Below are 57,671 nucleotides of genomic sequence, written 5' to 3' on the forward strand. Positions count from 1 at the left end.
AAGAATATAAATGATACATATGGCCACATTGTTGGTGATGAAGTATTAAAAGGCTTTTCGAATCTGATCATGTCGGCAAAACGGCAGGAAGATATTCTTTTCCGGTTTGGTGGAGAAGAATTTGTTCTAGTTATGCCAAATACGTCAAAAAATACAGCTTTCAGTATTATGGAACGTTTGCGTACGATTGTTGGAAAACAGCCGTTTAAAGGGAATGAACAATCGTTTAATATTACGTTTTCTTCAGGAATTGCGGAAATTAATCATCAAAATAAACACCCAAAAGCATTGATCGAACAGGCGGATCAGGCATTGTACAAAGCGAAGTCATCCGGAAGAAATCAAACGGTTCTATTTACTAAAGAAGAACAAATCAGCAAGAAGCAGAAATTGAAGCTTATTGTCATCGATGATGTAGCTATTATACGTAACTTAGTGACGAACTATTTTCATAAACTACAAGTACCGGAAGAGTTTACGATGGAAATTGCTGCCTATGAAAATGGTGTAAAATTTTTGGAGTCGAATTGGTATGAACAAAATACAAAATATATTATTTTACTAGATGGCATGATGCCGCAAATGGATGGGATGAATGTACTGAAAAAAATCCGCGAAGAGTATTCTTCAAATGACGTCATTGTTTCGATGCTGACAGGCCGCAATGACGAGGAATATGTATTGGAAGCTCTTGCAAACGGAGCGGATGATTTCATCGTAAAACCATTTAATATCGCGGATGTAACAAACCGTATGCTTCAATTAGCCAATCAATTGTTTTTAAAAGCCCGGTAAAAGAAAGGAATTCAACGATGAATAGAATTTTAGTAGTAGATGATGAAGAGATTTTAAGAATGCTTATTTGTGATACATTGGAAAGTTTTGATTTTACAATCGATGAAGCTGAAAATGGATTAGAGGCTTTGGAAAGAATGAAGGAAAATAACTATGATCTTATTATCCTTGATTATATGATGCCTCATTTTACAGGGCTGGAAGTAATTGAAAAGCTTTCGGATGAGTATAAGGCGAATACAACAATCGTTATGCTGACAGCAAAATCACAGGAAGCCGACCGCCAGCTGGCATTGGATAAAGGTGCACAATATTTCATTTCCAAGCCATTTAGCCCGATAAAGCTGATTTCATTTGTAGAGGAGCTCATCAATGCCGAGACTGATTCCGACATTTAAGAAAAACATACGTAATCAATTTGTCCGTATGCTTTGGTCCATGATAATATTATTTTCCATTATTGTTGGGGCATTTTTCATTTATACGAACATTACAAATGAGCGGCTAATCAGCGAGCGGGAGGCGATTAGCGAGAAAGAGCAGCTCGTTCGGAAAATGAATGAAAGCTTTAATGATATATTTTTCCGTGCAAGAGGCTATTATGCATTCAAAGACGAAAATGAACTGAACATTTTATATGATCAAATGTCGGAATTTGAAATTGAGCTGCAAAAATTTGGGGAATTGCCTCTATCCAGCGAGGAAAACCTTCTCTATGAAGAGTTGAATCAATTTATAGTGACTTATCGAAATGAAATATTGCCTAAAGCCGTTTCCTATGTGAAAGCTGATAATTATGAAGCGCTGCGTGAATTATCAAATAGCGGTGCGAATGAATCAGTAAACAGTTTTATAGCGTATACAAAAAGTTATACAACGGAAACGGATATTGTTGTAAACGATCATTTTAATCGAACGCTTGAACAAATAAAATTTTTAACCGCACTTTGTATTTTTCTATTTATCACGGTATTTATAATTATTGGATATATTTTGAAAAGGGTTATCCGAAATCTGATTTCTCCAATTGAGAAATTGACGACCGCAACAGATGCTTTTGCAACTGGGGACTATGTTGACATTACGCCATTAAAAAATAAAGAAGATGAGCTTGGGGTATTGGCGACTTCCTTTTATAATATGACCCGATCGATTCAAGAGAAAGAAGAAGTACTGACAACGCAAAATGAAGAATTGATGGCACAGCAGGATGAACTTCAAGGCAATCAAGAACAATTACAGCAATCATTAAGCCATTTACAGCAATATAACGAACTGAATCATGTACTGACTTTTACATTGGATAAAGAGAAGCTGTTACAGGACTTACACAACTATTTACGCAGTATTTATGGGTTCGATTCGAGTTTAATGTATTTGATCGACAGCGGTGAATTCATATCAAAAGGATTGGCGCAAGAAACGACAGAACACTTAATCAAAAACCTGGAAATTGACAAGGTTGCAAGACTCAAGGAAGAAAAGACATTTGTCATTTGTCGTGAGGTGAAGTCGGCAAGCAATATAGCCAATGCAACTTATAACGACTATGATATATATACTTGTATCCTGAATTCCCAAAATAAACTTGTCGCTATTTTAATGGCTACAAGAGAAGGGCGGAGTTTCTCGAGCAAGGAGTTAACCGACATCAATGGACATATGAACCAAGCTTCCATTGCGTTCGAAAGAATATTCATGTATGAAGAAGTGGAACGCTCGAGAAAGATGAATCAGACAATCATTGATACAACCAATGAAGGAATTCAATTTGTTTCGAAATATGGGGATGTACTGCTTCTTAATAAAGCTTTATTTAATATTATTCGTTATCCGTATACAGAAATTGACGATAAAGTGCCACAACAAGTATGGCTGAAGCATTTTCAGAAAATCGCTGAAGAGTCGGATGAGCTCGTTTACTTCCTGAAAATTGCGATTATCGAAGAGTTTACAAATACGAGAACGATGCGTTACTCCATTCAACAAGATGGTACCAGTCCGGTTTTTGTGGAGGTTTATGCAACAAGTGTATTTGAAGGTGACGAAAAAGTAGGGACGATGTTTGTTCATCGCGATATTACGAGCGAATATGAAGTGGATATGATGAAGTCTGAGCTTGTAAGTACAGTAAGCCATGAATTACGTACTCCGCTTTCAAGTGTGCTTGGATTTACAGAACTGCTTTTGGCAAAAGAAATTAAGCCGGACCGTCAGAAGAAATATATAGAAACAATCCATAAAGAAGCAAAACGACTTACAAACTTAATTAACGATTTCTTAGATATACAACGAATCGAATCAGGACAACAAGTGTATTCAATGAACAAAGTTTCATTAACTACCTTAATTGATGAAGTATTGAAAAACTTCCAGATGGATTCAATGCATACTATACGAATTGAAGATGAAACGACAGATGCATTTGTGAATGCAGATGAAGAGCGTATTGTCCAGCTATTGTTCAATTTAATCGGCAATGCGATAAAATTTTCCCCTAATGGCGGCGAAATAACAATTGGAGTGAAAAATATTGATGAGACTGTGCAAGTTTCCATTCAAGATTGCGGAATTGGTATTCCGAAAAGTGCGATTCCATCATTATTTCAAAAATTTAAGCGAGTGGACAACAGTTCTCGACGCAAAATCGGCGGCACTGGATTAGGACTTGCGTTAAGTAAAGAAATTATATCCAAGCATAAAGGGGATATATGGCTTGAATCGGAGGAAGGGACAGGAACGACTGTTTTCTTCACATTGCCATTGTATGACCAAGAAATAGCAGAAAACCGAAATGAGCTGTCTGAAGAAAAAACGATATCAAATCGTACGGTAATGATTGTTGAAGATGATTTGAGTTTAGCGTTATTACTTTCGGAAGAGCTGAAAAACAAAGGTTTCACCATCATTTATCATGATGATCTAAAACGAGCCTATGATGATGCCATTCAAATTCCATTAGTAGGTATTGTCATTGATTTAATAATGGGAGAAGATATGGATGGATGGGATTTAGTCGAAGCTTTAAGAAATCATAAAAATACAAAGGAAATTCCAATTATTATTTCCTCTGCATTGGACAAATCAAGCATTAACGTTGATAAATACAATGTTGAAGAGTATTTTACAAAGCCCTATCCACCAGAAGAACTTTCAACACTTTTATTAAAATTCGTGAATGATAAATAAAGAATATACATGGAAAGGAGGTGGGGGAATGACGGCGAGAATTATTTTCCATTTGGATATGAACAGTTTTTATGCATCTGTCGAACAGGCACATGATCCGAGTCTAAAAGGGAAACCGATAGCTGTAGCGGGGAATGCAAAGGAGCGGCGCGGCATTATTGTAACAAGTTCATATGAGGCCCGTGCGAAAGGAATTTATACTACGATGAATGTCGCAGAAGCAAAGCGCAAATGTCCGGAACTCCTCCTACTGCCTCCTGATTTCCCGAAATACCGCGCAGCAAGTTCGGCGATTTTTTCCATACTCCGAAGCTATACGGATTTAGTGGAACCTGTATCTATTGATGAAGGCTATTTGGATGTAACGGAGCGCTCCAAATCACAGCATCCGCTCCAACTAGCAGAGGAAATTCAGCAGCGTATTTTACATGAACTCGATTTGCCTTGCTCGATTGGTATTGCCCCTAACAAGTTTCTTGCAAAAACCGCTTCTAACATGAAAAAGCCGCTCGGAATTACGATTCTTAGAATTCGCGAGCTGCCGGAGCTATTATGGCCGCAGGAAGTCGTGACAATGCACGGGGTAGGGGAGAAAACAGCAAAGAAGTTAAATACGATTAATATTTTTACAATCGGTGATTTGGCGCAAGCGGATGAACGGCTGTTAATACGGAGTTTAGGGAAAAACGGGGCTAGACTCATCAAACGTGCAAACGGCATTGATTCGCGGGCGGTTGATCCGAACGCTATATTTGATACGAAAAGCGTCGGGAATTCGACGACACTCCCAAGGGATGAAACCGAATATTATATTTTGAAAGAAACTTTTGAAAAGCTGAGCAGAAGTGTATCCGAGCGTCTGAAAGTAAAATATTTGGCTGGGACAACGGTGACGATTCAAATACGCAATTTCGACTGGCAAAATGCTTCGCGCAGTAAAACATTGCGGAACGCTGTTAATCAGGCAGATGAAATATTTGAAATTGCGTGGAAGCTGTTTACCGAAAATTGGGATGAAACACCTGTCAGACTGATCGGAATTACTGTTTCCAATGTTGTCGATCAATCCGAATTGACCCAGCAGCTCAGTCTTTTTAATTTTGAACAGCATATTAAAGATGAACCGATTTTGGAACTTGTCGATACAATTGAGAAAAAGTTCGGAAAAGGAACCATTAAACGCGGTGTTCGGGTAAAATCAAAAAGCTACGCCTCGAAAACAAGTTTCAGTAAGGACTTTCTGGAGGATCATACGAATTAATCGCAAGTTGTATTATAGAGGAACCTCTAATACAGCTTGCGATTTTTAATTTTCTCCAAACTCGTACATTGTATTGTGAGAATAATTTTCATTTAGTTAGGTGACTACGAAAGACCCATGCTATAATAGGATTGATATTATGCTTCAGGAGGACACTATGCGTATACATCCTATCCGATTTTTACGAAAAATGGGCTTACTCGACGGGATTTCGCTCATTACATTATTACTTATTTCCATGCCGCTTAAGTATTTCGCGGATTTACCGCAATTCGTGACGGTAAATGGCAGCATACATGGCGGTATTTTTATAGCTTATTTTCTCGCAATTGTCATCGTGCAACTGCGTATTCAATGGCATATCGGCTGGTCATTGTTAAGCGTGTTGGTCGCATTTATTCCATTTGGTAATTTTCTATTCGACTATCAATTGAAAAAATTGCAGCCATCATTACATACAAAGCCATTTCCGAAACATTGGCTCGTTTATGCCATCATTTTCTTCTCCTTTTTCGATTTGTTCGTCCAATTGCCGATTATGAGTACATATGCATTGTCAGTCGGCGCAACAACATTTATCGCGGGGATCGTCGTTGGACTTTATTCATTTATGAATACATTCGGAAATATCTTTTCCGGAATTTTCACCGATAAAATTGGGGCATTTCGCATATTAGTATTCGGCTTGTTTACGTCTGCAATTTCGCTCTTATGCTACCAGCTTGTCGATAATGCGACGGCCCTTTTAATCGTCCGCTGTATTCACGGGTTCAGCAGCGGGTTTATTACTCCGGCGGCCTTTACATTGCTTGCAAATATGCGTGCATCCAACGAACAGGGAAGCGGAAGCGCGGTTACAGGTTCGTTTGTCGGCATTGCGGCAATTGTCGGTCCGGCTTCAAGCGGTATTCTAGCAAGTAAAATTTCAGTGCCGAATGTGCTAGCAATCGTTGCACTATATGGCATTGTCTTATTGGTCGGCTTGTTCCTGTTTTTACGCAAATCACCATTACCAAAACGGAGAAAACAGCAGGCAACCGAAAAGTTCAATTGGAACAGCGGTATTTTAAAAGCATATGGCGGCGCATTTTTCCTTATGTTTTCACAAGGTGTTCTCGCGTATTTATTACCGATTTACGTTCAAGGTTTAGGGTATGGCTCCCGAGTATCCGGTACATTACTAAGTGTATTCGGAATTGTCGCTGTCCTGATCTTTATATTACCGACGAACAAAATTTTCGATTACTTAAATCCGCAAGTTACCTTGTTTGTCGGTGTGCTATTACTAGGACTAGCTCAAATCGGCATCGGTCTGAAAACAGAATTGTCATGGCTGTATGCAATACTGGCACTTTACGGTATCGGCTTTGCGTTTTTATTCCCTTCTATTAATGCCATATTAATTGAAGCAACGACTGAACAAACTCGCGGGAAAGCATACGGTTATTTTTACGCGTTTTTCTCTATAGGAGTGGTCGCAGGGTCTTCACTATTAGGTGCACTTGATTTGGTAGGAACATCAGGTTTTGTATTTACAGGAACATTATTGTTTAGTTTCTGTATCGTTGTTCTTTATTCATTTATGAAATCGGGTGCGGCATTCGTGAAAGTTCAGCATAAAGAAAAAATGCATCATTCATAAATACATTGTTTTCCGTTTTGAAAGATATTTCTTTCTAATGCGCTTTAAACAATAGTCATGTATACTGGACTAGGTGATTTTTTAATGGGCGAATATGGAATCGAAAGGAATTATAAACATGGTACAATTACATTTAGAAGTTTTAGAACGATGCAGTAAAGAAACAGAAGATACTATTACAGCAGAAAGCAACGCATTTGCATCAACACCAATTCACTATTTAAAGGACAATCAAGGGGAATTTATTTACGTGGAATGTGCACAATTCAACGATATTCGAATTGATGCGGTAGCACTTGAATTTGATGATGCATTTAATCTGTATACGGCATTATTCGGCTTGAAACTGCAAAAGAAACATAGTGAAGTAATTCGTCAATATTTGAAAGACAATGTGAAATCTGCATTAGGAAGCAGCAGTGCAGCGTTCTCTGGTCAAGAAGGACTTTGGGAACTGAACATTGCGGTTGACTGCATTGAGGGCTTCCATGAGAAGATGACTCTTACAGAAGTTTGTGAAATGCTTTATCAATTTGTTGCGCAATTAATAACGACAGTCGAGAAATAAATGACGCAAAAATATTTATATAGTTTTACTTGGCAAAGAGATGAATATGATCTTTCACGTTTGGAAATGCGCACATTTTTTAACTTTCACGTGGAAGGAAATGTTCTAATTAGTCAAGAAAGAATAGAGCCGAGTCGTAGTCCGTATATGCGTTCACGTTTGGCCGTTTTCTATGAAGCGAGTTCAATAGAACAGCTGATAGAAATGGCGGCACAGCTGGAGCTTGGACAAAAGACGTTTAAAATTCATTGTTTAAACAATAGTGCTGATGGAATTCAGCCAAAACTGAACCGCTCGATGCGAAACGACTATATGATTCGTGTCAGCTCGGCAATCAATGCCGAACCGGATCTGGAAAAGCCGGACGTAGTATTGGGACTTGTCTGCCATGAGGAGCGCTTTTATTTAGGCAAGCTTACATACGGTGAAGCGGTTTGGCTGAAGCATATGCAGAAGCCTGAAATGTATTCAACAGCACTGAGTACACGGGATGCCCGTGCGATCGTCAATATCGCGGTACCGTTTCCGGACGGACTAAAGGTGATTGATCCTTGCTGCGGCATCGGTACGGTGCTTGTGGAAGCGATGAGTATGGGCATTGCGATTGAAGGACGCGACATCAATAAACGTGTTGTTTGGGGGTCCCATATTAATCTCCGCTATTTCGGATATGAACCGAATGTGGAAATCGGTCCAATTGAAGAGGCGAATGTAGGATATGACGTCGCAATTATTGATATGCCGTACAATTTATTTACGCATATTACGGGTGAGCTGCAGCAAAGCATCATTACAAATGCCCGTCGGATCGCAAAACGGGTCATCATTGTGACAATCGAATCGATGGACGATAAAATCCACGAAGCCGGTTTAACAATTGTCGATAGAGCCGTATTGAAAAAAGGGAAATTCGAACGCCAAGTTTTAATATGTGAATAGAAGTAACGTTTCAATTCAGTGAATACCTGGATTGGAACGTTTTTTATTTGACACTGTATTTTATACATGGTATATTTATCTCGAATTAAAGATAAATGAATTCGTAATAACAGGGAGGAGGTACTTTATGAGTAAATATGACAAGCAATTAAAAGCATTTACTGTTTTACATCGGGCTCAAACTTCTATCCAAGAAGCGACGAAAAAAGATATCCAACAGCATGATCTGAATTTAACGGAATTTGCCGTAATGGAATTGCTTTATCATAAAGGAGATCAGCCTATCCAAATCATCGGTAAAAAAGTATTGATCGCTAGCAGCAGCATTACGTATGTCGTCGATAAACTGGAGAAGAAAAATCTCGTTGCACGTGTTGCCTGTCCGACAGACCGCCGTGTTACATTTGTATCGTTAACGGATGAAGGAAAACAGATGATTGAATCGATTTTCCCTTCACATGAAGAGAAGATTGCATCGATTTTTGATGTGTTATCGGATGAAGAGCTGCAAAACTTAACAGACTATTTAAAGCGTGTAGGACACCATGCGAACAAATTATAAAGTGAGTACAAGCAACGGGTTCGGTGCATTTTTCTTAAACTAATATCTCGATATCGAGAAAATGGAGGCTATACAGATGAACCATATTAAAGGAATCCACCACGTAACAGCGATTACAAGCAGTGCAGAAAAAAACTATGAATTTTTCACATATGTATTAGGAATGCGACTAGTGAAAAAAACAGTCAACCAGGATGATATTCAAACATACCACCTGTTTTTCGCGGACGATAAAGGGTCTGCAGGAACAGATATGACATTCTTTGATTTTCCGGGCATCCCGAAAGGACGTCACGGGACGGATGAAATTTACAAAACAGCTTTCCGTGTGCCAAATGATGCGGCACTGGATTATTGGGTAAAACGTTTTGACCGTCTGAAAGTACAGCATGAAGGCATCACACCATTATTCGGCAAGCAAACATTATCATTCATCGATTTCGATGACCAGCAATACATGCTCATCTCAGATGAAAACAATGAAGGCATTGCATCAGGTACACCTTGGCAAAAAGGTCCGATTCCATTAGAGTTTGCGATTACAGGCTTAGGTCCGATTCATGTACGCGTTTCGAACTTTGATTATTTCAAAGAAGTTCTTGAGAAGGTATTAGTAATGCGTGAAACAGGTAAAGAAGATTCACTGCACTTATTTGAAGTAGGTGAAGGCGGTAACGGAGCCTCTGTCATTGTCGAGCACAATACAGTATTACAGCCTGGCCGTCAAGGTTTCGGTACAGTTCATCATGCCGCGTTCCGAGTAGAAGATACAGCCGTATTACGTGAATGGATCGGCCGTCTTGAAAGCTTCGGGTTCGGTACTTCAGGCTATGTGGACCGCTTCTTCTTTGAATCGCTTTATGCACGTGTAGCACCAGGCATTTTATTTGAATGGGCAACAGATGGACCAGGATTCATGGGCGATGAGCCATATGAAACTGTAGGGGAAATTCTTTCATTGCCGCCATTCCTGGAGAGCAAACGCGACTATATTGAAAGTGTTGTGCGTCCGATTGATACAGTACGCTCAACAAAAACAATCGAGAAGGAATACGAGTAATTCGTCTATCAAAATGAGAATGGAGAATGTCCGATGAACTATATTTTCAACAAAGGGAAAGAAGACAAGCCGGTATTTTTACTGCTGCACGGCACAGGCGGGGACGAGAACAGCCTGCTTGCACTGTCAGAAATCATTGATCCAGAAGCATCGGTTTTAAGTGTACGCGGCAATATTCTGGAACACGGGATGCCACGATTTTTCCGTCGTTTAGCTGAAGGCGTGTTTGATATGGAAGATTTGGCTTTCCGTACGAAGGAACTGTATGAATTTATCGGTGAGAAAGCAAATGAGTACGGTTTTGACCGTCAAAACATTATTGCGATCGGTTATTCAAATGGTGCCAATATCGCGGCGAACCTGTTATTTGAATACGAAAATGCATTAAAAGGTGCGATTCTGCATCACCCAATGGTTCCGAATCATGAGGCAACTGTTGCGAAACAAGACGGCACGCATGTATTTATCGCAGCGGGAGTAAATGATCCGATCTGCCCGCAGCAAGAAGCAATCGATCTGGAGCGTTATTTAACGGAAGCAGGTGCGAATGTAACATTGGAATGGGAATCAAACGGCCACCAGCTTACAATGAATGAAGTACAAAAAGCGAAGGCTTGGTATGAGCGCACATTTTAATTAAAGATTGTTCATGCATAAAAAGACCCTTTCCGGTTTCAGGAAAGGGTCTCTTGTATTTAAGTGTTTTTCTTTTTACATTTTTTATTATCCGCAAAGACGGCAATTAAGGTTCCGGATAACACCGTCATCCATAAAACGAGACTCATTGTTTCAACTCCAATCGTTTATTTCATTACTATATGTTTAATAATGGGGAAGGATTAGTGATTAGTCAGTCTAGCCAAGGTGGAGGTTTTTAATAAGAATTAAGGAAAGCCGAACTTAATTTTTTCTGTTATTCAAGTGTTAAAGGGGGAAGTTTTATCATTCTACATAGTCATTTCTTTTGCCGCCCATTTTTTCTTTGCATAAATTTATTTGCGACCTATAATAAATACAACGATAGTAAAAAGCTTCTACATGAGGCAAACTAAACTCGTGTTAGGAGGAAATGACATGCAAATCCAATTTTTAGGTACCGGTGCAGGAATGCCGTCAAAAGAACGCAATACGAGTTCGATCGCATTCAAACTGTTGGAAGAACGGGGCTCTATTTGGCTGTTTGACTGCGGAGAAGCGACACAGCACCAAATTTTGCATACAACGATTAAACCGCGCAAAATCGATAAAATCTTTATTACTCATTTACACGGCGACCATATTTTCGGGCTACCCGGTTTTTTGAGTTCCCGCTCCTTTTTGGGCGGGGAGGACGTACTCACTATTTACGGGCCAGCCGGATTACAACAATGGATTGAACAAACCCTGCAATTATCGAAAACCCATTTAACATATCCGATTGAATTTGTCGAAGTAAAAGATGGAATCGTATTTGAAGATGAAAAGTTTACGGTACGTGCACTGCCGCTTCAGCATGTTGTCCCATGTTTCGGCTACCGGATTGAACAAAAGCCGATGCAGGGAGAACTGCTGATCGACAAAGCCTTGGCATTAGGTGTGCCGAAAGGTCCGTTATTAGGCCAATTAAAAGCAGGTCATTCAGTACAATTGGAAGATGGAACTATTATAGAAAGCAGTGTTGTGACCTCACCACCACAGCAAGGGTTCACTGTTGCAATTTTAGGGGATACAAAGTATTGCGAAAACAGTATACGTTTAGCACAAAACGCAGATATTGTCGTACACGAAGCAACTTTTGACCATTCCACAATTGAACTGGCGGGCAAGTATGGACATGCGACGAATACAGAAGCAGCGAAAATCGCCAAAGAGGCACAAGCGAAACATTTGCTGTTGAATCATATAAGCGCCCGTTTTTTAAAGCATGATCTGATTCCATTTTTGGAAGAAGCAAAAGCAATTTTCGAAAACAGCTATTTAGCAAATGATTTCAGCCAATACGAGTGGCGGAAATACGAATTACTGGTAATTGAATAGAGCAATTTAATCGAGGTGTATAGTAAACGGGGTGAATGTTTACTATATGCTTCTTTACTTTTTAAGAAAATTTTGTTCAACTACAGAAATATTCCGCTATAATAGAGAAAAGGAGGATGAATGATGCAGCAACCGACAATTTCACCAAAAGTATTACGATTGCTAGTTATTTTTCCAAATGTCATGAGCTATATTCTGTTATTTGGGGTCGTTGTGTACATACGAACAAACTTGGAAATGCTGAAGGCGACAGACAGCTTAACGATGTGGCTGATCATTGCCGCGGTTTTAGGGCCAATTTCGCTCTATACCACATTCAGTATTGTGAAGCGGATTAAGAATGGAACATTGTAAACGGTTCTGCTTCGCAAAAGGGGAAAACAATTATATTATTTGATTACATTCCAAAACACTCAGTTATTTTTTGAACTGAGTGTTTTTTTTGAAGTCTAACCAGTCTGTAAATGCTAATCCGTCTTTAAACGGAAATATGCTAAGATTGGTCTAACCTTGTATAAGGAGGATTTTTTTGAATAAGTTTGGCAGAAGGATTGTAGCATTATTAGGAATTTTGCTTACTATAATTTCAAGTATCATATCAGGTGTGAATTTCTTTGATTTTAGTGGTGGTAAAGGCTTAAATACAGAAAAAATAGAAAAGAATATAGAAAAATTAAAAGGCTATTCTTGGTTTAATGATGTATATAAATTTGAGGAGAATCAGCGTTCATTTTATGTAAGTTTAAAAATTAGGAAGTACTTACAAAGTTCTATGCGTGTAAATAGATTAATTCGTAGTGAAAAAGAGCAAGTAAAGTTTATTTTAATGTTAGAAGAAGTGGCCCGATTACGTAATAAATGATTATTTAAATTTATCTTGTGAATTGGTGTTAAAGATTAAATTTAGACGGAGGGAAGGCACTTGAAAAAAATAATTCTCTTTAATCTATTATTTTTTATAGTAGTTATTTTTGTTACTTTCAATTATTTTAATATTAAATCTCGAGGCGCGGTTGTATTCAATTATGTGGAAGACTATATGGAAACTAACTATGGCATTGATCGGGAAAATATAACTTTAGTAGAAAACAATTACCGAAGAGGAATGGGGTTGTTTGAAATAGAAGTTAAAGATGTTGTTACGGATAACTATTACTTTTATGAAGTAGATATTAGAGATGACTATTCATTAATTTATATAAGAGATCTTTCTGAGCTACATCTTAAAAATAAGGCTGATCAAGAGAGGTGAGTGATGCAAAATGATGAAACAAATTTATGCTTTTGAAAGTATTCAGGATTATGAAATCTATAAAGACGAAATTCATGTATTAAATAAAAAATTGACTGCGTATAAAGAATTGTTAATTAACCAATTTGAGCTTAAAGAAGTGCCTAAATCAATCGTATGGACCAGTAGTAAGATTGCTACTACCGTATTTTCACAAGTTCCTGTGCCCGCCTATACGAATCGGGAAACAATTTATATGTCGCCAAGTGTTAGCGAATGGAAGGCATTTTACCTTTCCCAATTGGATGATGAGGAACTGGAGAATAGTGATGAAATTCAGTACATAAAAAATTATTTCCATTCACTGACGATCGATGATGTTTTTTGTATTTTAGCACATGAACTAACACATCATATTGAACTCTTTCCTGATGAGTTTGAAGAGGAGCGCCATAATAGTATTTGGTTTGAAGAAGGAATGTGTGAATATCTATCTCAAAGAATGACATTACCAGAACAACGATATAAAGAATTAAGAGAAAATGAAAACTTAATGATTAAACTATTTAAGCCAAAGTATGGCGGTTTTTCTTTAGATGATTTTGGAGCAGATAGTTATAATCAGACATCGTTAGCTTCAATTATGCTGAATTATTGGAGAAGCGCTGCTGCAGTTCATTATTTAGTAGAATGTCGCTATGAAGGCAACGTAATGAAGGTCTTTGGCAACTATATGGAATGGCATGAAAACGGGAGACAGCAACCTTTAACTGAATATTTTGGTGTGGAGAAATTTTAAATCCAACAAGCGAGCGGAATTCATGAAGAAGAATTCCGCCTTTTCAGCTGAAGGTGTTTCCGTTTTACCAAATAGATAATCTGTTTGTGCTAATATAATCCTAAGTCTTTGCATTAGGAGGTTCACATGGATTTAATAGCGCAACATCCTTACATTAAGGTAGAAAGAACAGTCACAAGTACTGAACAGTTTGAAATAGAGCATGACCGAATCATTTACTTATACAAAGATAAAGTTGTTACTCAGAATCGAGAATTTCCAATTAAGATTGTGATGGATTTTTCTTACCGGGAAATTGCGAAACAAGGGGGTATACTTTATTTACATACGCTGCAAGGTGTATATACGTATATCGTGAAATCCTCACCTGAAGCTTTCATCAGTGCATATAGAGCATATTTCAAGTAAAGATAGCATTTAAATAATTGGTTTTTTATGGTAGGATACTGAGTGTGTTGCGAAAAATTATACCTTCACAAAAGTATATATTCTCAAAATGAGGAGGGGGAAATTTGTTATATTTAACGCTATTAATTGGTTTGGTTATGGTCGTAATTTCAACGAAGCTTACTCAAAAATTTAAATTATCAAGTATTTGGATGACAGTTGGTCAAATTAGCGCATCATTACTCATTATATTGTTTGGCGATCTTGAGGTTACTTATATTAATCAAATTGAATTAGGATTATTAGCAATTCCATTTTCTTTATTATTCCTAGTAGGGTTTACTAATGTAATGAATCTAGAAAAAGGGCAACAGCCCATAATCATGCTGTTACCGTGTATTTCATTACTTTGTCTTTCCATAGCGGCTCTGTTGATGGATTATACATCTGTTTCAATATCCGGATTATTTGCTGTGTTAACTATTATGCTGTGTGTCTCTATTTCAGGGGAAAAAACTTTAGGAAGAACCTATACTACATCTGTAGGTTTTGTAATAGCAGTGCTGTCACTATTTTTATTTGAAATTTCATTTATTACAATCTACATTCCAATTTTTACTTTAGCATTACCGTTAGCAATTTATCTTTTCCTGCAGAATAGATTTACTAGTGCACAATCAATGATAATTAGCGCTTCAGTAGCTGTTTTGTTTGGATTACTAATGTTTGTAATTCCTTTTAATATAATTTGGTATTTGGTAGTTGGGGCGACAGTTATTTTGGCTATTTCCCAATTCTCAAGTAAGTATCGATTTATTTAGAAAAACCATACTTTATTTGAAATAAGTACTTTGATATTTGGCGCGATTCTATAATAAGGATCTGCGCTTGTTTTATTTAGTGGGGAAATCTTGTACAAATAACCCTATGTTAATTAAATGAATATAAAAATGTAAGAAAAAGAAGGAGGGGAACTAATGGGTATACTATTCGCAATTTTAATTTTCGTTGGTCTTTTTGCCATATACGATTTAATAAGAAGAATGAACAATAATATTATCGAACAGACAGAAGAAATTAAGAAATTAAGAGATGAAATAAATCATAGAGATCTTAAATAATGTAAGAGGTGGGGAGAAAGTTTATCGGAATAATAAATTTAGATTATCGATTCTTAAGGGGAGTATATAATGCAGCTTTTAAATTTTGCAAAGGATAAAGCGAAACCAGTTTTAAATTATAATTCAATTTTCACAGCCTATAACAAAATTATAAAAACCGAAAATGCAACAAATTTCGGATTTATGAATGTCGAAGCTAACGGTTTAGTAGGTCGTCATAGGGCACCTGTTCCACAATTGTTTATCGTGATTGAGGGAGACGGTTGGGTTCAGGGGGAAAGTGACGAGAAGGTAAAAGTGCAAAAGGGTGAAGCTGTATTATGGGAAAAAGGAGAAAGTCACGTTTGTGGTAGTCAAAAAGGTTTAACTGCTATTGTTATACAATCAGCTGAGTTACAAATATAGAATTGCAGATTTTTTAGTTTGGTTTTGTAACAGCAATCTCAATATTGGACTTATGAATGGTTTATAAATTGTTTCAATATGTAAAAATAAATAAGGGGGGTGTTTAAGTGATCAATGAACTATTAATTAATGAAGTACAAGAAGCTCAAAAATATACAAATTTCGTGATATTAATGCCTTCATTACCTGAATCGTATTACCTTAAAAAATTTACATTGAAAAAAGAAACAAATAAGCAACGTTCTTCCATTCGATTTGAAATACATAGTAAAGGAAGAGTCCTCCGTATTAAACAATTTTTCTATGATTGGGCGATACCTGTAATTACAGCAGATACGAATTTAATACAACAAGGAAAGTCTTTTGAAATAGAAGGTATTGTCGGTTTTATTGGTACCGATTACAAAGGTAATCAAGCGGCGAGTTTTTGTAGATGGTTCACTAATATTGAACTTTCTGTAATAGCGGGAATTTTTGATGAAAAAGAAATATTAATGATATTACAAAGTTTAAAAGCAGTTGATAACGATTCCATTCGCACAATAGGTGAACAATCTTATACTTCCTGTAGTTACACCGCTCGTTATAACAAATCGAAATGGGATATAGATGATGAAGTTTCTCGTGTAACTTGGTATGAGGCTAACGAGGATATATTAATTGAAGAGAGTCTAAGAATAAATATCCCAAAAATATATAATGAATTTAATTTAGACTCAATAGGTTATAAAGAATATGAAGCTGGCTCAGAGTATCATTTTTTATATCGTACTCAAGAAGATTTTACAAACGGGTTTTGGCTGTGGATTGCTCCTAGAGAATTATCAGATCCGCTTCCTCCGTTTACAGGTCATAAAATTGGAACAAGGCAGAGTTGGAATATCAAAAGAGTGAGTGGATCTGTTTTAGATATACCTGTTAATAATATTATATTGTGTCGTCAAAATACCAAATATAAAAGCTGGATGGTACATTGGGAGAAAGATAACTATATTTTCCACTTTTATTCTAGAGCTAGTATTAAAAATAATATTCGGGAGTACCAATTGTTTTTTTCAGAATTGTATTCTAAGTAGATACATATGAAAATTATTATCCAAACTGAAGAGAAGTGAATTTCAAATCGGGCGCGATTCTATAATTAAGAATCAGTGCTACAAAATACCTTAAGGAATTTAAACTAAAAAAATATTAGTAGGTGATTACACTGGGATATATTAGGGAGTTGCGGAAGAAGATTGGTACAGCTCCGGTAATTATGGTTGGAGCTTGCGTTTTAATATTAAATGAAAAAGCACAACTACTTTTACAACATAGAAAAGATAATAAAAGTTGGGGGCTTCCTGGTGGGGCCATGGAATTAGGCGAAAGCTTGGAAGAGGTGGCAGTTAGGGAAATGGAAGAAGAAACGGGATTAACCCCAACTCGGTTAGAATTATTCAGAACATTTTCAGGTAAAGAATTTTATTATAAATATCCTCATGGTGATGAGGTTTATAACGTCGTTACTGTCTTTATCTGTAAAAACTATGAGGGTTCGATTAAATACGATGAAACAGAAGCAAGTGATATAAGATTTTTTGATTTAACAGATTTACCTGTACGTATCAGTCCACCAGATTACCCGGTAATTAAGGATTTCTTGAAAACTTGTAATTAGTAAAAACAATATTTAACCTACAATTTTTCTATATATTGAGAATAATACGCTCAGAAACTCTGAGCGTTTTCATCAATATTCTATTGAAAGACGGTACTTAATACGCTCGACAATTTCGTGTTCTTCATTGTGCATCGCATTATATAAAGCTTGCGTATCATATACAGTAAGGCCATTGATATCCTTAGCGATAAAACGTACTGCATGGAGAACCTGATATAAATCGGCGACTTGTTCTTCTGTAAGTGAACCTTCATCAAAATAAGTTATAAAATACCTATCTACATTGGACAGTTTAGAATACAATTCTGGATGGATTGACTCAGTACCAAGTCTAAAAAAAAGGTTTTCCGATGCGGTATAAAATAATCTTGAAATTTTAAAGATTTCATTATTGTTTTCATCGGTTATAGGCTGAGAAAAATCATAGGTTAATAGTTGCTCTGCCGCATCTTCCCATAAATAGAGGTCGCTCCTATAATGGTTACCAATTTGATCTTCCAGGATAATTACTTTTTCCTCTAATTGGTTTACTTCTTTTTTTGTTGTGAGTTCAAACCAAACAACTGTACATAAAGCTATTACTACTATAAATCCCATTACATACTTCAACCATTTCACTTTTATCACACTCCAAAATTTATACATCAACCACTTCTTGTTAAAAGTCTGCAATTCCTTGTTTAAACAACCAGTTTATTAGTTTAACTAAATGGAGTTTTATAATATTACTATTTTAACATAAATAACCAAATATTAATTATTTTCATATTGTCTAATCGATTTATAGAACATCGAAGTTATGTCGGAAATAGATAGAACTTATGTTAAAATCTAGTGAGTTATTCTAAATGTTAATAATGAAAAGTTAGGAGGTAGAGAGTGAAAAATATACTTGGTTTAATAATAGGAACTTTTGTAAAATATAAGCGAGGTGCAAATGAAAAATCTGATTTTATTTCTCTTTATTCTTTCTTTAAGTTTTATCGTTCTAGGGTGCATTAATGAAAAACAGGTAGATCCAGAAGATTCTTTAAGTGAATTAGAGAAAGTATATATGGAAATGCGGGAAATTGCTTGGGCAAGTTTGAGCAACACGGATAAAGAAACCGTATTAGGAAATTGGAAAGATGCGAAAGTAACAGAGGAAAAGCTCAGCGTTAATCATGAAGTACAACCAAACAATGATGGAAAGCAAATCAAAATAATGAAAGTAATTTTTAATACATCTCGTGATAGGTTTTTGGGACCGATTGGCATCTATATTAACCCTAATACAAATAAAATAATTAGTAGAGACGTAAGAATGTAAAAACTTTTCATACAACAGTCAGGATTGAGCTTATCCTTTTATAAAAATATATCAGGAGTGCTTTACTTTAAGAAGCATTTTAAACAACCGGGTGAGATTCTTAAACAAGAATTGGCGCCCATTTTTCATTTGAGGGCATTAAATTTAGGAGAAATGTTATGAACTGCACAAAGTTTAAGAGAGGATAAAGTAGCGGTTTAACAAATCCCTATTGACTATGTATATTTCCTATCTAACAATAACATTTGTACAGAAGCTGAATTGTAAAACTAAAAGGTGGAACAAAATGTGAAAAGAGTTGAAAGAAGACAACAGCAAAAATTAAGCGGACGGATATGTCGTAAGGTTAAAGATAAGAAAATAATAATGAAAATTATAGTAGGAGCTTCCATATTTTTATTATGCTGTTTCCTCATATTTAATATTTTTATTTGGACAAGCGATGTAAGTAAACTGGAAGAACCCACGCCACAGCCAACAATTATTTATGATCAAAATGGAGAAGTAGCCAGTAAAGTTACCGGTTCCAAAATAGATGGAGTCAATATAGAACAGATTCCGGAACATCTTATTCATGCTGTTATTGCAACGGAAGACCAGAAGTTTTACAAGCATAATGGAATTAATGTTATAGGAATTGTACGTGCGATGACTCAAAACACGTTGAGAGGAGAAATTGTAGCGGGAGGAAGTACAATTACACAGCAATTGGCTAAAAATGTCTTTCTTACACAAGAGCGTACATATACGAGAAAGTTAAAAGAACTGATTTTGACGAAGAAAATTGAGCGAACATACGATAAAGACGAAATAATGGAACGGTACTTAAATCAAATATATTTTGGTGAAGGAGCTTGGGGCGTGCAGCGTGCTGCTCAAACGTATTTCGGCAAAGATGTTAGTGAATTAACATTAGGTGAGTCGGCTATGCTTGCAGGTTTGATTAAAGCGCCTTCTATTTTGTCACCATTAAAAGATATGAATATATCCGTTCAACGGAGAGACCTTGTTCTAGCATTGATGGAAAAGGAAGGTTACATTACTCAAAATGAAGCGAAAAAAGCAAAAGATAATCCTATCGTAGTAGAGGGCAAAAAGATTGATGAGTATAAGGGGAAATATCCTTATTATGTGGACCATATAATTGAGGAAGCAATCAAACAATACGGGCTTACAGAAAATGAGGTTCTCTCGGGCGGGCTTCATATTTATACAGAACTGAATCCTGCAATACAAAATGCAGTTGAACAGGTATATAACGATAATGCAATGTTCCCTGAAGGGCAATCTGACCAGCTAATCCAAAGTGGGGCGATCTTCATCAATCCTTCAACTGGAGGAATCAGTGCACTTGTTGGGGGAAGGGGAGACCATACTTTTAGGGGTTTTAATCGAGCTACCCAATTAAAACGTCAACCTGCGTCAACTATGAAACCATTGGCGGCATATACCCCTGCTCTGGAGCAAGGATACGAAATCTATGATATGTTACAAGATTCAGCTATTAATATTGACGGGTATCAACCAATGAACTACGACAATAGATTCCATGGAGAAGTAACAATGTATGAAGCATTGGTGAAGTCATACAACATCCCACCGGTATGGTTATTAAATAAAATGGGATTGAAATACGGTATTAATGCAGTAGAGCGTTTTGGTATTAAATTGAATGAAAAGGATCATAATTTAGGTTTAGCACTTGGTGGTTTGAGTGAAGGCGTATCTCCATTAGTAATGGCTCAGGCGTTTTCCACATTTCCTAATGATGGTGTAATGGTAGAAGCACACTCTATCCAAAAAATTGAAGATGCAGATGGCGAGGTCATTGCTAAGTGGCATCATAATGAAACGAATGTTACGAAGCCCTTAGTCGCTCAGGAAATAACATATATGCTTAAAGGTGTTGTTGAAGAAGGTTCAGCAAAGAATGCTCAAGTGGCAGGATGGGAAGTTGCCGGTAAAACGGGCACGACAGAGCTTCCTTTTGCCAATTCAGGGGGCGCAAAGGACCATTGGTTTGTTGGATATACACCAGAAATTGTAGGAGCAGTTTGGATGGGATATGATCAAACAGATGAAAATCATTATTTGTTAGGAACTGGCGGATCTACTGTCACAAAGATTTTCAAAGAAGTTTTGGCTGAATCTATGGCGGAATTTAACCAAAAAGAATTTAACTTAACTCTACTAGGCAAACAGCTAAAAGAACAGGAAAAGAAAGAGGAAGAGCAGAGGAAGAAAGAAAAAGAGATAGAGAAAAAAGAGAAGGAAAAAGAGAAGAAAGAGAAGGAAAAAGAGAAGAAAGAGAAGGAAAAAGAGAAGAAAGAGAAGGAAAAGGAGAAGAAAGAGAAGGATAAAGAGAAGGAAAAAGAGAAGGATAAAGAGAAGGAAGATAAAAAGAAGGAGAAAGAGAAAGAAACTGAGTGATCTGAGATGCATTGAGGTTTCTATTAAAAGTACTAAACTGAAGTACAAATCTGAGGTTGTATCTGCAAACAATGCAGCACTTCTTATTTTAGTTAGTAATCCGAATAATCAGCTAATAAATGGCGCAATTCTTGAAAAAGAAATGTGCCATTTTAATCTATATTAAGGAAGGACTATACGCGGACGGGATCAAATTCCACGGGCAAGACGTTCTACCCCGTCTTCCGTTATAATAAGACCTAAAATAAATATGAATAATTGAACCTGAAGAATCATACTTAAAGAGGACGTTACTATTACCAAAAAATAGATAGGAAATTATACTTCTACAAGGTTAGGCAACAGCTAATAAAATAAGTCTGGGGGATAAAAACATGAAAGAATTAGGAACCCTATACTTTTTCTGTGGAAAAATGGGGGCAGGAAAATCAACAAAATCTAAACAGTTGGCTATCGAAAAACAGGCGGTACTGTTATCTGAGGATGAATGGCTTTCATCATTATATCCCAATCAGATCACGGCGTTTGAGGACTATCTCAAATTCTCAGCACAGCTCAAGCCAATGGTCAAAAAGCTTGTTCAAAATATATTAAGTATTGGGACAAATGTAGTAATGGATTTTCCAGGTAACACCCAAAAACAGCGGAAATGGTTTTTGGATCTAGTGTTAGAGATCAATGCAAACCATCAACTAATTTTCCTGAATTTAAATAACGAGCAATGCTTACAGCAAATAGCACAACGTCGTAATGAACAACCCGAAAGAGCAGAATTTGATACTGAAGAGACATTTATTAAAGTTACTAACGTTTTTGAAGCACCAAAAGCATCTGAAGGTTTAAATATTTTAGAGTTCAGTAGAGGAAAATGACAGAAAATCCAAACGAGTTAATGGTACCTAAAGTCTTCTAGATTTCAACAATAATGCGCTTTTCTTGAATAAGAAAAGCGCATTATTTAATTATCGGGCCAGCAAAAAGATACTTTTAAAAATTAAAGTAATCTACAATTATTTGTACGATTAAAAGGACTGTTACTAATCTAAGCAGTGGTTTTACATGTTCCGTTTTTAATTTGCGAGCTAATCTTACTCCGAACTGTGCACCAACAATTGATCCAAGCATTAATGCTATTGTAAGTGGCCAGATGATTTTACCCGTTGATATATAAGTGATGGCAGAACCAAAGCAACTAGCAAAAACGCCAACTCTAGCTAAGCCAACTGCTCGGATATAGGCAATTTTTTGGCTTGCATATAAATACATCGCAAGTGTACTGCTTCCTGGCCCAAACATTCCGTCATACATTCCTATACCAATTAGTGCAGTTCCGGATTTTTTATTTGCATGAAACTGTTCAGTTCCATCAAAATTAACTGTTTTCATGAAGGAAGTTACAAATGCAAAGCTTAATAGGATGATTGCAACAATCATTAGAGTACTTCCGCTTAAAAAAGAAGCAATCAGTCCACCTAAAATACCTCCTCCAAGACAAAAGATCAGGACTGATAATGCTTCTTTCGTGGAAACTTCTTTTCTCTTTAATATGACAAGAAAGGTTGAGAGTGAACTGATAGTATTGGAAACCTTGTTTGCACCGATTGCTGAATGCACGGGTAACCCCATAAGTAACATAGTGGGTAAGCTAATGAGTCCCCCTCCTCCGACCAATGTACCGACAACATTACCTATAATTCCAATCATAAAAAAGATGACAAATTCCATTGAACAACCTACTTTCAAATTACACCTTAGATTTAGTTTACCACGTATAATCTTTCGTATGGACTATGAATGAAGCAATTTTTTTTAGAGCTAATTTAATGAATGAGCACATCAAAACACGATGAATGGAACGATGAGGTAGAAGAATTTGAATTAATGATAAGTAAATGATTTGGAACATAATTTTAGATATGTTTATATCAACTAATGATTAACGGTTTATTTAATAACAATCTCCAACACTAGTTAGCTTTTCTTGAAAAAGGAAGAGTATTTTTTAGATAGGAAATAATAAGTACAAAAAAGATATAATAGCATTACAAAAAAGGAGATGATTAATTTTGAAATACGAATTAGAGCTGACTAAAATTATAAAATCAGACCAATTATTAATGTCAATTTTGAAAGCAGTGCAAACATTACAATTAAATGATTGCTGGGTTGCAGCGGGAGTTATTAGAAATAAAGTTTGGGATTACTTACACAATGTACAAACAGAAATAAATGATATTGATGTTATCTATTTTGACGAGTACGATAGTTCAATAGAGGAGGAAAAAGCTTTAGAATCTAAGTTGCAAGAAATTATGCCTAATCAGCCTTGGTCCGTAAAAAACCAAGCGAGAATGCATAAAATAAACAGAATTCCTCCCTATGCTTCTTCAATTGATGGTGTTGCTCATTTCCCTGAAACACCCACCGCAATTGCGGTGCGTTTAAATAACAATAAACTAGAAATATTAGCACCTTATGGATTAAATGATTTATTTGAAGGACTAGTCAGACCTACGCCTCCGTTTAATGAAAACTCCAAACTATATACTATTTATTCAAATCGAATCCAAAATAAAAATTGGGGTTCTATTTGGAATAATTTAATAGTCGAGTCTATAAGCTCCCCTAAATGATCTTTGGAATACATAAATAAATTTTTTATTAAGCGCGTTTATCTCTCCGCCCTATATTTCTTAGAGCTTGGAACATTTTCAGAGGGATATTTACAATAATTAATTAGTAAATATTGTTAATTAAGTATTACAATAATTGGGGAAGTGAAGAAGAGTTCTTAAATTAGTGTTCATAAGGAGGAGTGCTTAAATTGACTGTACATAGGAAATTTCCGGATTTAGAAACGGACAGATTGCTTTTGCGGAATGTGGGAAATGAGGATATTGATTTTATTTATCGACTTTTCAGCAATGAAAAAGTATGTGAATTTTTATATGATGAAGAATTGTTTACGACTAAAAATGAAGCCACAGAGTTTGTTCAATGGAATTCAAATCCTGAAGAAGAAGGATTTAATCGCTGGATACTAGTCAAAAAAAATAATCAGCAGCAAATTGGAACGTGTGGATTTCATTGCTGGGATGGAACAAACAATATAGCTGAGATTGGCTATGATTTATGGCATGAATATTGGGGACAGGGATATATGAAAGAGGTATTGATTTGTGCTATTAAAAGTGGCTTTAACAATATGGCACTGAATAGAATTAACGCATATGTCGCTTTGGAAAATATCAATTCTATAAAATTGTTAGAGAAGCTTGGATTTAAGAATGAAGGGATTTACAGAGATAAGCATTTATTTAGAGGTAAGTACTATGACCATTACTCTTTTTCTTTGTTAAAAAGAGATTGGAATCAATTCTAATAGACGGGAGATAGCTAAATGGAACAAAAAATACTTGAAATGCTCAACGAAATATACCCAGTAGAAATTACTAAAGTTGAAGCAGTAACAAATGAAATGTTTCGATGTATCGCCAAACAGGGTGTTTATTTTGCAAGAATTACAAACTACAAGAGTTATGATGAACAATTAGAAGAGATTACATATACAAATTACCTATATAAAGAAGGTCTAGGTGTATCACCAACAATGGTTTCAAATAAGGGTAATCAGATTGAAAAGATAACCTTTAATAACAAGGAAGTATTAACTGTACTTTATGCAGCTGTAAAAGGAAAACACTTATCTAGAAATGAATGGAATGCCGATGTCTTAAAAGAGTTAGGAAAACAAATAGGCAAATTACATCGTCTCACTAAAAAATTTGAAGGAATACATTCAGTTAGATATATCAATGATTGGTATCAAAATGAGGAATATGATTTCTTGAAATATATTCCTGAGGATGAAACTATGATTAGAGATGTTGCACAAGAAATTATTACAAAGATCAATAACATTCCTAAAGACAAATCCAATTATGGATTGCTACACGGTGATTTATGGCTAGAAAATGTATTGGTAGATGATGATTTAAAGCTGTCAATGGTTGATTTTCAAGATTGTGAGAAAAATTTTTATATTTTTGATTTGGCTGTTCCAATATATAGTGCCATAGAGTTTTCATTTGTAGGTGGTGGGAACATTATTGAATATGAAAGGGATATAACAAAAGCAATTATTGAGCGATACCAAGAAGAAAATAATCTCCCGAAGGAAATGTTAGAAATACTTCCCTTATTTATACAACTAAAAGAAGTCTTTGAATATAGCTTGATGCATATGTATTGGAATAAAGAGAAATTAACGGAAGAACAGATAAGAATTATGAACCATTTCAGAAGGAGAATTGAAGAAAACGTAAGTAAAAAATGATCAAAATCTTTGTATCAATTTTGATATCTTTGTTCCCATATGTATTTCTTAGTAAATACGTATAATAATATACATGTATATTATTATACGTTTGAAACGGTAACGGGTTGGACTTCCTGTATCAATATCATTGTAGTGCGTTATTTCTTAAAGTGAATCTAACTGATATTTCCCAGGAAAAGGTACCCACCAGTTTAACTAGTGGGTGTTTTTTATTCTCCGCGTGACAGCTCTCTTGAGCGGTTTTCTGCACTTCGGACACAGCTCACAATCGCTTCGTTAAAGGACATCGATTCAAGAGCCTTAATTCCGGCTTCTGTTGTTCCACCTGGACTCGTCACTTTTCTGCGCAATATTGAAGGTTCCACGTTTCCGGATTTCAACATTTCCGCAGAACCGGCAATTGTCTGTACCATCAGCTCCCTCACCACTTCCTTTGATAGCCCAAACTCAGCACCGGCCTTTTCAAATGCTTCAATCAAATAGTATAAATAGGCGGGACCGCTTCCGGATAGCGCTGTAACAGCATGAAGCTTTTCTTCTTCGACTTCAATCACAATGCCGATCGCTTCAAGCATTTTAATGTAAAGCGCACGCTGGACGTCTGTTACATGCTGATTGAACGCAATGCCGGATGCAGACATGCCAATCGTGGCGGAAGTGTTTGGCATCACGCGGGCAATTGGACGGCTGCCGAGATATTGTTCAATTGTTTCAATGGTTACACCAGCGAGTACCGATATAATGGCCGTATCTGCAGCTAGATGTGGTGCGATAATTTCCATTGCAGCACGGGCATCTTTAGGTTTCATTGCCAAAATGACGAGATCTGCGTCCTGCAATTGTGCATGGTCCTTCAATAGGTTGACATCGTAGCTTTCCACCAAATCATTTAGTCTTTCTTTATTGGACCGATTGGATATGAACAGGGCATGCGGGTTGATGACATTCTTTTTAATCCATCCGTGAATGAGTGCTTCTGCCATCGATCCCGCGCCGATAAATATAATTTTTTTCATATTGTATCCCTCCGATTTTTAATTCCGATTCTTTTAGTCATTAGGAAATTTGTTAAAGAAACATAAAAAAAGCATCTCCATCCCTACAATCAGTAAGGACGAAAATGCATTGATTTCCGCGGTACCACCTTTATTCACACATAATGTGTGCAGCTTCAGCCTTTTTATCGCAAAGGGTACGGTTATGTTGTCATAACGGCTCAAAAGGAGGTTCGATTATTTCAGCGGGTTATGCCGATTTCACCAAAGACGGCACTCTCTAAAACCTTAAAATAATCTACTTGGCTTTTTCATTGCCTGTAAATTTTGAATTATCCAAAATTATAGTGCTGTATTGAAAAACTGTCAACCTTTGACGTGACGAATGAAGGAAAAAGAGTTAAAATAAATGAATAGTCATTCATTACGAGCAATTCAAAGGGGATTAAAATATGGAAGTACATAAAATTGTTATACCTACACCATATGCAGTGGGAGATGTAAATGCTTTTCTAGTAAAGGGAGATGCACTGACTTTATTTGATGCAGGGCCGAAAACAGAAGAAGCGTATGAAGCAATCAAATGGGGTTTGCACGCTGCAGGTTATGATATGAAAGATGTGGAACAAGTCGTGCTGACACATCATCATCCGGACCATGCCGGTTGGATCGATGCATTTCCGGGAGCGGAAGTGTTAGGGCATCAATATGTTGATTACTGGATGAAAAAAGAGCCGGAATTTCTGCAGTATCACGAGCGATTTTTCAAAAAGCTTTTAATTGAGCAAGGCGTGCCTGAAAAATATGTGAACCGGATTTTACATGTTAAAGGGGAAATTGAGTTATTCGGTACAATTCCATTGACTGGCTATTTAAATGAGGGCGATGAAGTGCCAGGTCATCCCGGTTTGAAAGTATATGAAACACCCGGACATGCACAAAGTCACTTGATTTTTGTTGAAGAGAATACCCGGGAATGCATCGGCGGTGATTTACTGCTGGAACGCACATCATCGAATCCATTAGTAGAGCCACCGCTTAATTTATCGATGGAACGACCTAAATCATTGCTGCAATATAATGAATCACTTAAACGCCTGGAAAATTTAGGGATTTCCAAAGTGTATGCAGGTCATGGCGGAGAGCTGACAAATATTGAACCACTCATTGATGAACGCTTGGAAAAACAAAGACAACGTGCATTAAAAGTTTACGGCATGCTCAATTCACCGCAAACTAACTTTGAAATGACAACTCAATTATTCGAACGCATTTACCAGCAGCAGCTTGGACTGACACTATCGGAAACATTAGGGCAGTTTGATTACCTGATCGAGCAAGGTATGGTTGAGATTGAGGAGCGGGATGGGATTCATTTTTATAAGAAAAGTGATATTTCCCGTCATGCTTCAAGTGAAGTGAATAAATCATTAAATAAAACAGGGTATTAATAGCCAAATGAAAAACCTTAATGATATTCAGTATTTATTGGAACACAGGATCAATGGGTGGGAAATATGCTCCTTAGAGTTTAACTATTTCGCTGAAACAATTTCCCTTATAGTTGAAAGTGTGAAAGGCCAAAATATTATTAAAACGCATGTAACTTTTATAGAAGTTCTTTCTTATTTTATTTATCAGGAACCGGTCGTGTACGATCAGGAGTCAAACAAAATGTATAGGTTAAATGACCGCGAATATAATGATAATAATTTTGTCAGTGAAATTGGCTATCATCATAATGGATTCGGAAAAATTAAAATTAAAAGTTTAAACCGAGATTTAACAGCGATTGAAGATATCAGTTCTAAAACAAACTTTTATTTCCAAGTTAATAATAAAGATCATTTTTTTATTGAAGCGAACGGAGTTCAAATTAATGATGAGAAATTTAGTGACTTAATTCAAAGCAGTGAAAGTCTTAAAATTCAATAGTTTGGACACCTCCTAATTAAAAATTGGGAGGTTTTTTTGTAACAGGTTGATTAAATTATTTTTCAAGTGACGTCCAACATATAAACAACTGCCTTTCCTCGACTGACCAATTCATGTTCCTGCCTCCAATTGTCTTTTGCCCTATATATGACTCTCAAAAACAAAAAAGGGGACAAACTAAATGAAAATAATTTCTAAGTAGAGAAGATTATTAAAAGCCATAGAGAAAAAACTACCCGGTTGCGTTTTAACGCAACAATATATACTTTTTAAATTATTTAAAAGATATAAGATCTTTTTGAGGGACTGCGCACCATCGCATTAAAACTTCGCGATTGCATATTAGAAAATACGGCCTGCTGCTTATATTAGAACTTTCCCCGATATATTAGAACATGCGACTAACATATTAGAAGTTCTCGACGTCTTATTAGAAGACCACGACCATTTATTTGAACATCGGCGACTTATATTAGAAGATCGGTGTTTTATTAGAACTTTTTCGGGTTTATTAGAACATCTCACCAATTTATTAGAATATAGTAAGTATTGAAAAGATAGTAGGCAAATTATGTCCATTAGTACATAAAAAACCAGTCGCCGGTATGGCTACCGGAAACTGGCTGTTTCTTCTTAATACTATATATAATTTTTGCTATAAATTAAGCCGTTTTCTTTATCTGTAATGCCATTGCTGCACCGAAGAATTCATAATGAATCTTCTCACCAGATACACCTAGCTCAACTAAGTATTGGATGACAGTTTCCATGAATACTGTTGGACCACATACATACACTTCCGAACCAGGAACTAAGAATTCCTCGATTTGCGCTTTTGTAATGTAGCCGTCTAAATCTGAATAAACTGCTTTATATTTGCCGTCTGTCGCTGCAACGTTTTCTTCGATTGTTTCTTTAAATGCTGCTACATTTTCGTTACGTGCACATTGAATAAATGAGGCTTGGCGACCTTCAATTGTTTTTAGCATTCCTTGTAATGGTGTGACACCAACACCACCGCTGATGAATAGAACAGGGCTGTCATTTTCCACTAATGTGAACACACCTGCAGGAGCACTTACATCTACTTTTGTGCCGATCTCCGCGTTGTGCAGGAAGTTAGAAACAATTCCGTTTGGTGTAACATCATCTTCACGTTTTACAGAAATACGGAAATAATCTTCCGAACCGTCTGTTAATGTATATTGACGGTTCATTAAGTACTGTTCACCAGATACTTGTGTGCGCAATGTAATGAATTGTCCTGCTTTGAACGCAGGCAGTTTCTCGCCGTTAACTGGTTTTAGGTAGAAAGATTTGACTGCTTCGCTTTCTTCCGCAATTTCTGCAATAGTAAATTCTTTGAATGCGCGCCAGCCTCCAGCAATTTCTGCTGCTTTATATAAATCTTCTTCAACTGAAATGAATACATCTGCAATGACCCCGTAAGCTTTACCCCAAGCGTCGATAATTTCATCAGTCGCCGCATCACCAAGAACTTCTTGGATCGCTTCTAATAAATACTTGCCGACAATCGGATAATGCTCCGGTAAAATACCTAAACTTACGTGTTTATGTGCAATTTGGACAACAGCCGGAACGATTGCCTCCAAGTTATCGATGTGAACTGCTGCTGCATACACCGTATTGGCTAAAGCTGTTTGCTGACGATCTTTCTTTTGGTTTGTATGGTTAAAAATGTTCAGTAATTCCGGGTTTTCTCTGAATAAGTTTGAATAGAAAGTTTTAGTGATTGCTAATCCGTGTACCTCCAATACAGGTACTGTTGATTTAATAATATTAATTGTTTGTTGTGCTAACATACATTGCACGTCCCCTCGAAATTGGTTAGTTTATTTCTTGCACCATCAATATACTGCTAAAAAAAACTTAAAGCAATATGAAAAATACATCTTTAACAGATCTGTCACAAACATATATAAAAAATACATCTTTAACAAATTGGACACAAAACATTATAATGAGTTCATCGATAAACATAAGCCGTTCTATTCGAACTTTTTTGTTAAAATGTTATACTTATGTTGAAGAAAGATGGTGAACAGCGTGCGGTTAACAGTATATACAGATTATTCTTTACGTACGCTCATGTATTTAGGTGTACGGGGCAGAGAAAATCTAGTTACGATTCAGGAAATTGCAGATGCGTATCAGATTTCCAAAAACCATTTAATGAAAGTTACGCATGATTTAGGGAAACATGGCTATATTGAAACGATTCGCGGACGCGGTGGCGGCATTCGTCTGGCAGTGGAACCTGAACAAATTAATATCGGTGAAGTTGTACGCAAAACGGAAGATGACTTCCACCTTGTCGAATGTTTCAATCCGGAAGGAAACCTTTGCAAGATATCACCGGAGTGCAGGCTGAAATTTGCTTTACAGGAAGCTTTAAAAGCATATCTGGCTGTGCTTGATACCTATACATTGGCGGATGTGCTCGTATCGAAAGACATTTTAAGTGAATTATTCGGCATTACCCAAACTAGTAAATAATCATTTACTAGTTTTTATATACATAAAAATAAACAATAAAGAGGGAAGCTATGAAAAAGACAGTATTTATTACAGGTGCGACAAGCGGTATTGGACGCATTATTGCAGAAATGCTAGTAAAAGAAGGACATACCGTTTATGCAACTGGAAGAAATGACAGTGCCATTAACTATTTGAATGGGATAGGTGCTGTTGCCTACAAAGCGGATTTAAGAATTCCATCACATATAGATGAAGTCGTATCGCAACTACCGCCAATAGACATCGCCATTTTAAACGCCGGACTAGGTTTTTTTGAAAGTGCAGTTGATTTAGCAGACCAGGAAATCGACCAAATGCTAGATGTGAATGTTCGTGCGCCGATTTACTTGGCAAAACGTCTGGCACCCGCAATGATTGAAAGGAAGAGTGGTCATTTTATCTTTGTCGGTTCACAGGCAGGCAAGGTCGCTACGAAAAAAGCGAGTGTTTATGCAGCGAGTAAACATGCAATTACCGGTTTTGTGAATGGCCTACGTCTGGAACTTACAGAATATAATATACATGTTACCGGGATTTATCCGGGACCGATCGATACACCGTTTATTCAGAAAGCCGATGCTACGAACGCATATAAGGAAGCAATCGGGAAATTTCTGTTACCGCCTGAAAAAGTCGCTAAAGAAGTTGTCCATGCAATCGGGAAACGTCCTCGTGAAGTGAATTTACCTCGTATTATGAGTGTAACGAGTAAATTATATGCCGTAGCGCCAGCACTTGTGGAATTTGTCGGCAAAGGTTTCTTTAATAAGAAGTAAATGTGAGAGCATTCGATTTTTCAGTCATAAAAATTGATATGCTCTCTTTTGTAATCTGCTGCAATTAATAGCATATTTATGCATGAACGAGAGCTTAGTAAAACTTCCTAATTGAATGTTTTTAGATTGTATGAAAAAGTGAAAAAATTTATATAAATGCAGTTGCGTTTATTTTTATAACGTGTTACTATTCGTGTATAAACTATTAATTAAATGTATAAACATACATCGTTTGGGGGCAATTAACATGGCGAACAAGAAAGTCGTATTAGCATATTCAGGTGGTCTTGATACATCAGTAGCAATTCCATGGTTAAAAGAACAAGGTTGGGACGTAATCGCAGTATGTCTGGATGTTGGTGAAGGTAAAGATTTAGAATTTATCCGTAACAAAGCACTTCAAGTAGGTGCTGTTGAATCATATATGATCGATGCAAAAGATGAGTTTGCGGAAGATTATGCATTAATCTCATTACAAGGCCACACTTGGTATGAGCAAAAGTATCCATTAGTTTCTGCATTATCTCGTCCATTAATTTCTAAAAAATTAGTAGAAATCGCAACAGAAACAAATGCCGATGCAGTAGCACACGGTTGTACTGGTAAAGGGAATGACCAAGTACGTTTCGAAGTTTCGATTAAAGCATTAAATCCGGATCTTGAAGTATTAGCACCTGTACGTGAATGGGGCTGGAGCCGTGACGAAGAAATCGAATACGCGGCAAAACACGGTGTTCCAATTCCTGCAACAATCGATTCACCATTCTCAATCGACCAAAACTTATGGGGCCGTGCAAACGAAGCTGGTGTAATGGAAGATCCTTGGGTTGCACCACCAGAAGAAGCATACGGTTTAACTGTTTCATTGGAAGAAGCACCGGATACACCGGAATACGTTGAAATCGAATTCGTTGAAGGAAAACCTGTTTCAATTAACGGTATTCAAATGAAACTAGCAGACTTAATTCAAGAATTAAATAAAATTGCCGGTGAACATGGTATCGGCCGTATCGATCACGTTGAAAACCGTCTAGTTGGTATTAAATCTCGTGAAGTATACGAAATTCCAGGTGCGAAAGTATTATTGACAGCGCATAAAGAATTAGAAGATATTACATTAGTAAAAGAATTGGCGCATTTCAAACCAATTATTGAACAAAAACTATCTGAAATTATCTATAACGGTCTTTGGTTCAACCCGATCCGTACAGCTCTTGAAGCGTTCTTAAAAGAAACGCAAAAGTATGTAAACGGGACGGTTCGTGTAAAACTTTACAAAGGCCATGCGATTGTTGAAGGACGTAAATCTCCAAATTCACTATACTCTGAAGAATTGGCGACATATTCAAAACATGACCAATTCAATCACGCTTCTGCTGTAGGCTTTATCGAATTATGGGGTATGCCAACAGTTGTAGCATCAGAAATAGCAAAAAGCACAAAACAAACAGTAAATAAATAATTAGATATACGGTTAATGAAGTGAGCGATTCGGAACCCGAGTCGCTTCTTCTATTATTAGGAACATAAGTTGAGGAGTGAAACTACTATGGCAAAATTATGGGGCGGTCGTTTCCAAAAGTCTGCAGAAAGCTGGGTTGACGAGTTCGGGGCATCGATTGGCTTTGATCAGCAGTTAGTATTGGAAGATATTGAAGGATCTGTAGCGCATGTTACAATGCTTGGTTCACAAAATATTTTACCGAAAGAAGATGTCGAGAAAATTCTGGACGGCCTTGCACAATTAAAAGTAAAAGCCGAAGCGGGTGAACTGGAGTTTTCAGTTTCAAATGAAGACATCCATTTAAATCTTGAGAAAATGTTGATTGATCTGATCGGTCCTGTTGGCGGGAAACTTCATACTGGTCGTTCACGTAATGACCAAGTCGCAACAGATATGCACTTATTCCTAAAGAAACGTGTACCTGAAGTAATCGGCTTAATCGAACATTTCCAAAAAACGATTGTCGAGCAGGCAGAGCAGAATGTGGATACGATTGCTCCTGGCTACACGCATTTACAGCGTGCACAGCCGATTAGTTTTGCACATCATTTAATGGTGTACTTCTGGCAGCTGCAACGTGATAAAGAACGTTTTACAGAATCGATGAAGCGCATTGATATTTTGCCTTTAGGTGCCGGCGCGATGGCAGGTACAACATTCCCAATCGACCGCTTAAAATCGGCTGAATTGCTTGGCTTTGCGGAAGTGTATGCCAATTCTATGGACGCAGTAAGTGACCGTGACTTTATCGTTGAATTTTTATCAAATTCAGCACTATTAATGACACACTTATCACGTTTTGCGGAAGAAATCATTATTTGGTCTACGGATGAATTTAAATTTATCGAGCTGGATGATGCGTTCTCAACGGGTTCATCCATTATGCCGCAAAAGAAAAATCCGGATATGGCGGAACTGATTCGCGGGAAAACAGGCCGTGCTTACGGAAACTTAATGGGACTGTTAACAGTTTTAAAAGGTACGCCGTTAACATACAACAAAGACATGCAGGAAGATAAAGAAGGTATGTTCGATACGATGGAAACGGTATTAGGTTCACTGAAAATCTTCGAAGGCATGGTACGTACGATGACGGTCAACAAAGCGCGTCTACACAGTGCGGTACATTCAGACTTTTCTAACGCGACAGAGCTTGCGGATTATTTGGCGACAAAAGGAATGCCGTTCCGTGAAGCGCATGAAGTGACAGGGAAGCTTGTATTTACATGTATCCAGCAAGGAATCTACTTACTGGATCTGCCATTGGAAGAAATGCAGAAAGAATCTGCATTAATTGAAGAAGATATCTATGCAGTACTTGCACCCGAAGCTGCTGTTAGCCGACGTAATTCGTTAGGTGGCACAGGTTTTGAGCAAGTGGCACTTCAAATTCAAAATGCAAAACAGCTATTAGTATAGCAATGGATGTCCTGTGAAAAAATTTACAGGGCATTTTTTGTACCTTTTAATGGAATTTTTTCTTATACAAATTCAAAATTAGCAGTATAATAATAGATACTTTAAAGAGAAGGGTGTCTTTTTATAACAAATACAAAGACTTCGCAGACATGGGTGCTTACATTATTTGCACTTGGTGTATTTATGGCGGCACTCGATAATGGAATTATCAGTGCTGCACTGACAACGATCAACAGCTCGTTTAATGTCGAAGCGAACTGGGGAGCCTGGGGTGTCACACTATACACTCTCGGGTTGGCAATCAGTGTACCGGTCGTAGGGAAACTTTCTGACCGTTATGGACGCAAAAAGCTGTTTATTGTTGAAATTGCGTTATTTGGTCTTGGATCACTGCTCGTTGCACTCAGCCCGAACTTTACGTTCTATTTAATTTCCCGCTTTATCCAGGCGATGGGCGGTGGCGGTATTTTTATTATCGGTACTTCGTATGTCGTAAGTACACTGCCTGCGGAAAAGCAGGGGAAAGCATTAGGATTACTTGGCGGGATGAATGGGGTTGCCGCTGTTTTAGGTCCGAATATTGGAAGTGTCATTCTGGAGCTGACAGGAAGCTGGCATTGGCTTTTTTTAATTAATGTGCCAATCGCAATTTTCCTTGTTATCATGGGTTATCTCAAACTGGAAGAAACGAAAGATGCAGCACCGGGCAAGCTTGATATGACGGGTACTGTTCTACTTTCTATTGCAATTTTAGCGATTATGTACGGGCTGACAAATATTGAGGGAATTAACTTTTTCAGCTCTCTTATCGAACCGACAGTCTACCCCTATTTGCTAGCTGGAATTATCGTACTTGTTATTCTTTATTTCTATGAAACACGTCTTGAGCTCCGTGGAGCGGACCCGATTTTACCGGTGGCATTAATGCGTCAGCCGACTTATTTACTGACATTGCTGTTAGGTCTTCTATCTGGTGCGATGCTTGCTGCGATGATTTTCATTCCGGCCTTTTCAGAGCAAGTATTGGGTATTAAATCCGAGCATGCCGGGTACTGGATGACACCACTTGCACTTGCTGCAGGAATTGGGGCTGCGGTTGGTGGCATTTTAGTCGATAAAAGAGGCCCGGTTTTAGCAGTCCTATTTTCAGGTCTCGTTGCCGCAATAGGTTTTTTCCTGTTCCCGGCATGGATTGATGAAAAATGGCAGTTTGTCATTGCTTCCGTAATTGGCGGTGTCGGAATGGGGGTTCTTCTAGGGGCACCACTGAACATTTTGGCAACAGAAAAACTCGAAGCAAATAAAGGGACGGCTTTAGCGTCATTATCGTTAATACGAACAATCGGGATGACGATCGCGCCGACGATTTATGCAGGATTTATCGCGCGCGGCTTCAGTGAAATTCCATCAATATTTAAAAACGATTTCCAAGGAATTTTACAGCAAAATATACAACAGGCGAATTTATCGGAAAAGGCAACTGCAGAGCTTGCTCAAGTGGGCAGTCAGTTTGCTGCGGGCGGTCAGTTTTCCGAAGAACAAATGATGACAGTAGTCCAAAATATTCAGGATCCGACGTTAAAGGAAGTCATTTTGAATTCGGTCAATGAAGTAACGGTCTTGGCAGCACAAAACGGCTATGGCGGCCTGTTTTACTCGGCAGTCGTCATTGCCATCTGTATTTTTGCTGTGGGATTGATTTTAAAACCAATTCGAAAAAAATCATTGGAAATTTAAAAAAGTGTTTTAGGTTGGACGATTTAGGGTAATTTATCTTTAGACTCATGCAAAGATTGTGTGGGTGTGAAGTCTCTCCCCCAATAGTAGACTTACAAAAAGTGTCCTTTTGCGCATAAAAGGGCACTTTTTGTTTTCTAAAAGCGATCATAGTAGTCTCAAATTAGAAAGTTCACAATGTTTTGCGTTATAATTAGGATCAACAGCACGAAACTTTTCAACAAAATTTACGTAAATACTAGTAATACATAGAATGGGGGAATCGAACATGGCTGAAAATCCATTATTTGAAGATTTAAATAAACGTGCAGAGCAAGAGCCGGCACAAACGACTGATATTGTCGAACAACCACAAAAACAACTTGTTTCGGAACAGGAGCTTTCTCAAATCCGTCAGCGTCAGGAACAGTTAAAACAACAGCCGCAAGTTCAGCAGCTTGCAGAAAAAATTGACGTGAAAAACCAAATCGCGGTTCTCGAATTCGGTAAAGAAACAGCTCAGGGTATTTCAACGTTTTCAGACCGAATGCTCGCAACAATTAAACAAAGTAATCTGGAAAAATCAACTACATTACTGAACAATTTAAATAAAATTATGGACCGCTTTGATCCCCAGGATTTCCAGGAAGAGCAGAAAAAAGGCTTCCTGAAAAAACTGTTTTCAAAAAGCAAGGAGCAATTGGAGCGTATTTTATCCAAATACGATACGATGAACAAAGAAGTCGATGTCGTTTATAACGAAATACAGAAGTACGAAGTGGAAATGAAACGAAACACTGTGCAGTTGGAACAAATGTATGATGAGAATTTAAACTACTTCCATACGTTAAGCGAGCATATTGCGGCAATCGATATTAAAGTAAATGATTTACGTCAGCAACTGCCTGCATTGTCGGCAAAAGCGGATTCTGGTGACCATGAAGCGATCATGGAGCTTGAAACGGTTACACGAGGAATCGAGTTATTGGAGCAACGAGGCTACGATCTTGAAATGGCCCAGCAAGTATCATTCCAGTCAGCGCCACAAATTCGTTTAATGCAGCAAGGGAACAACCATTTAATTGGAAAAATCAACTCGGCATTCGTGACGACAATTCCAATTTTCAAACAAGGCCTGATCCACGCCGTTACAATGCAGCGACAAAAGCTTGTTTCGGATTCGATGGCTGAACTGGACCGCCGTACTAATGAAATGCTTGTACGAAACGCAGAAAATGTCCGTCAAAACTCGGTGAACATAGCACGTCAGGCAGGAAGTCCAAGCATCAAAGTTGAAACGATTGAAACGACTTGGAAAACGATAATTTCCGGTATTGAAGAAACAAAACAAATTCAGGCAGAAACAGTACGCAATCGTGAAGAAGGACGTAAGCGTATTGAACAACTACAGCTTGAATATGAGAAATTAAAGAGCATGTAATCAAATAAATTATTCTTACAGGCATCGAGTATCCTTTGCTCGATGCCTTTTATCATCTTTCGGAACATTTTAGGGGGAGTTTTATGCAAGTTTTAAGTCGAAAATTTACAGTAGCACTCGTTTCTACATTTCTTTTCAGTTTCCTGTTAGCGCTAATCGTTACATGGACGGCAAGCGAAAAGTATTTAACTTTTAGCATGACTGTACTCACATTTATCGTATTAAGTGCACCGATGTTTCTTATTGTAGGGGTTGCAGTATCCTTTCTGTTTGAAAAAAATCTGCGTTCCACAAAAATGAAATGGTTCAGCTATATTGTCATTGGCGCGGTATTTACGGTTCCATACGCCCTTTACTTTTTTAAAAATGCCAATCTTTTAATATTTTCGATTATTGGAGGGTTCGGAGCTGCCATCTATTGTGGCATACACCTAATATTCGATAAATATATATTCAAAAATACGGATTAACATTCAATTTAAAAGCTTGTTATATTAAGCATATAAGCCGTCTAAAATTTCCTCTTAGTGATTAATTAGGGGTGAATTTGGTGAAATTGGGTAAATAACAATAAAAGAAGATTTACACAAGTATTGCCATGAGGGAAAGGAAGACAAAGATGGAAAAGAACTTAATGAAAATCGACGAATTTCTTAAAATGCCGAAAAGTGTTATACGGAGAGCAAATGAACGGGACGTATTGAGTATAAAAAATGAACTGCTTATATTAATGAATGAAAAAAGTGATATGTATGATAAAGCACATATTCGAAAATTAATTAATGAAATTCAATTTTTAAATGTGTTTGTTGTAAAGGATGATTTTGATAAAACCGTATTTTCCTACGAACCTCCAAAATACGCATCACCCCGCGTAACGATTAAAGAAAGTGGCTGGATCGAGCTAATCAAATAATAAGTACTATATTCCCAACAATGGAATCATGATAAAATTTCAGTATGAATAGAATGTTGGAAGAAGGTAGTATTTGTGGAACGATTGAAAGGCATAGCGATGATTATAGTAGGCTCGATGTTTTGGGGGGCTACCGGTCCGATGATGGAATGGCTCCTGCAAAAAACGACCATGACCGCTGAGTTTATGCTTGCTGTACGATTAACGATTGCAGGCATTCTAATACTTGGCATTGCAGCTATGCAAAAAAAATCGGTATTCTCTATTTGGAAAAACCGGAACCATTCTGTCCAATTGCTTATTTTCAGTTTGATCGGAATGGTAGGGTTACAATTTACGTTTGTAAAGTCGATAGAAGTGAGCAATGCGATAATTGCAACACTCCTGCAGTTTTTAGCGCCAATCTTCATCGTCATCTATACATCGGTTATTGGGAAAGTTCTTCCTCCGCGCAGTCAGTTGATCGGTATTTTCGGTACACTTGTCGGGCTGTTTCTATTGCTGACAAATGGCTCGGTTTCGGGGTTACTTGTGAGCAATGAAGCGCTTGTGTGGGGACTGCTCTTAGGATTTACGTATGCATTTTATACACTGTATCCTGCTCGGCTAATGGCTGAAGTAGGGGTAATTATTATTATAGGCTGGGGTATGATAATAGGCGGGCTTATATTCTCGGTAACGGGACAGCTTTGGAGAACAGAGCAATGGCTGTTGCTGCTGGATCCGGTAATTGTAGTTATTATTATTGCTACAGGCATATTGGGATCCTTTGCCTATATTTTATTTTTAACAAGCCTGAAATACATATCACCAGTTGAAACGAGTATTTTATCAAGTATCGAACCGTTGACGGCAATGGCGATTTCCGTTGTCTGGCTCGGTGCGACATTGTATAACTGGCAGTATGTCGGTATTTTATTAATGCTAGTATTTGTTGCCTATTTATCAATTGCCGGGAGCAAAAAGTCTCCTGCTTCGAATGTCTAAGTGAATGTCACTTAGGCATTTTTGGGTATAGAAAACGAAGGAGGCGTTGTTATGGAAGCATTCGATTTTTTTACATTGCATGAAAAAGATATTAAAGATGATATTAAACGCTTAGTATTGGCCGATTCACCGTCGCAAAACAAAGAGCTGCTTGATCTGTGCAAAGATGTACTCCAGTCGATGTTTTACGACTATTTTCATGTAAAGGCGACGGAATATGCGATGGAGAATAACGGCAACCATCTCCGCTTTGAAATAGGCGAGGGAACTGAACAAATTTTAATGATCGGTCATTATGATACCGTTTGGGATAAAGGGGCTTTGCCGTACCATGAGGAAGAAGATAAAATTTTCGGTCCTGGTGTTTTGGATATGAAATCAGGCCTCGTCAGTGCTATTTGGTTTTTTAAATATGTTCAAAAAATGAATTTTCCTTTGAAGCGTCGGGTTGTTTTTTTCCTGAACAGTGATGAAGAAATCGGAAGTCCTACATCTAGAGCACTAATCGAAGCAGAAGCGAAAAAATCAGTGGCCGCTTTTATACTGGAGCCTGCTGTTACGGTTTCGGGTGAACTGAAAATTGCGCGGAAAGGGACTTCCAGGTATTTGCTGAACATTCGAGGGCTAGCATCGCACGCGGGCAATAATCCGCGAGATGGTGTCAGCGCGATTACTGAAGCAGCAAGGCAAATCCTGAATATTGATGCACTTAACGATTATAAGAAGGGGACAACGCTGAATGTCGGTATGATGCAGGGCGGCGGCAAATTGAACGTGATCCCTGACGAGGCACATGTAGGGGTTGATGTCCGATCGGTTACACGAACAGAGCAGGAACGTATCGACGATTATTTCGAAGAGCTTAAACCATATGATCAGCGTACAAAAATCGAAATCGATGGGGGAATTAACCGGCCTCCGATGGAACGTGATGAATACAGCGAAGAACTGTTCGAAATTGCGCAGGAAGAAGCCGAGGAGCTTGGTTTTGATGTGGGTGAAGCGTCAGTAGGCGGTGCAAGTGACGGCAATTTTACGTCGTTGTACACACCGACATTGGATGGTCTTGGTCTTGTAGGGGACGGTATTCACGCAGAACATGAGCATATTTTAAAAGAACATATCATTGAACGTTTCGCACTTTTGACGAATACATTGCTGGAAGTTGTGAATGAGGTTGAGATGGAGGGAAATCGGGATGACGGCTGAAACACTGGCTCACTTGATGGAAGAATCGAATCGTACAGTCTTGCTGACAGGTGCGGGAATGTCGACTGAATCGGGCATACCGGATTTTCGCTCATCAACAGGCTTGTGGCAAAATATTGATCCGCGTATTGTTGCCTCGACAGAAAGTCTGCAAAAGAACTATGAACATTTCCGGGAGTTTTACCAGATGAGAATTACCGCATTGGATAACTGCAAACCGCATAAAGGACATCTAATATTGGCGGACTTCGAAAAGCGCGGACTTGTTTCGCTTATCGCAACCCAAAATGTCGACCAGCTTCATCAGCAGGCTGGAAGTAAAAATGTAGCGGAACTTCATGGCAATATCGTGTCAATCCGCTGCCAAAAATGCGGAAAACCCCATGGGAAAGAGCAGTTTTTGAATAATAGTATTTGCACATATTGTTCGGGAAAATTACGTCCTAATGTAGTACTGTTTGGTGAGACATTACCGACAGAGGCATGGGACCGTACGCTACACGAAATACACGAGGCAGACCTTGTTATTGTGATTGGGACAAGTTTGGAAGTATACCCTGTCAACCAGTTGCCTAGCATGTCTAGAGGGAAGCTCGTCTATATCAACCGTGAGCAAACGTCCACTAGTGCACATTATTCGTTTGACTTAGTGTTGGAGGGGACGGCCGGTGAAATTTTGACGGATGTTCATCGAAAATTGGGGGATTTGAAAAAGTTTTAACAAAGCCTGTATGCTAAAATGCAGGCTTTTTACTTTGGCGGTAGTGGAAAGCCTGAAACAACAAACTGTAAATTTACAAACATTTACCCAATCACTCATTTATAATAGAAATTAGTAATTATCCCTTAAAGGAGAATATGTAACATTATGCAATTATCTATTTACACGAAAAATCCGCATGCGAGAGCAATTTCGCATTTACTGGCGAAAAACCCGGCGACCGTTTATGAACGTCAAGTAAAAGGGCACGCGGTACGATTTGTATATCATAAAATGACAGATGACGAATTATACGCATCCATCTTTGTTACACCTGATTCATTGGCGCTTGTAAAAGACAATGAAGCATTTGATATTACCCATTACATTAATGACCGTGAATTTGCTGTAAGTACCATTTTCTTATCGCTTATTCGTTCAGCTTTAGGCACAGCGCTGAACGGAAAGCCTAAGGAAGAATATCTACACTTTGCAGCGATGGACTTTCCGTTTACGTTTGAATTTGGCCCAATTTCATCAAGGCTCACAGACGAAGAAATCCGAAATTTATGGGAACCGTTAGGCTATGAAGTAACGATCAATACAATGACTGACGCTAAACGTGCACGATTCTTAACGCTTGCAAATACCATTACTTTAAAGAAAGCACTTCAACAAATATTTATATTAATTCCGGTTATGGATGACTATAAGCATTATTTTATTGATGAAGCAGAGCGGGAGCGGCTGGAAAATTTCGGAGAGGGCTGGCTTGAAGCTCATCCGATGCGTGAGTTTATTTACAAAAAAGCATTGCGCTTTAAGCAATTGTTCATGACAGAAGTGAATGAGCAAAAAGTCTACAAGCCATCTTTAAATACGCTTCGCTATGAAATGATTGCCGAGACAGTTACAGCATTGAAACCTAGAACGGTCATCGATATGGGGGCTGGAGAAGGAAAATTATCGATGCTTCTTGCGCAAATCGAATCGATTACAAAGCTGTACAGTGTCGATCCTAGTAATCATGCACTTGCTAAAATGCAAAAACGTTTTGCTGATCAGCATTTATCCACGGCACCAATTATTAAATGGGGCTCACTTTATTATGAAGATCAAGATTTTGCAGAGGCGGATGTATTTATTTTATGCGAGGTAATAGAGCATATTGATGAGGAAAGACTGCCTCAAATCATGCAGCTAATTACGCAAAACTATACGCCAAAGCATTTAATTATCACGACACCAAACGCTGAGTATAATACGGTTTACGAACTTGAAGAAATGCGTCATGATGATCACCGTTTTGAATGGGACCGCAAGCAGTTTGAATCATGGTGTAAAGCTGTTGCGCCAAACTATGACTTACAATTTGAAGGGATCGGTTCTGTACATGCCCAATACGGTGCTCCTACCCAAATGTGTATCATGACAAGGAGAGATTTACATGCAATTTAAACTTCCAAACGGGGCCATCGTACTTTTAATTGGGCCATCAAATAGTGGGAAATCCACATTACTGCAATCATTAGTCGATTCAGGTCAGCTCCTTGAAAGCGAGATTATTAGCTCTGACTACTATCGTCGGCTGGTCGCGGATCTAGATTTTATCGATTTTACAGCCGTATCAAAAGATGATGAGGATATTGTTTACGAAGAATATCAGCGCATTTCAGAGCAGGCGTTCCATGCGCTTCATACAATTGTGGAAGCCCGTGCCAAATTAAACAAAATATCGATAATTGATGCAACAAATTTACGGGGCATTGAACGCTCTAAATATTTTGAAATTGCTAAGCGTAATCATGTACCTGTTTTAGCGCTTATTTTGAATACATCAAAAGAGCAGCTGCTTGCACGTGATGTGCTGCGTGATAACCCTAGAGGTCGTAAACGCATACTTCAGCAATTTAATACGTTGAAATATGAGTTGAAAGCAATAAAAAAAGAACCATTTGCCAAAATTTATAAATTAAATAACGAAAGTGTCGAAATAGTGCGAGAACCGAATAAGCTTTATTTAGAAATCGAAAGCGGTTTTGATATTATCGGGGATATTCATGGCTGCTATGATGAGATGCTTGTGCTCTTGAAGGATCTTGGCTATGAGCAGTGCGGCAATGTATATGTTCACCCCGCTGGACGCCGGTTAATTTCTGTAGGCGACATTATGAGCCGTGGTCCTAAATCAATTGAGACGATGCAATTTTGGTTAAATCAAATTGAAGCAGGATTAAGCTATATGGCAGACAGCAATCATGGCTGGAAAATAGCGCGCTGGCTAGAAGGGAAATACGTTTCTCTTAATCATGGGGATGAACTTGTCGAGCAAGAATTTACCGAGTATGCAAAGGTCCATGGAGAAGAGGCTGCTAAGGCACTAAAAGAACAATTTGCTAACATGCTTTTAAAGGCACCGTCACATTATATTTTATCAAAAAATAATATGACAAAAGCTGTTGTTACACATGCCGGCATAAAGGACCATTACATCGGCAAAGAATCTAAACGAATTTCGGATTTTTGCCGTTACGGTGATATTCAGCAAACAGAAGACTCCAGTAAACCTGTTCGCGGTGACTGGTTTTCGCAGCATAAAACGAGCGAGCTGATTATTTGGGGACATGATGTAAAAGTACAGCCGTTCAAGGCAAACCGAACAATTAATATTGACCAAGGTGTTGTATTTGGAGGGGAACTTACGGCATTTCAATATCCTGAGCAGACATTAAAAAGTGTGAAGGCACTCGCAAACTATGCCGGGACTGAGGACAACCCTATTTTAGAGGCAAAAAACAAGAGGTTCAGCCCGCCGAATGTTGCACAATTTATAAATGGATTTGAGGTTCATACAACGAGCGGGGATCAAATAACAATTCCTAAAGAAAATGCCTTGGCAGCAATGGATACATTTTCTCACTATACATTGCCTTTGGAGCAGGTAATTTACATTCCGCCAACAATGAGTCCAACACCACAAACATCAGTGTTACCGGATTACTTGGAACACCCTGCAGAGGCTTTTAATTACTATAAGAAAAATGGTATTCTAAAAATGATTGCTGAGAAGAAGCATATGGGCAGCCGCGCTGTCATCTTTATTGCAGAAGATAGAGAAGTGGCAAAGGAGCTCATTAACAGTGATAGCCTGGGTTACATCACAACACGTACAGGCCGCGCATTCTTTGAACAAGCCCAGCAGCAACAGATGGTGGAAAAAATCCATGCGGAACTAGTCGCTAAAAATTACTTCGAACAATTTAATACAAGCTTCGTCTTAATGGACGCCGAAATTTTGCCTTGGAATTTAAAAGCACACCGCTTAATTGATCAACAATATGAAACGGTCGCTGAAAATGCGTTGATGGATCGCTATAAAATCATCGAAAAGTTAAAAGCAACAGAGCATGTGGACGTGACGAACTGGATAGAGGAATATACCGATAAATATAAAAATGCTGCACGCTTCGATGCGATCTTTAAAAACTACAGCTGGCCAACAAAGGAGCTTTCAGGCATACAAATAGCACCGTTCCATATTCTTGCACACAGCTCAACGACAAACTTCCACCAGCCTCACAGCTGGCATATGAAAATGAATGCGTATTTGGCCGAAAACAGCTCGCTATTTATAGCGACAAAATACCGTTTGATCGAAAGCGAGCAGGATGAACAGGAAGTAATAATTTGGTGGAAGGACATGACTGGAAATGGTCACGAAGGCATTGTTATTAAGCCATTCGATTTTCTCTCTTATCATAAAGACAAATTACTGCAACCGGCTATAAAAGTGCGTGGCCGTGAATATTTACGCATCATTTATGGCATGGACTATACAAATGAAGGCACTATGAAGAAGTTAAAACAGCGGAACCCTTCTCGTAAAATGAAGAACGCTTTATTGGAATTTAAATTAGGATTGGAAGGTATTACGCGCTTTGTAAGTTTGGAAAGCAGTAGCCGTGTACATGAATGTGCACTTGCCTCACTTGCGTTGGAAAGCGATACAATCGATCCGCGTTTATAGATTAATATGAGACTCCCTTCAATTCAGTTATTTGGATTGGAGGGATTTTTGATGTGCTGCATGACTTTATATTAACGGATAGCAAGTTGAACATAGCGCATTGTATATTTTTAATCAGGAACGTTATTCTTAAAAAGGAACATTTTTGAAAATTTAACGTTATAGTAACCATATCTAGCGAAGAGAAGTAAAAATAACTATTAAAATCGAGAAAAACTAACAGGTGAGTTCATGGTTGCTAAAAGTATAAGGGGGTGTGATGTTGTTTAAGTATGTGTTGCAAATTATAGCTGGAATCTTAACATTAGTAGTATCAACTTTCATTGCATGGTATGAAGGAAGCGCAATTATAGAAAATACATTAGAATGGAAGCACTCAACGCCATTTACCAATTTGTTTGATAAAGAGATTATAAATGGGCATGATATTAGCCAGCTCGATTACTTCGTATATGCAGTTAAATTTCAGCCATTCTTTCCTACAATTATGATTGTAGGTGTCCTCTATATTCTTAGTATAACTTGCCATTTACTAGCTAAAAGGAACTCTAAATGGGGAATGGGTTTCTGTGGATTAATAGGTTTTATACTCTTATTATTTAGTAGCTTGTTTTATAATTCCACAACTATGGGAGGTAATGTTTTTTTCTGGATTTCCTCAATAAGCGGACTTTTATCTATAGCAGTTACAGTTTTACTGTATAAGTCGCATAACACTAAAATGTTAACGGAGGTTAAAAAATGCCAGTCTTTATGACAAGTGTTTTTTCGGCAATCATCATTTTTATTACTATTTTTACTATGATTAAAGTATTAAGTATAGCCAATAAAAGAAAAGAGATTTCTATGGCAAAATATAGAGTGTATGCAGCTTCTTTTATTGTGGCAGGAATTATAATTGCTTCAATGTTACCTTTTGGCTATCAAAAAATATACGAAGTAATCCTCTGATTGTGCCATGCAATCAAGTATAGTGAAGTAAGATTGGAGCTGGTAAAAGAGTGGAATTATTAATACCTATGAATGAAAATGAATACGGTGCATACGTAAAAGATAAAATAAAGAGGTATGCTCTTACCCTTGAAGAAAATGTTTTTGAAATAATAGATGAACCTTCTTTTGTTAGAGCGGAAAAAGCGATAAAAGGATATTTGCCAAATGGATTTAACACAAAAAATCATGAATTCTATAATGTTACAGAAAATGAGAAAGTTATAGGTAATGTTTGGATAAAGGTAGTAAAAGAAAACAGGAGTGCTTTTTTATATGAGATTTACCTCAGGGAAGAGTTTCGTTCAAAAGGGATTGGGAAAAAAGTGATGACTGAACTTGAATCCCTTTTAGCTGTTCGTAAAATTGCTTTTTTTAGATTACATGTTTTCGGAAATAATGAACATGCAATAAATTTATATAATAACCTGGGTTTTCAAGTAGCAGGTATCAACATGTATAAAGAAATAGACAAATAAATATCTTTTAAATCTGTGAATTTATTTTAATATAGGGAGGGGTAGTAATTAGCCCAGCAGTGATTATTGGATTATTTATAGTTACAAGCGGTGTCCTTGCTGTTAGTTTGCTAGCTTTTCTTTTACCTAGAAAAGTTAGAAAGTTTATTTGGATTTTATTATTTATTGTTCTAATAGGTTATTTTAGCTACTACGGAGCGATTAGGCCGTTTATAATACAGAATCAAACGCATCAGGCTATCGAGGTATTAGAAGATCATTTATAAGAGAAGTATCCTGAAGATTCCTGGAATATAACCGATACGGATCAAACTGTTATAAAACCTGCCATCTATCTTCATGTGATTTTTGAAAGTGAACCAAGAATAGTTTATGAATATAAAGTTAAAGACACAATAATAAGTCAAGAGGATATATGGACCTTAGCAGGCAGTGCTGTTGAAGAAACAGATATTGATCCACAACATGAAGAATGATCTCCTACTTAAATGAAATGTCAATTTTTATACCAAACTGTCTCCTTCCTTGAGCTAGCGCAACAATCTGTAAGTAGGAGGTGAGTAATAAAACAAATGAGTCAGCATATGGATACAAAAATCTTGTATTATAATAGATTTAAAAGTAAAGAAATGCCTATTGACTACATTAATTGGGCTAACAGTATGTTGGAAAACGACACCTCTACAACATCCCTAAATATCCTTGCTTCTTTAAGAGAACCGTTAAATATTTTTGAAATCGAAGAATATTTTAAAAGAGCTTTGGGTGAATTAAGTATGACGGAGCCTTCAATTGAAGAATGTGCTAAACACTACATACGTCATTTATTGAAGGAAATATTAAATGATAAAAATAATGCAATAAAATTAGCTAATCAAATTTATGAAGTGGTGCGTGAACACTTCTTTAATGGGGAGTTAGAGATATGGTATGAAATAAGTGAAATGATAGACGACTTTCGTTATGGAGATAATCCAAGAAACATCACTCATGAATTCCTAATTTCCACTATTGTACACGAAACAAAAAAACAATTAAGTTAACAAGTTTTATATTTAACTAAGGTGATCTTTCTTATAAAATGTATTTCAACAAACCTGTTTTTCCCTGAAAATATAAAGGGTCTTTTTCCGTTAAGGACTGGTTCGAGACATCGGTATAAAATGCTGCATAAACAATATCAAAAGAATAGGCACGAAACGTTGATATAACAACATTCGTGCCTTACTGCTGTATTCCCAGTCTTCTATTTGGAAACGTTATTTTGTTCGAAGGTGTGTAAGCTTATACTCCATAAAAGGATATATTCTCCCAGGTATAACTGTTGATTCAACATAAATTATTCTTTTTGCACCCATTTTTAAGTAAAATTCATACGCATTTGGATCACTATTAAAATGGAAGCTACTTAATCCAAATTCTGCCGCCTTCTGTAAAATATCTTTCCATAATAATCTCCCTAAGCCTTGACCAATGTATGTAGGGGCTACAAATAAGGATTCTAATTCTTTCGTTTCTATACACAAACAATAGAACCCTTTAATAGCCTTATCTTCTTCTAGCAGATAAATAACTTTAGACTGGATATCGTCTACTGTAATTGTTAAAACATCTTTCCATGCATTCATAAAATCATCTGAATAACCCCAATAGCCTTTTGCTTTAAAAGCTATATCCGTCAGTATCGCTGCATCCTCGACATTTGCTTTTCTTATCTTATTCATAACTTATTCCTCTTGATTCATATTTTCAATATGTCGCATTCGTTCCAATCGACAAATTCTTAATTCCTGATGAAGGATTGGGCTTAAGATTTTAGTATTTATTTCATCTTTTAATCTCCCTTATTTCGTATTGCGCTGTACAGACGGAAAAAACGAGAAATAGTTTCAATATATTTTAGATTTTTATGAAACGCCCATATCTCCATATATGCCAGTCCTTGAATTAGAATGGTCCTTGTCATTATCTGGCGTTTTCCTGGAGGAAGGGTCTTTTTTTATTAAAAGTCATACATTCATTTAAGAATAATTGAGGAGAATTTTGGTTAATAGTTGTAAAATAGTAAAAGAAAGAGAATGTTTGATTACACTAGGGGGATTCAAATTGTCATATTTTAAAGTTATCGTTGATGGAAATTCTAAACAAGGTTTAACGGAAAGAGAGCAATTAATTTTACAAAATGAAATGTTACATTTTTCAGCAATGACAAATGCAATTATTACAGGCACAGGAGTAATGTTAAACCCGCTGGATGAAGGTACAATAGGGATTACTTTTGCATATCCTGAAGCGCTAGATGCTGAAAAGGAAGTTGAAGTCCGGGAAAGTATTGTTAAAAGATTGAACAGCTTTTTTGTAATGTCCAATCTTGAATTAAATGCAGTTATTACTTGAAAAATCAATCATCAATAATTGGGCACTTTTGCAGGAAGACTGTCAGAGTTGCCTTTTTTGAGGAGGAAAGATGAAAAACAAAAATACTATAAAAACAATAAACTGGATTACATTTATTATAATTTTATTGGTCGGAATTTTTACAGCAGCCTTTACGCTGTATGACTTAAATACACAGGTTGCCTTTGGTGAAGAAGGGCAGTCTCGCGCAGGATTCCGTTGGGGGATATTCCACATAATCATTTTAGTTATAATAGTAATGTCAGCTTCCTTTTTAGGTTTTGCTTGGAAAATATTATTTCCATTTAATGTACCCATTGCAATAATAATAGCTGGTTTATGCTATGAACTATTTTTCCTTACATTCACTATTGGCTGGGTAGGCTTAAACGGGACATTTGGCTTCATTATCGCATTTCTGATTGGAATAATATTAATTATTTCTTACTCAGTTTTAAAATTTCTAGAAAGCCGTAAGCACAGTGAAACGAATTAAAATGTTCAACGCTTTTTTATTCAATTAGGGCTGTTAAGAGGGGAGGTATTATTATGGGCGGAGATTCTCTTGTTTGGCTGGTTATAATTTTGTCTATTTTAATTTGTGATGGAATAGCCGTGTATTTATACCGTATAAAAAAATTCCCTATATGGGCATCGGCAATTATTATAGCCCTTTTAGTTCCAGTGATCGTTTATAGTTTTGTGTCTTTAGGAATTGATTATTTTAAAAGAACCAATACCGATCCGGATGATACAGGAGAAGGAATAGCATTTGCAGGTGGATTTATTGCAATAGTACTGGCATTCAATGCAATAGTTATTTTTGTAATTGGAGTTATTTTAAATATCTACACTTTCATTAAAAAGAAAAATAGGAAAGATTACAACAAGTAATAATTTGGGGTGTGAAAGTAAATTGGAGGTAATGTAGTGAACTCGCATAATTTAATCATAACGCAATATCATCCAAAATATGCTGAACAGACAGTGTCGATGTGGCGAGAAAGTAAGGAAAAGGCTATTGGTCAGAAAGAAGGACATAGCTTTGAAAATCATATATATTTTTTAAATAATATATTACCTGAAAATTATCAAATAGATATAGTGCTAATAGATGACAAAGTAGTTGGTATGATTGCCTATAATGATAGGGAAATCAGCCAACTTTATATTCATATTGATTATCAAGGATTTGGTATAGGCCAAATATTACTTGATAATGCAAAAGAACTGTCCAGTGGAAAATTAACATTATATACATTTGAAGTAAATGAAAACGCGCGGCGATTTTATGAAAAGAATGGCTTTAGAATCAGATCAAAAGGGCATGAGAAAGAAGAAAATTTAACTGATATTCTTTATGAATGGACTTCCAACAATTAAATTAATGATGAAAATGGGGAGTGATAGTTGTTGAGAGTAATTTTTTCAGTAGTATCCGCATTTCTTTGTTTTTTAACAATTTCATTATTTAATGAAATGCCTTTTCGTTTGGGGGAAAAGATTTTTAACTTAATTGTTGGCACTAATCTTTACTTACCATTTGTATTAGGCGTATTAGGATTATTATTTGCAATGTTCGGTGTGAAAGGGTATATCAGACTTACATTACTAGGATTAAATACAGTTGGTTTGGTTGGCTATCTTGCTATATTTATAATGGCAACTGCGGGTTTTCAAGAGCCATAATATTTTAACTTAAAACCTAAATTAGCTTAGTGTGCTATGTAAGCATTATTTCAGTGGGCGTTTTCCTTGAATAGGAAAAGCCTCTTTTTGCGTTTAATGGCCAAATCTATAAATACAATGTTTACGCAATTGAGTAGAGGACTATAAAAATAACCAAGACAATGCCTTGGCTATTTGATATTCCCATATGGAATACACATAGGGGTTCCGTAGATCGGATCTTCTATAATCTCGCAATTCAGTTGAAAAACATCTTGAACAAGCTTTATTGTGAAAATGTCCTCTGGTTTTCCTTGTGCATATATACCTTTATTGACGAGGGCAATAATATTGGTAGCATAGCGGCAAGCCAAATTGATGTCATGCAGTACCATAACGATTGTTCGATTTTTTTCTTTGTTCAACTTATACAATAAATCCAATACTTCAATTTGATGGGTGACATCTAAATAGGTTGTTGGTTCATCAAGTAAAATAATATCTGTTTGTTGTGCCAAAGTCATCGCAATCCATGCACGTTGTCTTTGTCCACCTGAAAGATTATCAACTTCAATATCTTTAAATTCTGTTAAACCTGTGGCAGCAATCGCTTGTTCAACAATTAGTTGATCCTCATTAGACCATTGTTTGCGCCAGTTTTGATACGGAAAGCGTCCTTGCTTCACTAATTGTAGGACGGTTAAACCTTCAGGTGCCATTGGCTGTTGCGGTAAAATGGCCAGTCTCTTAGCAGTATCTTTTGCGGACAATTTCGTAATATCCTCATTATTTAAAAAGATGGTTCCGCTTTGCGGTTTCAATAATCGGGCAATGGATCTTAGAAGTGTGGATTTCCCGCAACCGTTTGCACCTATTAATACAGTGATTTCTCCTTTAGGCAACACTAAATCTAAAGGCTCGATAATAATTTTTTCACCGTAATTTAACTGTAGCTGCTTTGTTTCAATCATTCTTATCAGCCTACCTTTTTTGCATTTTAATTAACAAATAAATAAAGTAAGGTGCCCCTATTGCGGCAGTAAATACCCCAGCAGGAACAACAATAGAACCAAATAAGCTCCGTCCTATTGTATCAGCTAGGACAACTAGTATCCCACCGATACAAGCTGAAGCAGGAACTAGCGAGCCAAAGGATGATCCTACTAATTTACGAGCAATATGTGGAGCCATTAATCCTACAAACCCAATTGTACCGGCAAATGAGACGGCACTCCCTACAAGAGCTGTACATAAAAGTAACAATGCCAGTCTGGTTTTTTGCGCATGCTGTCCTAGGCTGGTTGCCACATCATCACCAAATTGCTGTAAATTTAAATGGCGAGTAACGAGCAGAGTAATAATGAATAAGCAAGTGACTACGGGAATAATTATTTTCACTTGTTGCCATGTTGCACTATTCACACTTCCGGTAATCCATACATTTGCTTTGCTTGCCTGATGAATTGGGCCGATGAGCATTAATAAAGTTGTTAATGCCTGCATTAATGAAGCAATACCAACCCCGATCATAACGAGCCGAGTCGCTGATACACCATTTTTCCAAGCTAAACTGTAGACGAGTAGTGCCGTAGCTAAAGCACCGATAAATGCTGCGAACGGCATCCATTCGATACTTACAGTTAGTGAATTGTTAGCATCGCTAAATATTGCCAAAAATGCAACAACGGCTGTGCCTGCACCAGTTGAAATACCGATTACATCTGGTGAAGCTAAAGGGTTACGAATAATTCCTTGTAAAATTGCACCTGAAATTGCTAACCCCATACCAGCAAATAAAGAGATAAAAATTCGTGGCATTCGAAATTCTTGAACGATTAATGTGTCAAATGCGGAACCATTACCAAAGAGTATCGAAATAACTTTAAGCGGGGAAATAAAGGAATCACCAATCGATAAACTCAAAATAAACGTTAAAGCAACTATAAGCATTAATATGAATAGCTTTATTACAGCACTTATATCTACTAATTGTGAAAAATAATTTGATTGTAAGTTCATTAACTTTTTCATCCTTTATTAAATCCCTTTCTAGCTATATATACAAAGATTGGTGTGCCAATTATGGCAGTCATGACGCCCACGGGTACTTCTTGTGGCATGATGATATAGCGTGCACCTAAATCTGCAAATAGTAATAATATCGCTCCAAGAAGTGCAGCTAACGGAATATACCATTGATGTTCCGTACCAATTATTTTGCGGGCAATATGAGGAATGATCAAACCGATAAAGCTTATAGGCCCAGCGATTGCAACTGAACCTCCAGCTAGTAGTACAACAATGAGTATAATTAATAACTTGGTTTTTAAAACATTCAATCCTAGCCCTTTTGCAACATCCTCACCTAATGACAACAAATTCAATTGTTTCGCCATAATCGCAGTAATAAGCCAGCCTATTGCAAAAAAAGGCAGTACTACCCAAAGCATTTGGAGATCCCTTCCTTGTACAGATCCCGCTAGCCAAAATAATACCTGATCGAGCTGTGCTTCATTGATCGCTAACAAGCCTTGAGTTATGGAATAAAACAACGCACCTAGAGCAGTCCCGGCTAAAGTCAAGTTCATAGGCATCATCTCTCCATGCCCGACAGAACTAATCGCTAAAATAATAAGGGCCGATACAGCAGCACCTAAAAATGCCGCTAATGTAAAACTAAAGAGACTTGTCATTTGTAAAACACTTAAACCAAGTACTACAAATAAGCCAGCGCCAGCATTGATTCCTAAAATACCAGGAGAGGCTAAAGGATTTCTTGTCATTGTTTGAAGTAAAGCACCTGCAATTGCAAGGGATGCTCCAACAAAAGTGGCAATTAGCGCCCTGGGTAAACGGTGCTTAAGAATAATGAGATGTTCATTACTTTTGTTGAAATGGAAAAATGCTTCCCAAGTTGTATGTAGATTAGTATTAGCATAGCCATATGTAATACTTAGAACGGTCCCTATTATCATCAAAATAAAACCGGATAATAATAGAATTACTTTCGATAAGTTACTTTTCATCATATGAATTCCTTTGATTAGAATGAATATTTAAAAATTAATGTTGACAGAAGATTCCTAGTCAAATATGATTTAAACTGTTAGAAAATGATAATCATTATCAATTATGTATTGGCACAATAATACTAACACACATATCGGAGGAAGAAAAGTATGAAAATGTTATTTAGTAAAGTCTTAGGAATATTATTACTGTTTACAGTTTGTATTCTAGCTGCGTGTAGCGATACAGAGGAAAATCAAGAGGCAAGCAGTGCTGAGCCGGCCGAACAAAAATCTACATCATATACAGTACAGCATGCGATGGGTTCTACAAATATTTCATCAACACCCGAGAAAATCGTCGTACTAACAAATGAAGGAACAGAAGCATTACTTGCTTTAGGAATTAAACCGGTTGGCGCTGTATCTTCATGGTCAGGTGAACCTTGGTATGAACATATTGCGGCTCAAATGGATGGAGTAGAAGTAGTAGGACAAGAAACAGCTGTCGATTTGGAAGCGATTGCAAAGTTAAAGCCAGATTTAATTATCGGTAATAAAATCCGTCAGGAAGCTGATTATGAAAACTTAAGTAAAATTGCGCCAACTGTTTTTGCTGAAACATTAACAGGTCAATGGAAGGATAATTTCTCATTATATGCAGAAGCAGTTGATGCTGTAAATAAAGGCGAAGAAGTATTGGAGAATTATGATGCCCATATTCAAGAAACAAAAGAATCTTTAGGTGATGTAACAAACCAATCTGTATCTGTCGTCCGTTTCTTAACAGGCACTTCTAGAATTTACTACACAGATTCGTTTTCGGGTGTTATTTTAAATGAATTAGGATTTAATAGAGTAGAAGAGCAAGCAGATTTATTTACTAAAGATAATCAAATGGCGGTAGAAGTCGGTAAAGAATTAATTCCACAAATGGATGGGGATTTACTATTCTACTTTACATATTTACCAACAGGTGACGATTCCGCATCTGCAACAGAAGCTGAATGGACGGCTGATCCATTATGGCAAAATCTCGAAGCAGTAAAAAATGGGAAAGCTATTAGCGTGAGTGATGCTGTGTGGAATACAGCAGGCGGCATTTTAGCTGCTCAAAAAATGCTTGAAGAAATTCAAGAATTATTAGCTCCTTAATTCGAAAAAGCAGACATTTAGAATTGATTACATTGCAATTCTTAACCGTCTGTTTTTTTATTTAGTCTTTAGTTAAACATGCTTGGTGAAGCTATTTGAAAAAAATTACAAACAATTAGAGGAATATAGCACCTTCTTATCTAATCAGTATGTAATATCTACATTGAAAGGAGCAGCGCAATTGTATCAATATTTTAATGGTTTCGTCATTAGGGAAGGTACTGAAGGAATTCCGGCTGATTTTGTAGAGTCCTTGTTTAAAGACGCTGGATGGGCAAAAAATATTCCATCTTGGCAAAAAGAAAAATACTCACTCATTTTTAAAAATTCGACTTGGGCATTCACTGTTTGGGAAAATGAGAGAATGATTGCAATGGTTAGAGTGATTTCCGATCAAATCATGGCAGCGAATATAATGGATTTAGTCGTTTTATCAGAATATAGGGGCAAAGGGATAGGTAAAAAACTTGTAGAATTATGTATTCAAAAACTTCCGCATGGAGATTGGTTTGCGCACACTTCAGCAAATAATTTCAAATTTTATGAGAGCTGCGGTATGGAAGTGAAAGATTTATCGACCCATGGGACTTGTGTATATTATGGTTATATCCAAGCAAGGAAAGATGGACACCGTTAAAATCTATTATTCAGATAGAAGTTTATATGGAGGAGAAAAATGACTACAACGTATGTTAATTGGGGCAAATCAAGAGTTAAATTAACTTGGGAAGAAAATACTTCACTTCCTCAATATAATTTAATAACAAGTGTACATGGTTTTTGTTTTCAAGAAGATCAACTGTTACTAGTCGACTTAAAGGATCGAGGGTGGGATTTTCCCGGAGGACACATCGAACCAGAGGAAACTCCAGAGGAATGCTTTAAACGGGAAGCTTTGGAAGAGGGGTATATTGAAGGAGAATGTAAGTTATTAGGATATATAATTGTAGACCATTGTGAAAATCCAATGTGGACAGAAGGCAGTCCATATCCTAAAATCGGCTATCAGGTTTTCTTCAAAATGAATATCACAAAACTGTTACCGTTTGAAGGGAGATATGAATCTACCCGACGTATCTTTATAAATCCTAATGATATTTCCGACTATTATCCGAAATGGAATAGACTTTATCAGGAAATAATGGACTGTACTAAACAATAAATGACGTATAAAATTTTATACATATACATTATATTTTTGATGTTGATGTAAATTAACTGAACTATTTGAGGTTAAAGAGATGGGTGCAGGATATTCAAATATCCATGCGCCTTTTTGCTATTTATAAAATGGTAGACAACCCCCTCAATGCAATCAACTAATAATAAACGGATCAAATCATTTCAATCACCTATTTTAGGGATTTTTGTAATAAGAAATGAAAGCCGGGCAATTATAACCCTTTATCCACTGATCCAGGCAGAATCGGGAATGTGCTAAATTTATTCGGCACAATCAAAAATACGGTTTACACCCACCTGATTTCAGCCTTTCACGTGTTAATATACCGACTTCTTTGAAGTGCAAATAAAAAGGTGAAATGGGTATTTATGTTGTTGGTAACACCTTTTGTTAAATAAAGAAAATAAAAGCAACTTTCGAAGTTACCCACTCGTCTCACTTTTGAAGGGAAAATGGTTCAGGGAGATTAAAAATGTCTAAAATGAATCCTTTAGTACTGATTGAAGAAATATACAATGAGCATTATGCGTATTTAAGAAACTTTTTAATAGGTCTTACCAAAAGTGACGTAATAGCTGATGATATTATTCAAGATTTTTTCACAAAAATTCTAGTTTCACCCTCAGTAGTTACAGAAGTTAAGTATATGAGGAGCTGGTTAATAACAGGGGTTAAAAACACTCTACTTGATTATTATAAAAAGAAGAAGCCTGAGTTGCTTCAAGATGAGAATATTATAGAAACGTTGTTGGTTGACAACTATACGCCAGAAGTAAGTGCAACAATAAACAACGAATTGGAAACAATTTTAGGCAAGCTGTCCACTTCTGAAAAAGCAATTATTATAGCAAAAGAATATTATGGTTATGACTACAATGAAATTAGCGATCTTTTAAATATACCAGTATCTAC

63 protein-coding genes and 1 other annotated feature (2 of these 64 running past the window's edge) are annotated in these 57,671 nt (G+C 37.0%); of the genes, 55 read left to right on the plus strand and 8 right to left on the minus strand.

Features of this window, described 5'->3' with window-relative positions:
* The 21 genes from ABS917_RS07255 to ABS917_RS07355 form a co-directional block, all read left to right on the plus strand.
* Positions 1–795, plus strand: partial view of a diguanylate cyclase gene (locus ABS917_RS07255; protein ID WP_350478381.1) — the final stretch only. 843 nt of this gene lie to the left of the window's left edge; 795 of the gene's 1,638 nt are visible here — the last part of the coding sequence; the start codon falls outside the window, past its left edge; it ends in the stop codon at positions 793–795.
* Positions 796–812: 17 nt separating this feature from the next.
* On the plus strand, positions 813–1,193 hold the full coding sequence (locus tag ABS917_RS07260) for a response regulator transcription factor (RefSeq protein ID WP_350478382.1): 381 nt from the start codon (positions 813–815) through the stop codon (positions 1,191–1,193).
* Positions 1,168–3,984: an ATP-binding protein gene (locus tag ABS917_RS07265; RefSeq protein WP_350478383.1), complete on the plus strand. Its 2,817-nt coding sequence runs from the start codon at positions 1,168–1,170 to the stop codon at positions 3,982–3,984. Before ABS917_RS07260 ends, ABS917_RS07265 begins: the two co-directional genes overlap by 26 nt.
* Before the next feature lie 28 nt (positions 3,985–4,012).
* Positions 4,013–5,245, plus strand: a complete 1,233-nt coding sequence (locus ABS917_RS07270) for a DNA polymerase IV (RefSeq protein ID WP_350478384.1) — start codon at positions 4,013–4,015, stop codon at positions 5,243–5,245.
* A 157-nt stretch (positions 5,246–5,402) separates the two neighbouring features.
* The gene (locus ABS917_RS07275) at positions 5,403–6,887 is read left to right on the plus strand and encodes an MFS transporter (RefSeq protein WP_350478385.1); all 1,485 of its coding nucleotides are present in this window, start codon (positions 5,403–5,405) and stop codon (positions 6,885–6,887) included.
* Positions 6,888–7,005: 118 nt separating this feature from the next.
* Complete coding sequence (locus ABS917_RS07280; RefSeq protein ID WP_350478386.1) at positions 7,006–7,455, plus strand: protoporphyrinogen oxidase; 450 nt, start codon at positions 7,006–7,008, stop codon at positions 7,453–7,455.
* Positions 7,456–8,394 carry a TRM11 family SAM-dependent methyltransferase gene (locus ABS917_RS07285; protein WP_350478387.1) on the plus strand — a complete coding sequence of 313 codons (939 nt, stop codon included), beginning with the start codon at positions 7,456–7,458 and terminating at the stop codon, positions 8,392–8,394.
* A gap of 127 nt (positions 8,395–8,521) precedes the next feature.
* On the plus strand, positions 8,522–8,956 hold the full coding sequence (locus tag ABS917_RS07290; protein ID WP_008407898.1) for a MarR family winged helix-turn-helix transcriptional regulator: 435 nt from the start codon (positions 8,522–8,524) through the stop codon (positions 8,954–8,956).
* 76 nt (positions 8,957–9,032) lie between these two features.
* On the plus strand, positions 9,033–10,016 hold the full coding sequence (locus ABS917_RS07295; RefSeq protein WP_340798326.1) for a ring-cleaving dioxygenase: 984 nt from the start codon (positions 9,033–9,035) through the stop codon (positions 10,014–10,016).
* 33 nt (positions 10,017–10,049) lie between these two features.
* Complete coding sequence (locus ABS917_RS07300; RefSeq protein WP_350478388.1) at positions 10,050–10,652, plus strand: alpha/beta hydrolase; 603 nt, start codon at positions 10,050–10,052, stop codon at positions 10,650–10,652.
* Between the two features lie 438 nt (positions 10,653–11,090).
* Positions 11,091–12,032 (plus strand): ribonuclease Z, encoded by a 942-nt coding sequence (rnz, locus tag ABS917_RS07305; protein ID WP_350478389.1) that lies wholly within the window; start codon positions 11,091–11,093, stop codon positions 12,030–12,032.
* Between the two features lie 123 nt (positions 12,033–12,155).
* The gene (locus ABS917_RS07310) at positions 12,156–12,386 is read left to right on the plus strand and encodes an acyl-phosphate glycerol 3-phosphate acyltransferase (RefSeq protein ID WP_350478390.1); all 231 of its coding nucleotides are present in this window, start codon (positions 12,156–12,158) and stop codon (positions 12,384–12,386) included.
* A 175-nt stretch (positions 12,387–12,561) separates the two neighbouring features.
* Positions 12,562–12,894: a nitrite reductase gene (locus ABS917_RS07315; RefSeq protein ID WP_350478391.1), complete on the plus strand. Its 333-nt coding sequence runs from the start codon at positions 12,562–12,564 to the stop codon at positions 12,892–12,894.
* Between the two features lie 60 nt (positions 12,895–12,954).
* Positions 12,955–13,284 carry a histidine kinase gene (locus ABS917_RS07320; RefSeq protein ID WP_350478392.1) on the plus strand — a complete coding sequence of 110 codons (330 nt, stop codon included), beginning with the start codon at positions 12,955–12,957 and terminating at the stop codon, positions 13,282–13,284.
* A 10-nt stretch (positions 13,285–13,294) separates the two neighbouring features.
* On the plus strand, positions 13,295–14,062 hold the full coding sequence (locus tag ABS917_RS07325) for a hypothetical protein (RefSeq protein ID WP_350478393.1): 768 nt from the start codon (positions 13,295–13,297) through the stop codon (positions 14,060–14,062).
* A 126-nt stretch (positions 14,063–14,188) separates the two neighbouring features.
* Entirely contained in the window at positions 14,189–14,470 is a 282-nt protein-coding gene (locus ABS917_RS07330) for a hypothetical protein (protein ID WP_350478394.1), read from the plus strand.
* Between the two features lie 104 nt (positions 14,471–14,574).
* On the plus strand, positions 14,575–15,270 hold the full coding sequence (locus ABS917_RS07335) for an MraY family glycosyltransferase (RefSeq protein ID WP_350478395.1): 696 nt from the start codon (positions 14,575–14,577) through the stop codon (positions 15,268–15,270).
* A 156-nt stretch (positions 15,271–15,426) separates the two neighbouring features.
* Entirely contained in the window at positions 15,427–15,570 is a 144-nt protein-coding gene (locus ABS917_RS07340) for a hypothetical protein (protein ID WP_350478396.1), read from the plus strand.
* A 69-nt stretch (positions 15,571–15,639) separates the two neighbouring features.
* The gene (locus tag ABS917_RS07345) at positions 15,640–15,975 is read left to right on the plus strand and encodes a cupin domain-containing protein (RefSeq protein ID WP_350478397.1); all 336 of its coding nucleotides are present in this window, start codon (positions 15,640–15,642) and stop codon (positions 15,973–15,975) included.
* 107 nt (positions 15,976–16,082) lie between these two features.
* Positions 16,083–17,051 carry a hypothetical protein gene (locus ABS917_RS07350; RefSeq protein WP_350478398.1) on the plus strand — a complete coding sequence of 323 codons (969 nt, stop codon included), beginning with the start codon at positions 16,083–16,085 and terminating at the stop codon, positions 17,049–17,051.
* A 131-nt stretch (positions 17,052–17,182) separates the two neighbouring features.
* Positions 17,183–17,635, plus strand: a complete 453-nt coding sequence (locus tag ABS917_RS07355; RefSeq protein WP_350478459.1) for an NUDIX hydrolase — start codon at positions 17,183–17,185, stop codon at positions 17,633–17,635.
* Positions 17,636–17,707: 72 nt separating this feature from the next.
* Here the strand turns inward: ABS917_RS07355 and ABS917_RS07360 are convergent, their stop codons facing one another.
* Positions 17,708–18,256, minus strand: coding sequence for a hypothetical protein (locus tag ABS917_RS07360; protein WP_350478399.1), 549 nt, complete (start codon positions 18,254–18,256; stop codon positions 17,708–17,710).
* A gap of 319 nt (positions 18,257–18,575) precedes the next feature.
* Between ABS917_RS07360 and ABS917_RS07365 the strand changes: the two genes are divergently transcribed.
* The 3 genes from ABS917_RS07365 (at position 18,576) to ABS917_RS07375 (ending at position 22,249) form a co-directional block, all read left to right on the plus strand.
* Positions 18,576–18,947, plus strand: coding sequence for a hypothetical protein (locus ABS917_RS07365; protein ID WP_350478400.1), 372 nt, complete (start codon positions 18,576–18,578; stop codon positions 18,945–18,947).
* 288 nt (positions 18,948–19,235) lie between these two features.
* The gene (locus ABS917_RS07370) at positions 19,236–21,377 is read left to right on the plus strand and encodes a transglycosylase domain-containing protein (RefSeq protein WP_350478401.1); all 2,142 of its coding nucleotides are present in this window, start codon (positions 19,236–19,238) and stop codon (positions 21,375–21,377) included.
* A gap of 374 nt (positions 21,378–21,751) precedes the next feature.
* The gene (locus tag ABS917_RS07375) at positions 21,752–22,249 is read left to right on the plus strand and encodes a P-loop nucleotide/nucleoside kinase family protein (protein WP_350478402.1); all 498 of its coding nucleotides are present in this window, start codon (positions 21,752–21,754) and stop codon (positions 22,247–22,249) included.
* Positions 22,250–22,364: 115 nt separating this feature from the next.
* Here ABS917_RS07375 and ABS917_RS07380 read toward each other — a convergent pair whose 3' ends face one another.
* Positions 22,365–23,102 carry a sulfite exporter TauE/SafE family protein gene (locus tag ABS917_RS07380; protein ID WP_350478403.1) on the minus strand — a complete coding sequence of 246 codons (738 nt, stop codon included), beginning with the start codon at positions 23,100–23,102 and terminating at the stop codon, positions 22,365–22,367.
* 341 nt (positions 23,103–23,443) lie between these two features.
* Between ABS917_RS07380 and ABS917_RS07385 the strand changes: the two genes are divergently transcribed.
* The 3 genes from ABS917_RS07385 to ABS917_RS07395 all read left to right on the plus strand — a co-directional run bounded on the left by ABS917_RS07385 (position 23,444) and on the right by ABS917_RS07395 (position 25,713).
* Entirely contained in the window at positions 23,444–24,010 is a 567-nt protein-coding gene (locus ABS917_RS07385) for a nucleotidyltransferase family protein (RefSeq protein WP_350478404.1), read from the plus strand.
* A gap of 191 nt (positions 24,011–24,201) precedes the next feature.
* Complete coding sequence (locus tag ABS917_RS07390; protein WP_350478405.1) at positions 24,202–24,759, plus strand: GNAT family N-acetyltransferase; 558 nt, start codon at positions 24,202–24,204, stop codon at positions 24,757–24,759.
* Between the two features lie 18 nt (positions 24,760–24,777).
* A complete protein-coding gene (locus ABS917_RS07395; RefSeq protein WP_350478406.1) occupies positions 24,778–25,713 on the plus strand; it encodes a phosphotransferase enzyme family protein in 936 nt (311 codons plus the stop codon).
* A 212-nt stretch (positions 25,714–25,925) separates the two neighbouring features.
* On the opposite strand, the gene proC is transcribed toward ABS917_RS07395, so the two are convergent.
* Positions 25,926–26,732, minus strand: coding sequence for a pyrroline-5-carboxylate reductase (gene proC, locus ABS917_RS07400; protein ID WP_350478407.1), 807 nt, complete (start codon positions 26,730–26,732; stop codon positions 25,926–25,928).
* A gap of 91 nt (positions 26,733–26,823) precedes the next feature.
* Positions 26,824–27,035: a binding site (T-box leader), on the minus strand.
* A 128-nt stretch (positions 27,036–27,163) separates the two neighbouring features.
* Here proC and ABS917_RS07405 point away from each other — a divergent pair.
* Both ABS917_RS07405 and ABS917_RS18915 read left to right on the plus strand, forming a co-directional pair.
* Positions 27,164–28,162, plus strand: a complete 999-nt coding sequence (locus ABS917_RS07405; protein WP_350478408.1) for an MBL fold metallo-hydrolase — start codon at positions 27,164–27,166, stop codon at positions 28,160–28,162.
* Positions 28,163–28,169: 7 nt separating this feature from the next.
* Positions 28,170–28,646: a YxiG family protein gene (locus tag ABS917_RS18915; protein WP_483316050.1), complete on the plus strand. Its 477-nt coding sequence runs from the start codon at positions 28,170–28,172 to the stop codon at positions 28,644–28,646.
* A 662-nt stretch (positions 28,647–29,308) separates the two neighbouring features.
* Here ABS917_RS18915 and hmpA read toward each other — a convergent pair.
* Positions 29,309–30,469 carry an NO-inducible flavohemoprotein gene (gene hmpA / locus ABS917_RS07415; RefSeq protein WP_350478410.1) on the minus strand — a complete coding sequence of 387 codons (1,161 nt, stop codon included), beginning with the start codon at positions 30,467–30,469 and terminating at the stop codon, positions 29,309–29,311.
* Positions 30,470–30,713: 244 nt separating this feature from the next.
* On the opposite strand from hmpA, the gene ABS917_RS07420 reads away from it, so the two are divergent.
* From ABS917_RS07420 to ABS917_RS07500, 17 genes are all read left to right on the plus strand, one after another.
* Complete coding sequence (locus ABS917_RS07420) at positions 30,714–31,163, plus strand: RrF2 family transcriptional regulator (RefSeq protein ID WP_350478411.1); 450 nt, start codon at positions 30,714–30,716, stop codon at positions 31,161–31,163.
* 50 nt (positions 31,164–31,213) lie between these two features.
* A complete protein-coding gene (locus ABS917_RS07425) occupies positions 31,214–31,960 on the plus strand; it encodes an SDR family NAD(P)-dependent oxidoreductase (RefSeq protein ID WP_350478412.1) in 747 nt (248 codons plus the stop codon).
* A gap of 247 nt (positions 31,961–32,207) precedes the next feature.
* Positions 32,208–33,422 (plus strand): argininosuccinate synthase, encoded by a 1,215-nt coding sequence (locus ABS917_RS07430; protein ID WP_350478413.1) that lies wholly within the window; start codon positions 32,208–32,210, stop codon positions 33,420–33,422.
* Between the two features lie 87 nt (positions 33,423–33,509).
* Positions 33,510–34,883, plus strand: coding sequence for an argininosuccinate lyase (gene argH, locus ABS917_RS07435; protein ID WP_350478414.1), 1,374 nt, complete (start codon positions 33,510–33,512; stop codon positions 34,881–34,883).
* Between the two features lie 123 nt (positions 34,884–35,006).
* Positions 35,007–36,620: an MFS transporter gene (locus ABS917_RS07440; RefSeq protein WP_350478460.1), complete on the plus strand. Its 1,614-nt coding sequence runs from the start codon at positions 35,007–35,009 to the stop codon at positions 36,618–36,620.
* A gap of 268 nt (positions 36,621–36,888) precedes the next feature.
* Positions 36,889–38,040: a toxic anion resistance protein gene (locus ABS917_RS07445; RefSeq protein ID WP_079526512.1), complete on the plus strand. Its 1,152-nt coding sequence runs from the start codon at positions 36,889–36,891 to the stop codon at positions 38,038–38,040.
* Between the two features lie 83 nt (positions 38,041–38,123).
* Positions 38,124–38,510 (plus strand): hypothetical protein, encoded by a 387-nt coding sequence (locus ABS917_RS07450; RefSeq protein WP_350478415.1) that lies wholly within the window; start codon positions 38,124–38,126, stop codon positions 38,508–38,510.
* Positions 38,511–38,659: 149 nt separating this feature from the next.
* Positions 38,660–38,956, plus strand: coding sequence for a hypothetical protein (locus ABS917_RS07455; RefSeq protein WP_079526514.1), 297 nt, complete (start codon positions 38,660–38,662; stop codon positions 38,954–38,956).
* A gap of 75 nt (positions 38,957–39,031) precedes the next feature.
* Positions 39,032–39,943, plus strand: coding sequence for a DMT family transporter (locus ABS917_RS07460; protein WP_350478416.1), 912 nt, complete (start codon positions 39,032–39,034; stop codon positions 39,941–39,943).
* A gap of 51 nt (positions 39,944–39,994) precedes the next feature.
* Positions 39,995–41,152: a M20 family metallopeptidase gene (locus ABS917_RS07465; protein ID WP_350478417.1), complete on the plus strand. Its 1,158-nt coding sequence runs from the start codon at positions 39,995–39,997 to the stop codon at positions 41,150–41,152.
* Positions 41,142–41,873 (plus strand): NAD-dependent deacylase, encoded by a 732-nt coding sequence (locus ABS917_RS07470; protein ID WP_350478418.1) that lies wholly within the window; start codon positions 41,142–41,144, stop codon positions 41,871–41,873. Before ABS917_RS07465 ends, ABS917_RS07470 begins: the two co-directional genes overlap by 11 nt.
* 147 nt (positions 41,874–42,020) lie before the next feature.
* Positions 42,021–43,310, plus strand: coding sequence for a methyltransferase domain-containing protein (locus ABS917_RS07475; protein ID WP_350478419.1), 1,290 nt, complete (start codon positions 42,021–42,023; stop codon positions 43,308–43,310).
* On the plus strand, positions 43,300–45,879 hold the full coding sequence (locus ABS917_RS07480) for an AAA family ATPase (protein WP_350478420.1): 2,580 nt from the start codon (positions 43,300–43,302) through the stop codon (positions 45,877–45,879). The genes ABS917_RS07475 and ABS917_RS07480 overlap by 11 nt, the downstream gene beginning before the upstream one ends.
* Before the next feature lie 262 nt (positions 45,880–46,141).
* Positions 46,142–46,636, plus strand: coding sequence for a YjdJ family protein (locus ABS917_RS07485; RefSeq protein ID WP_350478421.1), 495 nt, complete (start codon positions 46,142–46,144; stop codon positions 46,634–46,636).
* On the plus strand, positions 46,621–46,830 hold the full coding sequence (locus ABS917_RS07490) for a hypothetical protein (protein ID WP_350478422.1): 210 nt from the start codon (positions 46,621–46,623) through the stop codon (positions 46,828–46,830). Before ABS917_RS07485 ends, ABS917_RS07490 begins: the two co-directional genes overlap by 16 nt.
* Positions 46,831–46,880: 50 nt before the next feature.
* Positions 46,881–47,348 (plus strand): GNAT family N-acetyltransferase, encoded by a 468-nt coding sequence (locus tag ABS917_RS07495; RefSeq protein ID WP_350478423.1) that lies wholly within the window; start codon positions 46,881–46,883, stop codon positions 47,346–47,348.
* 584 nt (positions 47,349–47,932) lie between these two features.
* A complete protein-coding gene (locus ABS917_RS07500) occupies positions 47,933–48,391 on the plus strand; it encodes a hypothetical protein (protein ID WP_350478424.1) in 459 nt (152 codons plus the stop codon).
* Between the two features lie 216 nt (positions 48,392–48,607).
* Here ABS917_RS07500 and ABS917_RS07505 read toward each other — a convergent pair whose 3' ends face one another.
* Positions 48,608–49,072, minus strand: coding sequence for a GNAT family N-acetyltransferase (locus tag ABS917_RS07505; RefSeq protein ID WP_350478425.1), 465 nt, complete (start codon positions 49,070–49,072; stop codon positions 48,608–48,610).
* A 382-nt stretch (positions 49,073–49,454) separates the two neighbouring features.
* Between ABS917_RS07505 and ABS917_RS07510 the strand changes: the two genes are divergently transcribed.
* The 5 genes from ABS917_RS07510 to ABS917_RS07530 all read left to right on the plus strand — a co-directional run bounded on the left by ABS917_RS07510 (position 49,455) and on the right by ABS917_RS07530 (position 51,434).
* Complete coding sequence (locus ABS917_RS07510) at positions 49,455–49,745, plus strand: hypothetical protein (protein WP_350478426.1); 291 nt, start codon at positions 49,455–49,457, stop codon at positions 49,743–49,745.
* Positions 49,746–49,815: 70 nt separating this feature from the next.
* On the plus strand, positions 49,816–50,241 hold the full coding sequence (locus ABS917_RS07515; protein ID WP_350478427.1) for an RND transporter: 426 nt from the start codon (positions 49,816–49,818) through the stop codon (positions 50,239–50,241).
* A gap of 53 nt (positions 50,242–50,294) precedes the next feature.
* Positions 50,295–50,639: a hypothetical protein gene (locus ABS917_RS07520; RefSeq protein ID WP_350478428.1), complete on the plus strand. Its 345-nt coding sequence runs from the start codon at positions 50,295–50,297 to the stop codon at positions 50,637–50,639.
* A gap of 36 nt (positions 50,640–50,675) precedes the next feature.
* Positions 50,676–51,128 carry a GNAT family N-acetyltransferase gene (locus ABS917_RS07525; protein ID WP_350478429.1) on the plus strand — a complete coding sequence of 151 codons (453 nt, stop codon included), beginning with the start codon at positions 50,676–50,678 and terminating at the stop codon, positions 51,126–51,128.
* A 30-nt stretch (positions 51,129–51,158) separates the two neighbouring features.
* Positions 51,159–51,434, plus strand: a complete 276-nt coding sequence (locus ABS917_RS07530) for a hypothetical protein (protein ID WP_350478430.1) — start codon at positions 51,159–51,161, stop codon at positions 51,432–51,434.
* A gap of 170 nt (positions 51,435–51,604) precedes the next feature.
* Here the strand turns inward: ABS917_RS07530 and ABS917_RS07535 are convergent, their stop codons facing one another.
* The 3 genes from ABS917_RS07535 to ABS917_RS07545 are packed head-to-tail and all read right to left on the minus strand — an operon-like array spanning position 51,605 to position 54,442.
* Positions 51,605–52,393: an ABC transporter ATP-binding protein gene (locus ABS917_RS07535; RefSeq protein ID WP_350478461.1), complete on the minus strand. Its 789-nt coding sequence runs from the start codon at positions 52,391–52,393 to the stop codon at positions 51,605–51,607.
* A 1-nt stretch (position 52,394) separates the two neighbouring features.
* Complete coding sequence (locus ABS917_RS07540) at positions 52,395–53,432, minus strand: FecCD family ABC transporter permease (protein ID WP_350478431.1); 1,038 nt, start codon at positions 53,430–53,432, stop codon at positions 52,395–52,397.
* 8 nt (positions 53,433–53,440) lie between these two features.
* Complete coding sequence (locus ABS917_RS07545) at positions 53,441–54,442, minus strand: FecCD family ABC transporter permease (RefSeq protein WP_350478432.1); 1,002 nt, start codon at positions 54,440–54,442, stop codon at positions 53,441–53,443.
* Positions 54,443–54,592: 150 nt separating this feature from the next.
* On the opposite strand from ABS917_RS07545, the gene ABS917_RS07550 reads away from it, so the two are divergent.
* The 4 genes from ABS917_RS07550 to ABS917_RS07565 form a co-directional block, all read left to right on the plus strand.
* Positions 54,593–55,576 (plus strand): ABC transporter substrate-binding protein, encoded by a 984-nt coding sequence (locus ABS917_RS07550; RefSeq protein WP_350478433.1) that lies wholly within the window; start codon positions 54,593–54,595, stop codon positions 55,574–55,576.
* 181 nt (positions 55,577–55,757) lie between these two features.
* Positions 55,758–56,213, plus strand: a complete 456-nt coding sequence (locus tag ABS917_RS07555; RefSeq protein ID WP_350478434.1) for a GNAT family N-acetyltransferase — start codon at positions 55,758–55,760, stop codon at positions 56,211–56,213.
* A gap of 39 nt (positions 56,214–56,252) precedes the next feature.
* Positions 56,253–56,738 carry an NUDIX hydrolase gene (locus ABS917_RS07560; RefSeq protein ID WP_350478435.1) on the plus strand — a complete coding sequence of 162 codons (486 nt, stop codon included), beginning with the start codon at positions 56,253–56,255 and terminating at the stop codon, positions 56,736–56,738.
* 493 nt (positions 56,739–57,231) lie between these two features.
* Positions 57,232–57,671, plus strand: the 5' portion of a protein-coding gene (locus tag ABS917_RS07565) for an RNA polymerase sigma factor (RefSeq protein ID WP_350478436.1). The gene runs 52 nt beyond the window's last position; the window shows 440 of its 492 coding nt (coding positions 1–440); the start codon lies at positions 57,232–57,234; the stop codon falls past the right edge of the window.

This window comes from Solibacillus sp., from assembly GCF_040273735.1.
Taxonomy (GTDB): domain Bacteria; phylum Bacillota; class Bacilli; order Bacillales_A; family Planococcaceae; genus Solibacillus.

What these genes read in the sequence shown, in the direction of transcription:
- ABS917_RS07330 (WP_350478394.1), top strand. Translation starts at nt 14,189, where the DNA reads ATGGATTTAATAGCGCAACATCCTTACATTAAGGTAGAAAGAACAGTC.
- ABS917_RS07275 (WP_350478385.1), top strand. Translation starts at nt 5,403, where the DNA reads ATGCGTATACATCCTATCCGATTTTTACGAAAAATGGGCTTACTCGAC.
- ABS917_RS07425 (WP_350478412.1), top strand. Translation starts at nt 31,214, where the DNA reads ATGAAAAAGACAGTATTTATTACAGGTGCGACAAGCGGTATTGGACGC.
- ABS917_RS07550 (WP_350478433.1), top strand. Translation starts at nt 54,593, where the DNA reads ATGAAAATGTTATTTAGTAAAGTCTTAGGAATATTATTACTGTTTACA.
- ABS917_RS07430 (WP_350478413.1), top strand. Translation starts at nt 32,208, where the DNA reads ATGGCGAACAAGAAAGTCGTATTAGCATATTCAGGTGGTCTTGATACA.
- ABS917_RS07505 (WP_350478425.1), bottom strand. Translation starts at nt 49,072, where the DNA reads ATGAATAAGATAAGAAAAGCAAATGTCGAGGATGCAGCGATACTGACG.
- hmpA (WP_350478410.1), bottom strand. Translation starts at nt 30,469, where the DNA reads ATGTTAGCACAACAAACAATTAATATTATTAAATCAACAGTACCTGTA.
- ABS917_RS07465 (WP_350478417.1), top strand. Translation starts at nt 39,995, where the DNA reads ATGGAAGCATTCGATTTTTTTACATTGCATGAAAAAGATATTAAAGAT.
- ABS917_RS07290 (WP_008407898.1), top strand. Translation starts at nt 8,522, where the DNA reads ATGAGTAAATATGACAAGCAATTAAAAGCATTTACTGTTTTACATCGG.
- ABS917_RS07310 (WP_350478390.1), top strand. Translation starts at nt 12,156, where the DNA reads ATGCAGCAACCGACAATTTCACCAAAAGTATTACGATTGCTAGTTATT.
- ABS917_RS07265 (WP_350478383.1), top strand. Translation starts at nt 1,168, where the DNA reads ATGCCGAGACTGATTCCGACATTTAAGAAAAACATACGTAATCAATTT.
- ABS917_RS07445 (WP_079526512.1), top strand. Translation starts at nt 36,889, where the DNA reads ATGGCTGAAAATCCATTATTTGAAGATTTAAATAAACGTGCAGAGCAA.
- proC (WP_350478407.1), bottom strand. Translation starts at nt 26,732, where the DNA reads ATGAAAAAAATTATATTTATCGGCGCGGGATCGATGGCAGAAGCACTC.
- ABS917_RS07450 (WP_350478415.1), top strand. Translation starts at nt 38,124, where the DNA reads ATGCAAGTTTTAAGTCGAAAATTTACAGTAGCACTCGTTTCTACATTT.
- ABS917_RS18915 (WP_483316050.1), top strand. Translation starts at nt 28,170, where the DNA reads ATGAAAAACCTTAATGATATTCAGTATTTATTGGAACACAGGATCAAT.
- ABS917_RS07270 (WP_350478384.1), top strand. Translation starts at nt 4,013, where the DNA reads ATGACGGCGAGAATTATTTTCCATTTGGATATGAACAGTTTTTATGCA.
- ABS917_RS07480 (WP_350478420.1), top strand. Translation starts at nt 43,300, where the DNA reads ATGCAATTTAAACTTCCAAACGGGGCCATCGTACTTTTAATTGGGCCA.
- ABS917_RS07500 (WP_350478424.1), top strand. Translation starts at nt 47,933, where the DNA reads ATGGATACAAAAATCTTGTATTATAATAGATTTAAAAGTAAAGAAATG.
- ABS917_RS07280 (WP_350478386.1), top strand. Translation starts at nt 7,006, where the DNA reads ATGGTACAATTACATTTAGAAGTTTTAGAACGATGCAGTAAAGAAACA.
- ABS917_RS07395 (WP_350478406.1), top strand. Translation starts at nt 24,778, where the DNA reads ATGGAACAAAAAATACTTGAAATGCTCAACGAAATATACCCAGTAGAA.
- ABS917_RS07470 (WP_350478418.1), top strand. Translation starts at nt 41,142, where the DNA reads ATGACGGCTGAAACACTGGCTCACTTGATGGAAGAATCGAATCGTACA.
- ABS917_RS07345 (WP_350478397.1), top strand. Translation starts at nt 15,640, where the DNA reads ATGCAGCTTTTAAATTTTGCAAAGGATAAAGCGAAACCAGTTTTAAAT.
- ABS917_RS07490 (WP_350478422.1), top strand. Translation starts at nt 46,621, where the DNA reads ATGCCAGTCTTTATGACAAGTGTTTTTTCGGCAATCATCATTTTTATT.
- ABS917_RS07365 (WP_350478400.1), top strand. Translation starts at nt 18,576, where the DNA reads ATGAAAAATCTGATTTTATTTCTCTTTATTCTTTCTTTAAGTTTTATC.
- ABS917_RS07475 (WP_350478419.1), top strand. Translation starts at nt 42,021, where the DNA reads ATGCAATTATCTATTTACACGAAAAATCCGCATGCGAGAGCAATTTCG.
- ABS917_RS07540 (WP_350478431.1), bottom strand. Translation starts at nt 53,432, where the DNA reads ATGAACTTACAATCAAATTATTTTTCACAATTAGTAGATATAAGTGCT.
- ABS917_RS07295 (WP_340798326.1), top strand. Translation starts at nt 9,033, where the DNA reads ATGAACCATATTAAAGGAATCCACCACGTAACAGCGATTACAAGCAGT.
- ABS917_RS07285 (WP_350478387.1), top strand. Translation starts at nt 7,456, where the DNA reads ATGACGCAAAAATATTTATATAGTTTTACTTGGCAAAGAGATGAATAT.
- ABS917_RS07405 (WP_350478408.1), top strand. Translation starts at nt 27,164, where the DNA reads ATGGAAGTACATAAAATTGTTATACCTACACCATATGCAGTGGGAGAT.
- rnz (WP_350478389.1), top strand. Translation starts at nt 11,091, where the DNA reads ATGCAAATCCAATTTTTAGGTACCGGTGCAGGAATGCCGTCAAAAGAA.
- ABS917_RS07515 (WP_350478427.1), top strand. Translation starts at nt 49,816, where the DNA reads ATGAAAAACAAAAATACTATAAAAACAATAAACTGGATTACATTTATT.
- ABS917_RS07560 (WP_350478435.1), top strand. Translation starts at nt 56,253, where the DNA reads ATGACTACAACGTATGTTAATTGGGGCAAATCAAGAGTTAAATTAACT.
- ABS917_RS07300 (WP_350478388.1), top strand. Translation starts at nt 10,050, where the DNA reads ATGAACTATATTTTCAACAAAGGGAAAGAAGACAAGCCGGTATTTTTA.
- ABS917_RS07380 (WP_350478403.1), bottom strand. Translation starts at nt 23,102, where the DNA reads ATGGAATTTGTCATCTTTTTTATGATTGGAATTATAGGTAATGTTGTC.
- ABS917_RS07340 (WP_350478396.1), top strand. Translation starts at nt 15,427, where the DNA reads ATGGGTATACTATTCGCAATTTTAATTTTCGTTGGTCTTTTTGCCATA.
- ABS917_RS07455 (WP_079526514.1), top strand. Translation starts at nt 38,660, where the DNA reads ATGGAAAAGAACTTAATGAAAATCGACGAATTTCTTAAAATGCCGAAA.
- ABS917_RS07545 (WP_350478432.1), bottom strand. Translation starts at nt 54,442, where the DNA reads ATGATGAAAAGTAACTTATCGAAAGTAATTCTATTATTATCCGGTTTT.
- ABS917_RS07520 (WP_350478428.1), top strand. Translation starts at nt 50,295, where the DNA reads ATGGGCGGAGATTCTCTTGTTTGGCTGGTTATAATTTTGTCTATTTTA.
- ABS917_RS07325 (WP_350478393.1), top strand. Translation starts at nt 13,295, where the DNA reads ATGATGAAACAAATTTATGCTTTTGAAAGTATTCAGGATTATGAAATC.
- ABS917_RS07260 (WP_350478382.1), top strand. Translation starts at nt 813, where the DNA reads ATGAATAGAATTTTAGTAGTAGATGATGAAGAGATTTTAAGAATGCTT.
- ABS917_RS07375 (WP_350478402.1), top strand. Translation starts at nt 21,752, where the DNA reads ATGAAAGAATTAGGAACCCTATACTTTTTCTGTGGAAAAATGGGGGCA.
- argH (WP_350478414.1), top strand. Translation starts at nt 33,510, where the DNA reads ATGGCAAAATTATGGGGCGGTCGTTTCCAAAAGTCTGCAGAAAGCTGG.